General features: G+C 60.8%; 42 protein-coding genes and 4 tRNA genes (2 of these 46 only partly in view). 20 read left to right on the forward strand and 26 right to left on the reverse strand.

Annotated elements, in window-relative coordinates; translation table 11 throughout:
* Positions 1-904: the end of a thiamine pyrophosphate-dependent enzyme gene (locus tag ISP19_RS19645; RefSeq protein WP_204684105.1), read on the forward strand. 1,367 nt of this gene lie to the left of the window's left edge; only the last 904 of its 2,271 coding nucleotides appear in the window; its start codon lies beyond the left edge, outside the window; its stop codon occupies positions 902-904.
* Between the two features lie 81 nt (positions 905-985).
* Here ISP19_RS19645 and ISP19_RS19650 read toward each other — a convergent pair whose 3' ends face one another.
* Positions 986-2,740: a GGDEF domain-containing protein gene (locus ISP19_RS19650; RefSeq protein ID WP_284384991.1), complete on the reverse strand. Its 1,755-nt coding sequence runs from the start codon at positions 2,738-2,740 to the stop codon at positions 986-988.
* Between the two features lie 309 nt (positions 2,741-3,049).
* Between ISP19_RS19650 and ISP19_RS19655 the strand changes: the two genes are divergently transcribed.
* Positions 3,050-3,601, forward strand: a complete 552-nt coding sequence (locus ISP19_RS19655; protein WP_204684106.1) for an NADPH-dependent FMN reductase — start codon at positions 3,050-3,052, stop codon at positions 3,599-3,601.
* 130 nt (positions 3,602-3,731) lie between these two features.
* Here ISP19_RS19655 and ppk1 read toward each other — a convergent pair whose 3' ends face one another.
* Positions 3,732-5,867, reverse strand: a complete 2,136-nt coding sequence (gene ppk1 / locus ISP19_RS19660; RefSeq protein ID WP_379945899.1) for a polyphosphate kinase 1 — start codon at positions 5,865-5,867, stop codon at positions 3,732-3,734.
* Positions 5,868-6,023: 156 nt separating this feature from the next.
* Positions 6,024-6,809 carry an AraC family transcriptional regulator gene (locus ISP19_RS19665; protein WP_204684108.1) on the reverse strand — a complete coding sequence of 262 codons (786 nt, stop codon included), beginning with the start codon at positions 6,807-6,809 and terminating at the stop codon, positions 6,024-6,026.
* A gap of 186 nt (positions 6,810-6,995) precedes the next feature.
* Here ISP19_RS19665 and ISP19_RS19670 point away from each other — a divergent pair, with 186 nt between their 5' ends.
* The gene (locus ISP19_RS19670; RefSeq protein ID WP_204684109.1) at positions 6,996-8,255 is read left to right on the forward strand and encodes an MFS transporter; all 1,260 of its coding nucleotides are present in this window, start codon (positions 6,996-6,998) and stop codon (positions 8,253-8,255) included.
* 68 nt (positions 8,256-8,323) lie between these two features.
* Here ISP19_RS19670 and ISP19_RS19675 read toward each other — a convergent pair whose 3' ends face one another.
* On the reverse strand, positions 8,324-11,035 hold the full coding sequence (locus tag ISP19_RS19675; protein WP_204684110.1) for a M16 family metallopeptidase: 2,712 nt from the start codon (positions 11,033-11,035) through the stop codon (positions 8,324-8,326).
* A 443-nt stretch (positions 11,036-11,478) separates the two neighbouring features.
* On the opposite strand from ISP19_RS19675, the gene ISP19_RS19680 reads away from it, so the two are divergent.
* From ISP19_RS19680 to murJ, 4 genes are all read left to right on the forward strand, one after another.
* Positions 11,479-11,802: a YbjQ family protein gene (locus tag ISP19_RS19680; protein WP_204684111.1), complete on the forward strand. Its 324-nt coding sequence runs from the start codon at positions 11,479-11,481 to the stop codon at positions 11,800-11,802.
* A gap of 11 nt (positions 11,803-11,813) precedes the next feature.
* Entirely contained in the window at positions 11,814-12,122 is a 309-nt protein-coding gene (locus ISP19_RS19685) for a hypothetical protein (protein ID WP_204684112.1), read from the forward strand.
* A 75-nt stretch (positions 12,123-12,197) separates the two neighbouring features.
* The gene (locus ISP19_RS19690; protein ID WP_204684113.1) at positions 12,198-12,953 is read left to right on the forward strand and encodes a Bax inhibitor-1/YccA family protein; all 756 of its coding nucleotides are present in this window, start codon (positions 12,198-12,200) and stop codon (positions 12,951-12,953) included.
* Positions 12,954-13,075: 122 nt separating this feature from the next.
* On the forward strand, positions 13,076-14,656 hold the full coding sequence (gene murJ / locus ISP19_RS19695) for a murein biosynthesis integral membrane protein MurJ (protein ID WP_204684114.1): 1,581 nt from the start codon (positions 13,076-13,078) through the stop codon (positions 14,654-14,656).
* Between the two features lie 55 nt (positions 14,657-14,711).
* On the opposite strand, the gene murB is transcribed toward murJ, so the two are convergent.
* The 7 genes from murB to ISP19_RS19730 form a co-directional block, all read right to left on the reverse strand.
* Positions 14,712-15,740, reverse strand: coding sequence for a UDP-N-acetylmuramate dehydrogenase (gene murB / locus ISP19_RS19700; RefSeq protein ID WP_204684397.1), 1,029 nt, complete (start codon positions 15,738-15,740; stop codon positions 14,712-14,714).
* A gap of 10 nt (positions 15,741-15,750) precedes the next feature.
* Positions 15,751-16,788, reverse strand: coding sequence for a quinone-dependent dihydroorotate dehydrogenase (locus ISP19_RS19705; protein WP_204684115.1), 1,038 nt, complete (start codon positions 16,786-16,788; stop codon positions 15,751-15,753).
* Positions 16,788-17,555, reverse strand: a complete 768-nt coding sequence (locus ISP19_RS19710; protein ID WP_204684116.1) for a class I SAM-dependent methyltransferase — start codon at positions 17,553-17,555, stop codon at positions 16,788-16,790. The genes ISP19_RS19705 and ISP19_RS19710 overlap by 1 nt, the downstream gene beginning before the upstream one ends.
* Positions 17,556-17,561: 6 nt before the next feature.
* The gene (locus ISP19_RS19715; protein ID WP_204684117.1) at positions 17,562-18,338 is read right to left on the reverse strand and encodes an SDR family NAD(P)-dependent oxidoreductase; all 777 of its coding nucleotides are present in this window, start codon (positions 18,336-18,338) and stop codon (positions 17,562-17,564) included.
* Between the two features lie 187 nt (positions 18,339-18,525).
* Entirely contained in the window at positions 18,526-20,061 is a 1,536-nt protein-coding gene (gene amaB, locus ISP19_RS19720) for an L-piperidine-6-carboxylate dehydrogenase (RefSeq protein WP_204684118.1), read from the reverse strand.
* A 129-nt stretch (positions 20,062-20,190) separates the two neighbouring features.
* Positions 20,191-20,760 (reverse strand): site-specific integrase, encoded by a 570-nt coding sequence (locus ISP19_RS19725; RefSeq protein ID WP_239556957.1) that lies wholly within the window; start codon positions 20,758-20,760, stop codon positions 20,191-20,193.
* Positions 20,761-20,804: 44 nt separating this feature from the next.
* Positions 20,805-21,932 carry an acyltransferase family protein gene (locus tag ISP19_RS19730; RefSeq protein ID WP_204684119.1) on the reverse strand — a complete coding sequence of 376 codons (1,128 nt, stop codon included), beginning with the start codon at positions 21,930-21,932 and terminating at the stop codon, positions 20,805-20,807.
* A 100-nt stretch (positions 21,933-22,032) separates the two neighbouring features.
* Here ISP19_RS19730 and ISP19_RS19735 point away from each other — a divergent pair.
* Together ISP19_RS19735 and ISP19_RS19740 are read left to right on the forward strand one after the other, a co-directional pair.
* A tRNA-Arg gene (locus ISP19_RS19735) sits at positions 22,033-22,109 on the forward strand.
* A 505-nt stretch (positions 22,110-22,614) separates the two neighbouring features.
* Entirely contained in the window at positions 22,615-22,959 is a 345-nt protein-coding gene (locus ISP19_RS19740; protein ID WP_204684120.1) for a hypothetical protein, read from the forward strand.
* Positions 22,960-23,126: 167 nt separating this feature from the next.
* Here the strand turns inward: ISP19_RS19740 and ISP19_RS19745 are convergent, their stop codons facing one another.
* Entirely contained in the window at positions 23,127-24,290 is a 1,164-nt protein-coding gene (locus tag ISP19_RS19745; protein WP_204684121.1) for a GGDEF domain-containing protein, read from the reverse strand.
* Between the two features lie 354 nt (positions 24,291-24,644).
* Positions 24,645-24,720 (reverse strand) — tRNA-Thr (locus tag ISP19_RS19750).
* Between the two features lie 207 nt (positions 24,721-24,927).
* On the opposite strand from ISP19_RS19750, the gene pilV reads away from it, so the two are divergent.
* From pilV to ISP19_RS19775, 5 genes are all read left to right on the forward strand, one after another.
* Positions 24,928-25,455, forward strand: coding sequence for a type IV pilus modification protein PilV (gene pilV, locus ISP19_RS19755; RefSeq protein ID WP_204684122.1), 528 nt, complete (start codon positions 24,928-24,930; stop codon positions 25,453-25,455).
* The gene (locus ISP19_RS19760; protein ID WP_204684123.1) at positions 25,452-26,798 is read left to right on the forward strand and encodes a PilW family protein; all 1,347 of its coding nucleotides are present in this window, start codon (positions 25,452-25,454) and stop codon (positions 26,796-26,798) included. The genes pilV and ISP19_RS19760 overlap by 4 nt, the downstream gene beginning before the upstream one ends.
* 95 nt (positions 26,799-26,893) lie before the next feature.
* On the forward strand, positions 26,894-27,493 hold the full coding sequence (locus ISP19_RS19765) for a pilus assembly PilX family protein (RefSeq protein WP_204684124.1): 600 nt from the start codon (positions 26,894-26,896) through the stop codon (positions 27,491-27,493).
* A gap of 85 nt (positions 27,494-27,578) precedes the next feature.
* On the forward strand, positions 27,579-29,714 hold the full coding sequence (locus tag ISP19_RS19770) for a pilus assembly protein (protein ID WP_204684125.1): 2,136 nt from the start codon (positions 27,579-27,581) through the stop codon (positions 29,712-29,714).
* 12 nt (positions 29,715-29,726) lie between these two features.
* On the forward strand, positions 29,727-30,146 hold the full coding sequence (locus ISP19_RS19775) for a type IV pilin protein (RefSeq protein ID WP_204684126.1): 420 nt from the start codon (positions 29,727-29,729) through the stop codon (positions 30,144-30,146).
* A 165-nt stretch (positions 30,147-30,311) separates the two neighbouring features.
* Here the strand turns inward: ISP19_RS19775 and recD are convergent, their stop codons facing one another.
* Genes recD through recC form a run of 3 tightly spaced genes read right to left on the reverse strand, consistent with a single transcriptional unit; the run spans position 30,312 to position 39,572 of the window.
* A complete protein-coding gene (gene recD / locus ISP19_RS19780) occupies positions 30,312-32,282 on the reverse strand; it encodes an exodeoxyribonuclease V subunit alpha (RefSeq protein ID WP_204684127.1) in 1,971 nt (656 codons plus the stop codon).
* Positions 32,272-35,928: an exodeoxyribonuclease V subunit beta gene (recB, locus tag ISP19_RS19785; protein ID WP_204684128.1), complete on the reverse strand. Its 3,657-nt coding sequence runs from the start codon at positions 35,926-35,928 to the stop codon at positions 32,272-32,274. The genes recD and recB overlap by 11 nt, the downstream gene beginning before the upstream one ends.
* Positions 35,925-39,572: an exodeoxyribonuclease V subunit gamma gene (recC, locus tag ISP19_RS19790; RefSeq protein ID WP_204684129.1), complete on the reverse strand. Its 3,648-nt coding sequence runs from the start codon at positions 39,570-39,572 to the stop codon at positions 35,925-35,927. The genes recB and recC overlap by 4 nt, the downstream gene beginning before the upstream one ends.
* Before the next feature lie 432 nt (positions 39,573-40,004).
* On the opposite strand from recC, the gene ISP19_RS19795 reads away from it, so the two are divergent.
* Complete coding sequence (locus tag ISP19_RS19795; protein WP_204684130.1) at positions 40,005-41,675, forward strand: MASE1 domain-containing protein; 1,671 nt, start codon at positions 40,005-40,007, stop codon at positions 41,673-41,675.
* Here ISP19_RS19795 and ISP19_RS19800 read toward each other — a convergent pair.
* The 3 genes from ISP19_RS19800 to rnd all read right to left on the reverse strand — a co-directional run bounded on the left by ISP19_RS19800 (position 41,662) and on the right by rnd (position 44,273).
* On the reverse strand, positions 41,662-42,129 hold the full coding sequence (locus ISP19_RS19800) for a hypothetical protein (protein WP_239556958.1): 468 nt from the start codon (positions 42,127-42,129) through the stop codon (positions 41,662-41,664). The two genes, ISP19_RS19795 and ISP19_RS19800, sit on opposite strands and share 14 nt — an antisense overlap.
* A 901-nt stretch (positions 42,130-43,030) precedes the next feature.
* Positions 43,031-43,106, reverse strand: a tRNA-Ala gene (locus tag ISP19_RS19805).
* Between the two features lie 51 nt (positions 43,107-43,157).
* Positions 43,158-44,273 carry a ribonuclease D gene (rnd, locus tag ISP19_RS19810; protein WP_204684131.1) on the reverse strand — a complete coding sequence of 372 codons (1,116 nt, stop codon included), beginning with the start codon at positions 44,271-44,273 and terminating at the stop codon, positions 43,158-43,160.
* A 106-nt stretch (positions 44,274-44,379) separates the two neighbouring features.
* On the opposite strand from rnd, the gene ISP19_RS19815 reads away from it, so the two are divergent.
* A complete protein-coding gene (locus tag ISP19_RS19815; protein WP_204684132.1) occupies positions 44,380-46,329 on the forward strand; it encodes an SUMF1/EgtB/PvdO family nonheme iron enzyme in 1,950 nt (649 codons plus the stop codon).
* Positions 46,330-46,653: 324 nt separating this feature from the next.
* Here the strand turns inward: ISP19_RS19815 and ISP19_RS19820 are convergent.
* A tRNA-Leu gene (locus ISP19_RS19820) sits at positions 46,654-46,738 on the reverse strand.
* Between the two features lie 160 nt (positions 46,739-46,898).
* On the opposite strand from ISP19_RS19820, the gene rnr reads away from it, so the two are divergent.
* Genes rnr through ISP19_RS19835 form a run of 3 tightly spaced genes read left to right on the forward strand, consistent with a single transcriptional unit; the run spans position 46,899 to position 50,499 of the window.
* A complete protein-coding gene (gene rnr / locus ISP19_RS19825) occupies positions 46,899-49,478 on the forward strand; it encodes a ribonuclease R (RefSeq protein ID WP_204684133.1) in 2,580 nt (859 codons plus the stop codon).
* Positions 49,475-50,218: a 23S rRNA (guanosine(2251)-2'-O)-methyltransferase RlmB gene (gene rlmB / locus ISP19_RS19830; RefSeq protein WP_204684134.1), complete on the forward strand. Its 744-nt coding sequence runs from the start codon at positions 49,475-49,477 to the stop codon at positions 50,216-50,218. Before rnr ends, rlmB begins: the two co-directional genes overlap by 4 nt.
* Positions 50,215-50,499, forward strand: a complete 285-nt coding sequence (locus ISP19_RS19835) for a CBU_0592 family membrane protein (protein ID WP_204684135.1) — start codon at positions 50,215-50,217, stop codon at positions 50,497-50,499. Before rlmB ends, ISP19_RS19835 begins: the two co-directional genes overlap by 4 nt.
* Positions 50,500-50,746: 247 nt before the next feature.
* Here ISP19_RS19835 and phoU read toward each other — a convergent pair whose 3' ends face one another.
* The 6 genes from phoU to rnt form a co-directional block, all read right to left on the reverse strand.
* Complete coding sequence (phoU, locus tag ISP19_RS19840) at positions 50,747-51,481, reverse strand: phosphate signaling complex protein PhoU (protein WP_204684136.1); 735 nt, start codon at positions 51,479-51,481, stop codon at positions 50,747-50,749.
* Positions 51,482-51,615: 134 nt separating this feature from the next.
* Complete coding sequence (gene pstB / locus ISP19_RS19845; RefSeq protein ID WP_204684137.1) at positions 51,616-52,419, reverse strand: phosphate ABC transporter ATP-binding protein PstB; 804 nt, start codon at positions 52,417-52,419, stop codon at positions 51,616-51,618.
* Complete coding sequence (gene pstA / locus ISP19_RS19850; protein WP_204684138.1) at positions 52,412-53,278, reverse strand: phosphate ABC transporter permease PstA; 867 nt, start codon at positions 53,276-53,278, stop codon at positions 52,412-52,414. The genes pstB and pstA overlap by 8 nt, the downstream gene beginning before the upstream one ends.
* On the reverse strand, positions 53,278-54,249 hold the full coding sequence (gene pstC, locus ISP19_RS19855; protein WP_204684139.1) for a phosphate ABC transporter permease subunit PstC: 972 nt from the start codon (positions 54,247-54,249) through the stop codon (positions 53,278-53,280). The genes pstA and pstC overlap by 1 nt, the downstream gene beginning before the upstream one ends.
* Positions 54,250-54,358: 109 nt before the next feature.
* Positions 54,359-55,390 carry a phosphate ABC transporter substrate-binding protein PstS gene (gene pstS, locus ISP19_RS19860; protein WP_275577162.1) on the reverse strand — a complete coding sequence of 344 codons (1,032 nt, stop codon included), beginning with the start codon at positions 55,388-55,390 and terminating at the stop codon, positions 54,359-54,361.
* A gap of 184 nt (positions 55,391-55,574) precedes the next feature.
* Complete coding sequence (rnt, locus tag ISP19_RS19865) at positions 55,575-56,204, reverse strand: ribonuclease T (RefSeq protein ID WP_379945808.1); 630 nt, start codon at positions 56,202-56,204, stop codon at positions 55,575-55,577.
* 386 nt (positions 56,205-56,590) lie between these two features.
* On the opposite strand from rnt, the gene ISP19_RS19870 reads away from it, so the two are divergent.
* Positions 56,591-57,671, forward strand: the 5' portion of a protein-coding gene (locus ISP19_RS19870) for a hypothetical protein (RefSeq protein WP_204684142.1). The gene runs 620 nt beyond the window's last position; the window shows 1,081 of its 1,701 coding nt (coding positions 1-1,081); it begins with the start codon at positions 56,591-56,593; its stop codon lies beyond the right edge, outside the window.

The following is a 57,671-nucleotide window of genomic DNA, read 5'->3' on the forward strand; positions in this document are numbered from 1 at the left end:
GGGACTGTTCAAGGCGTTCAAGGGCGGTCGCGTGTTCAACACCTTGCTCGATGAAACCGTGATCCTCGGCCTGGCCCAGGGCTACGCCAACATGGGCATGCTGCCGCTACCGGAAATCCAGTACCTGGCGTATTTCCACAACGCCTGCGACCAGATCCGTGGCGAAGCGGCTTCGTTGCAGTTCTTCTCCAACAACCAATACCGCAATCCGATGGTGATGCGTGTGGCGTCGCTGGGTTATCAGCGCGGCTTTGGCGGCCACTTCCACAATGACAACTCGATTGCCGCCTTGCGTGATATTCCGGGTCTGGTGGTCGGTTGCGCCAGCCGTGGCGACGATGCCGCGACCATGCTGCGCACGATGATGGCGCTGGCCAAAGTCGACGGGCGTGTCTGTGCATTCCTGGAGCCGATTGCGCTGTACATGACCAAGGATCTTTACGAAGCCGGCGACGGCCAGTGGCAATTCAGCTATCCCGCCCCCGGCGAAGCGATGCCGCTGGGCGAAGGTCGCGTTTATAACGATGACGCGAATGATCTGGTGATCTTCACCTTCGGCAACGGTGTGCCGATGGCGCTGCGTTCGGCCAAGATCATTGGGCAGGACCTCGGCTGGAAGGTGCGTGTGGTCGATTTGCGTTGGCTGGCACCGCTCAACGATGCGTTTATCGCGCAGCAGGCCAAGAGTGCCAAGCGGATACTTGTGCTCGATGAAGGGCGCAAGAGCGCAGGCGTAGGCGAGGGCATCATCACCGCCGTGGTGGAAGCCGGATTTGGTAACACCCCACTGGTGCGGGTGGTGGGCGCCGATACCTACACGCCACTCGCCGGCGCCGCCTTCCTGGTCCTGCCTGGTGACGCAGAAGTGATTGCTGCGGCGAAGAAGCTGGCCGGCAAGAAGTAACCCAAGCTGCGTTTTTTCCAAACGCCCCCTGCTTTCAGGGGGCGTTTTCATGAGCGTGCAGGTGGCCGCGGAGCGATCGCCTTAGCGATTTTGACCATGCGTCGAGTGCGGCCGGTGCGGCATCGCGCTCATCTCCGCGCGCCGTTCAAACGCATGCACGTGGTTGCGGCCATTGAGCTTGACGTAATACATCGCTTGGTCCGCGCGTTCGACCAGGCTTTCCAGCGTGTCGCCCAGGCTGCGCATGGCCAGGCCGATGCTGGCGCTGAGCAGCAGGTCTTTTTGATCGACCGCGATATCCAGGCGGTGTATGCGCCGGCATAGGCGGGTGGCGACCTGCATCGCCTGATCCTGATTTACGCCATGCAGCATGGCCACGAACTCTTCGCCGCCGTAGCGTCCCACCAGATCCGTGGGGCGCAGTTCGCTGCTCAGGATTTCCGCGACGGCCATCAGGGCACGGTCGCCCGAGGCATGGCCGTGGCGATCGTTGAGTATCTTGAAGTGATCCAGGTCCATGAACAGCAGCGCGATCGGCTGTGCTTCCCCGATCGCTTCGGCCAGCATGCTGTTGGCCGCTTCCGTCCAGGCACGGCGGTTGAGCAGACTGGTGAGCGCATCGCGATCGGCCAGCACGCGTACGTTGTCGCGATCGTGGCGCATGGTCAGGGCGCGATCGGCCAGTCCCAGTGACAGCACGATCGCTTCAAACGCACCCATGCCGATGCTGGCGTCATTGAGCCAATCCAGGCTGGGCAGGGCGCCGGTTACCTGCGCGCTGGTCATGGCGGTCAGCACCAGCAGCGGTGTCCAGCCGAGCAGGAAAAACCACGCCTGACGCGACCCGCGTACGCCGGCAATCAACGCGGACAAGAGCAGCAGGAGCGCGCCGAGGATCAGCACCGGATTGACCAGGGCCCTGGCCATATCCATTAATTCGGGAATCTGGCTGCAGCGCAGCAGCACAATCAGCGGCATGCTGAAGCCAAGCGCTATCACCGGCACGCGTAACATGGGTGCGTAGCGGGGCAGATCACAGAATCGGCCCACAAACAACGCGGCAAACGATACCGATAGCGCCGTAGCCGATGTGCCGATCAGCAGTTCCGATCCCGCCAGCCAGCTCAGGCCAAGCGGATGGAACAGGAAGCCGGTTTCGATGCTTTGCACGATGACGTAGCAAAGCATGTAGCCGGTGTACCAGGCGAAGGTCATATCGCGCAGCATGATGGCGAAGCACAAGGCCATCAGCGCCATGGTCACCATCACAGCAAAGCAAGCCGTGGCAAAGCTGAGCCAGTCGGAATCGTCTTGCAGGTAATCGTCCATGTCCTGCAATGCAAAGCGTTCGGGCGCGCTGATGGTGTTGCTGGGTTCGAACTTGAGCAGGATGGGGGCGGTTTGTCCGCGGTCGACGGTCAGGCGAAAAGCCAGCCGGCCATGCCCGTGCAATGGCGCGGTGAAGTCATCCAATGCCAGCGTGCGGGAGGCGCCCTTCTCATCGAACAGGGTGATCGAGCCCATCGGCGCCGGGTAGATGGACAGGACACGTGCTTCATTGGTGTTGGACGGTTCGGGCTGCAGTACGACCCAGCTGCCCAGGGCATCGCGCGGGAACATCTGCAACATCGACGGATTGAAGGGCTTCAGTGCGCCATGCTTGAAGGCGTCGAGTATTTGCGCGGTTGTGTCACCGCGCGTCACTTCGCGCCAGGCTCCGCGCAGACGAGCGCCGGTGCTGGCGTGCAGGAGCGAGAACCACAGCAGCCAGACCAACGGCAAAATCGCGATGACCCATCTGCGTTCACGCCACTTGTATAAAACGTCCCTAGTCACCTCAGCCCCTTTTCCTGAAGTGGCCTCCGCCCGGGTAAACAGACGGCCTGGCCTTGCCCCCGGTCACACCGCATCCGTCTGCAGATCGCCGGTTCCCCGATGGCCGACGGCACCGCCATTGTGAACTTCTGATGGCACGGCGGAGCATTCGGCGCGAATTTGACCCCAGGCTATGCAGGGTGCGTGCCAGCGTGTCACGTCCCTGTAAAACGGTCATCCACAAGAACTTGCGTGCAGTTGACACGGCATTTTGGCCAAGCTATGACCGGGTGTGACAGGCTGGGTCAGGTTCTTCACCACGGAGCTTTTATGGCGACCATCAAGGTGGCGGTACTCGTAGGCAGCTTGCGTAGCGATTCACTCAATCAACGGCTGGCGCGAGCCATCGAGCGCCTGGCGCCGCCGGAGCTGTCATTCGAGCACCTCCGGCTCGATAACCTGCCGTTCTACAACCAGGACTTCGATCACGAGTATCCCTCGGTGTGCCAGGCCTTGAAGCAGCGGATCAAGGCGGCCGATGCCCTGCTGTTCGTAACCCCGGAATACAACCGGTCGATACCGGGCGTGCTGAAAAATGCCCTGGACATTGCGTCGCGCCCCTATGGAACCAACGCGTTTGCCGGTAAGCCAGGCGCCGTGCTCGGCGTGTCAGTAGGGGCGACCGGTACCGCATTGGCGCAGCAGCACCTGCGTAACGTGCTGGCCTACCTGGATGTTCCGCTGCTCGCACAACCCGAAGTGTTTATCAAGTTTCACGATGGGTTGATCACGGCGGACGGCAACATCGGCGTCGAAGGCACGCAGAAATTCCTGCACGGCTTCGTTGACCGCTACGTCGCATGGGTCCGCAAGTTCGTGTAGGTTGGAGTAAGCGCCAGCGCACTCCAACATCGCCATCTCTTACGCAGCGACCAATCATTGCCGGCCCAGGAATGCTTTACGCGCAAAACATGGCATGGCGCCGCTAGGGTGCGCAAGCGCTTACCCCAGCCTACGCAGGCCGGGTTACGCCACCGACCCCGCAATATTTCTCCAGCAATTGCTGCTGTACATCGTGCGGCGTTTGCCCGTCGACGGGCTGCAGCCGCGAATAGCTACCGTCGGTGTTGAGCTGCCACGCCGTGGTGTTGTCCGTCAGATACAGATCGAGTTCTTTGCGGATGCGCTGGCGCAGCTTGCGGTCTTCAATCGGGAAGGAGGTTTCGACGCGGCGGTCGAGATTGCGTTCCATGAAGTCGGCGCTGGCCAGGTACAGGCGTTCGTCGCCATCGTTGGCAAACCAGTAGACCCGGCTGTGTTCCAGAAAGCGTCCGACAATGGAGCGTACCTGGATGTTCTGCGATACGCCGGGAATGCCGGGGCGCAGGCAGCAGGTGCCGCGTATCACCAGATCGATCTTCACACCGGCGCAACTGGCCTTGTACAGCGCGCGGATCATCTTCGCGTCGGTCAGCGCATTGACTTTGATGATCATGTGCGCCGGCTTGCCCGCTTCGGCATGCGCCTGTTCGCGGCCGATCATCTCAAGCAATGATTTCTTCAGCGTAAACGGCGCATGCAGCAGCTTTTTCATCTTCAGCAGCTTGCCCATGCCGGTGAGCTGGCTGAAGAGCTTGTGCACATCCTCGCACAGTGCCGGATCGGAAGTGAGCAGGCTGTAGTCGGTATACAGCCGTGCATTGCCGCTGTGATAGTTGCCGGTGCCCAGATGGGCGTAGCGTTGCAGCTTGTCGCCTTCGCGACGCTGGATCAGCATCAGCTTGGCGTGAGTCTTCACATCGACCACGCCATAGATCACCACCGCGCCTGCCTGCTGCAAGCGTGTCGCCAGGCCGAGATTGGATTCTTCGTCGAAGCGCGCACGCAGTTCGACCACGGTGATCACTTCCTTGCCGGCGCGTGCCGCTTCGACCAGCGCGTCGACGATCTCGGAATTGGCGCCGGTGCGATACAGCGTTTGCTCGATGGTGAGCACCGCTGGATCTTTCGCGGCCTGGCGCACCAGATCGACGACCGGCGCGAACGATTCGTAAGGATGCATCAGCAGCACGTCCTGCTTGCTGATCACCTGGAACAGGTCTTCCGCTTTCTTCAGTGCCTTCGGAATGGCCGGCACGAACGGCGGATATTGCAGTTGCGGACTCTCGCTGCGGGTGACAATGCCGAACAGACGCGTGAGATTGACCGGACCATTGACCTCGTACAGTTCGGCTTCGGTAAGGCCGAATTGCTTGAGCAGGTAATCGGTCAGCAGCTTGGGGCAGTTGTCGGCAACTTCCAGGCGAACGGCGTCGCCGAAACGGCGCGAGGACAGTTCGCCGCGCAACGCGCGTGCCAGATCGTCCATTTCTTCCGGGTCGATGGTGAGGTCGGCGTTGCGGGTCAGCCGGAACTGGTAGCAGCCGCGCACTTCCATGCCCGGGAACAGTTCTTCCGCATGCGCGTGCATGATCGAGGACAGCAGCACATAGTTCTCGCCGCCTTCGCAGACATCGTCAGGCAGGCGGATGATGCGCGGCAGGACGCGTGGCGCCGGCAGGATGGCGAGGCCCGAATCACGGCCGAAGGCGTCCACGCCTTCCAGCTCCACGATGAAGTTGAGGCTCTTGTTGACCAGCAACGGGAACGGGTGAGTGGGGTCGAGGCCGATCGGCGTCATCATCGGCGCCACTTCCTGGCGGAAGTAACGCTGCACCCAGCGCTTTTGCGCAGCGCTCCAGCTTTCCCGGCGGACGATGCGGATGCCGTGCTGATCGAGTTCGGGCAGCAGACGCTCGTTGAGTATGGCGTACTGCCGTGCAATTTGCCGGTGTGCAATCTCGCTGATCTCGGCCAGGGCCTGTTTCGGCGCGATGCCATCCGGCCCCACGATTTCATGCCCGTAAGCCAGCTGTCCCTTGAGACCGGCCGCGCGAATCTCGAAGAACTCATCCATGTTGCTGGAGAAGATCAGCAGGAACTTCAGCCGCTCCAGCAGCGGAGTGCGTTCATCCAGCGCCTGTTCCAGCACGCGGTTGTTGAACTGCAATTGCGACAGCTCGCGGTGGATGTAATAGGTTTTTTCGTTGAAATCGACGGCAGGCGCCGCGTGGGGGGCTTCTGGAATGGTTGCGCTGGCGGCAAGCATGGCGTCTTGGTCGTTGAGTTTGCTCATCGGTGCACCATCCGGGTCACTGGCTATGGGTGGCGACGCCGCACCCGTATGGTCGGGTCACTGCGTAGGCATGTTGCTGCACGGCGTTGACATGGAGATGACATCAACGCGGGCTTTGACTTCGTCCCATCATGCAGCATCCTGCGGAAGAAGGTAATGGCTCGGTGCAGCCCCCAGTGTGCGCCGAAATGCAGCGGTAAATGCACTGGTGCTGCTGTAACCGAGTTCAATCGCCACCTGTGTCACTGATTGGCCGCGTCCCAGTCTTGCCAGTGCGGCAAGCAGGCAGGCCTGTTGCCGCCAGCTGCTGAAGCTCATGCCGGTTTGTTCACGAAACAGCCGGGTAAAGCTGCGGCGACTCATGCCGGCTTTGTTCGCCATGCTGTCGATGTCTATTTCCAGTGAAGGCGACTGGATCAGCGAGCGGCATATCCGCGCCAGGCGCGGATCCTGTGGCAGCGGTGTATTCAGGGGCAGGGTGGGCATGCGGGTGATTTCATCCACCAGCAGGCGCATCAGCAGGTCGTCGCGGCTACCCAGGACGTATTCGATCGGCAGATCCGCCGCTTCGTATAACAGCGCATGCAGTAGCGGTGACACGCTGATCACCGTGCAATGTTCAGGCAGCCCTGCTTTCGCGGCGATCGTGGGAAGCAGATAGGCGCTGCGGGTGCTGGTGGGGCCGCCCATGTGCACGGCGTGCTCCATGCCCGGCGGAATCCACAGCGCCCGCCGGGTCGGCACCGTCCAGGTGCCTTCGGTGGCGGTGACCGTCAGCACGCCGGTGATGGCGTACAGGCATTGGCCGCGCTTGTGGGTGTGATTGGGCAACAGCGTGCCGGATGGGTAGTCGTTGCCGGAGGCGATGACATCGCGCGGGGTGTCTTCGTAGGCGGCGATGCGGGTGTTGCGCATGGCTAAAGCCTGGAATCCTTGATGAAGGAGGGATGGGCTCGTGGGAGCCGCTGGCTTTTGACTTTCCTTGGTTCTGGCCCAAATTCAACAATAGTTGACCCGCTAACGGATGCAGGCCGAATACGGCTACTTTAAGGTGCGACCTGTAGCGAGGCAATCTCGCCCTCCCCCAACTCCTGAGTACCTATGCAGAACTCTGCCGAATCGGTTTCCTTGCCGGTGGGCGCGCAGGCCGACGCCGGCTCCAGCGCCACGGCGCATGCGCATCGCACGGATTTCGCGATCCTGGGCGCGATCAGCTTTTCGCACCTGCTCAACGACATGATTCAGTCGCTGATCGTGGCGATCTATCCGATCCTCAAAGGCGGTTTCCATTTGAGCTTCGGGCAGATCGGCCTGATTACGCTGACCTATCAGGTCACGGCCTCGCTGTTGCAGCCGATAATCGGCATGGTTACCGACCGCAAGCCGATGCCTTATTCGCTGCCGGTGGGCATGGGATTCACGCTGTGCGGTCTGCTGTTGCTCGCGGTAGCGCCGAATTACCCGGTACTGTTGCTGGCCGCTGCGCTGGTCGGGACCGGCTCGTCCGTATTCCATCCGGAATCCTCGCGTGTGGCGCGCCTGGCTTCGGGCGGACAGCATGGCCTGGCGCAATCGCTGTTCCAGGTGGGCGGTAATACCGGATCGTCACTTGGACCCTTGTTGGCAGCGTGGATCATCGTGCCGCATGGCCAGGGCAGCGTTGCCTGGTTCTCGCTGGCCGCGTTGCTGGCGATCGTGGTGCTGATGCAGGTGGGACGCTGGTATCGCCAGCACCACGTCGCACGCAGCAAGGTGGCGCGTCATGTGGCTGGTGAGGCGCTCAGCCGCAACAAGGTCGTCATGTGCCTGTTCATTTTGGGACTGCTGATTTTCTCCAAATATTTTTATCTGGCGAGTATCAGCAGCTATTTCACGTTCTACCTGATGCACACTTTCAACGTGTCGGTGCAAAGCGCGCAGGTGCACTTGTTTGTGTTCCTGTTTGCTGTGGCCGCAGGCTCGCTGATCGGTGGGCCGATCGGTGACCGGATCGGGCGCAAGTGGGTGATCTGGGTGTCGATCCTTGGCGTGGCGCCGTTCACGCTGGCCTTGCCGCACGCCAACCTGTTCTGGACCGGCGTGCTGACGGTGATCATTGGCCTGATTCTGTCGTCGGCGTTCTCGGCGATCCTGGTCTATGCACAGGAATTGATTCCCGGGCGCGTCGGCATGATCTCGGGTTTGTTCTTTGGTTTTGCCTTCGGCATGGGTGGCATCGGTGCCGCCGTGCTGGGACGCGTGGCGGATGTGCATGGCATCGATTATGTGTATTCGCTATGCGCGTACTTGCCGCTGATGGGCGTCCTGGCGATTTTCCTGCCGGATCTGGATCGGCCGATGGCGAAATTGGCGAAAGCTTGATCGCATGCTGCGCCAGCTCTTGCTGGAGAAAAAACGGCCCGCATTAGCGGGCCGTTTTTCATGTCGACTCAGTGCTTGGCCGGTGGCGGACCTTGCACCACCTGCATCAGGCTTTGCGGCTTGAGATATTTCTTGAAGGCCGCCTGCACCTGTTCCGGCGTGAGTTCCAGATAGTGTTTGGCGGCCACCATCGGTTGATCCAGTGGCTCATCGTGCCAGGCCCAGGTCAGCAATGAACGGGCGATGCTGCTGATGCTGGCGACGCCGACCGGGATCGAGCGGATTTCATACTGACGCGCGTTGGTCAGCTCGTCTTCCTTCACCGGCGTGGTCTGCATGTCGATCAGGTTCTGGCGCACCAGGCCATCCACCGCCGCCACCTTGTCGGGGTCGCTGCCGTACTGCACGAAGAAGATCGAGCGCGAACGATCGAAGTGCAGGCCGGAACCGGCGCCATAAGCGTAACCATGCTTTACGCGGATATCGGCCATCAGGCGTGAGGCGAAACCGTTGCCGCCGAGCACGTCATTGCCCAGTTGCAGGGCATAGCGGTCAGGATCGTGCATGTTGAGCTCGATCATCTGCCCCATCAGCACCTGATCCTGCGAAGCATAGGGATTCTCGATCACGGTGTAGCCGGCCGGATTGGTCGGCACCGGCTTCGAGATCACATTCGGCCTGGGACCTTCGGCCTTCCATTGACCAAAGTAACGCTCCACCGTGGCCTTGGCTTGATCAGGCGTGACATTGCCGACGACGACGATGGTGGTCAGATCCGGGCGATAGGTCTTGGCGTAGTAGTCCTTGATGTCCTGCAAGGTGAGTTTGTTGACCGTATCCGGCGTGGCGAGCCGCAGGTCGGGATCACCCTTCGGCAGCAGGCCCTCCCGCAATGCCTTCATCATCTTGTATTGCGGCGACTGCATTTCGCCGGCCAGGGTGCGCGACAGCGTTTCCTGTTGCACGCTGAAACCCTGCTGCGGCAAGGCAGGGTGCAGTTCGTTATCGGCCAGCAACTGCACGCCGCGATCGAACTGATCGCTGAGCACGTCGACGCCGAAGTCGGTGCCGCCACTTTCCGTGGCGGAAATGTCGTCGAGCGCCTTGTGGAAGGCATCGCGATCCAGCGTGGTGGAGCCGTAGTCGAACAGCGTGGACAGCAGGCGTGCTGCACCTTCCTGTCCAGCCGGCTCGTGCAGTTTCGGATTGTTGTCGATATGGCCGACCACGCTGACGGTCTTGCTGATGGTTTCCGGCTGCACGATGAGGCGGATGCCGTTCGACAAGGTCATCTGCACGGGAGCCAGCGTCCAGCGCGGAATCTCAAGCTTGCTCAGTTTTTCGGCAGCCCAGGCTGGCAGCGGCTGATCGAGCTTGTCATTGCCAGCAAAAGATTCCGAACCGCCGAAGCCGGCGCTATCCGGTGGGCGTTGGCCGTTGTTGTCGGAGGTGAGCACGACGGTCACGCGTTGATCCGGCTTCAGGTATTCGCGTGCGACGCGGTTTACATCGTCCACGGTGACATTGCGAAATTGCTGTTCGGCTTCATCCGGTGAATTCAATCCCATCCACGCGATGGCTTGCGACCAGGCGCTGGCCAGCGTCACGGCGCTGTTCTTGTTGAATTCGGCTTGCGCGATTTCCGAACGCTTGGAGGCTTCAACCAGGTCGGCCGGCACGCCGTTCTTGAGCAGATCGTTAATCACACCGTCGAGATCGGTCTGGGCTTGCTTGGCGTCGCCACCCTTGGGGAAGCCGACCTCGATCAAACCCACGCCGCCGTAGCTGAAAGGCTGCAACTGCGCGTCGGAGCTAAGCACCTTGCCCTGCACAGCCAGTGCGCTCAACGAGCTGCGTGCGTTGTTGAGCACATCCAGCAGGATCTGCGCAGCGGCATTGTCATTGTCCTTCATGCCGGGCATGCGATACAGGAACTGCACCGATCCCGTGCCTTGCGGCGTGTTGGCGGCAATCGTTTCCGGCTTCACCGGTTGCAGTTTCAGCGGCGCGCGCTCGGGGGTCTTGCGCTCGGGAATCTTGCCGAACAAGTCGCGCACCTTGGCGAGCGTGCTGTGCGGATCGACATCGCCCACGATCACCAGCAGCGCGTTGTTCGGCGCGTACCAGTTCTTGTAGAACGCTTGCAGATCCTGGGCGGTGGTTTTGTCGAATGAAGGACGCGTACCCAGTGCATCTTCCGCATAGCCGGTACCTGCATACAGGATGCGCTCGGCTTTCTGGAAGGCGAGATAGCCCGGGTCGGAAATATCGCGCGACACCTCCTGCTCGATGGCGCCGCGCTCGCTATCCCAGTTTTTCTGCGTCAGCAGCGCGCCTTCCATGCGCGTCGATTCGATGTGCAGCAGAATGTCCAGATAATTGGACGGCGCGACAAAGTAAAACTGCGTGGCATCGTTGGTGGTGAAGGCATTGTTCTCGGCGCCCATCTTGCCGGTCATTTCATCGAGTTGCGCGCCGCTCATGCCCTGGCTGTCGCGGAACATCATGTGTTCCAGCGCATGCGCGGTGCCGGGAAAACCGTCCGGCGTGTGATAGCCGCCGGCCAGATAGGTGATCTGGGTGGTGACCATCGGTGAAAGCGTCTCGCGCACGATCACCACGCGCAGGCCGTTGTCCAGGGTGGCGTGCAACACCTTGCCGTCACCAGCGACGGCCTGCGACGCCGCGGGTGCATCGGCGCGAGCGGGGATGCTGGCGGCGACCAGTCCCAGGCTCAGCATTACGCTCCATGCCAATGTCTTGAGGGGTCTCGACATCATTTCGGATTCCTTAATATGAACAACGGTAGACCGCGGGATAGTGCCATAGTGCCCCGGTAAGGGATGCTCTGATCAATTCTGCGCGGGCGGCATGATGTCCAGAAGGCTCGCAGGCTGTGGCGCGTGGCGCAGGGAAGACTGGCTGTCTTGCCAAGCCGTGCGGCACAGCCTGCGGGCCTTCTGGACATCACCCCGTCATTTTAAATTCAATACGTTGGGGCCAATCCTGTCTGTTCGCACGCCTCTGGTCCGTCGTCTCGACAGACAGCCAGTCTGCCTTCGCCGACGGACCGGAGGCGTGCGAACAGACAGGACTGGTGACGCCCGCGCAGAATTGATCAGAGCATCCCTAGGCCCACGTGCCGGATTGCCCACTATCGATAACCGGCCGTGGGGGATATCTTGGCTGGACGCCGCAAATTTCTCAGGGGAGGTGCGCGACCATGTTGGTGGTAACGACCGAAAACGTACCCGGCCATCAGGTGGTCCAGGTCAAGGGGCAGGTGTTTGGCCTGGTAGTGCGCAGCCGCGGCATCGGCGGCAACATGATGGCCGGCATCCGTTCGCTGGTGGGTGGCGAGATCCACGAATACACCCAGATGCTGGAAGAAGCACGCCGCCATGCGCTCGACCGGCTGGTTTCCAACGCCAAGATGATGGGTGCCAATGCGGTGCTGATGATGCGTTTCGACTCCGCCGAAATCGGTCAGACCATGAGCGAAATCGTGGCCTACGGCACCGCCGTGGTGCTTGATCCCCCGACCTGAGCGGCGCCGACATGTTGCCTGTCGTGTTGTATGTGCTGGGTGGCTTGTTGCTGCTCGGGGCCGGTATTGCCGCCTTGACGGGCATGTTCGTGATGCTGCTGCCGCAATTGTTGTTTGGCGGTTTGTTGTTGGTGGTGGGGCTGGCGATTGAGCGCTGGCGTTACAAGCCTTTGTTGCGTACGGGGCCGGATCCGCGCTGGAAAGATACCGGTGAACGCTTTGTCGATCCCGGCAGCGGGCAACTTACCGCGGTGTATTTCGATCCGCAGCACGGCGAGCGTCATTACGTCGTCATCGATGAACAGGTTCGCCCGCGTTAACACGTCGCTATCGGCCGCTTCGATAGGATCGGTAGTCAATTCATTCGCATTTGAATCCTCAGGAAAGGAGTAAGCATGCCTTCAGGTAATCCGGTATTACGCGGCAAGGCGTTCCAGGGCCTGCCCGTCACGGGCGAACGCATGACCATGAACGGTACGATCACGCGCACCGCGCTGTTGCTGGCGCTGGCGGTGATCACTGGCGGCTGGACATGGCAGCGTTTCGTTGATGCGGCTGCAGGCGGTGACATGGCGGCGGCGCTGGCGGCCATAAGCCCGTTCATGTGGGGCGGCCTGATCGTGGGTTTGGTGATGGCGCTGGTCACCACGTTTGCGCAGCGCTGGGCCGGTATCACGGCACCGCTTTATGCCATTGCCGAAGGTTTTGCGCTGGGCGGCATTTCTGCCGTCATGAATCTGCGCTTCCCGGGCATCGTGCTGCAGGCAGTCATGCTGACAGTCGGCGTGTTGGCGGTGATGTTGCTGGCTTATCGCTCGGGTTGGATCAAGGTGACCGACAGGTTCCGCCTGGGTGTGGTGGCGGCGACGGGTGGCATTGCGCTGCTGTATGTCGTGGACATCGCGCTGCGCGCCTTTACCCACATCCAGATTCCCTTTATCCATGAAACCGGTGCGATCGGCATTGGCTTCAGCCTGCTGGTGGTGGGTCTGGCCGCGCTTAACCTGGTGCTGGATTTCGACCTGATCGACCGCGCCGCCGCGCAGGGTGCACCGAAGTACATGGAGTGGTACGGCGCTTTCGCGCTGATGGTGACCCTGGTGTGGCTGTATATGGAACTGCTGCGCCTCTTGTCCAAGGCGCGCCGCTAAGCGCACTTCGAATCACTCTTTACGCAAGATAGCCCCTCGTTCCAGCCTTCTCCCCCACCGGGGGAGAAGGAGACGAGCAAGGCAAAATGCTACCCTTGCCGTTTTTCCGACAGCAGGTGGGTATGACGAAAGAGGCCGGCCGTGGACACGCCTTGCTGGTCGGAGCAGGCATCCTGTGCAGCCGCCTGTTCGGCCTGGCGCGGCAACGGGTGTTTTCCCACTACTTTGGCCTGTCCGATGCGGCGGATATCTTCAGCGCCGCCTTGCGCGTCCCGAACTTCCTGCAGAACCTGTTCGGGGAGGGCGTGCTCTCGGCCTCCTTCATTCCGGTCTATGCGCGCCTGTTGGCGCAGCACAAGCAGGAAGACGCTGATCGCCTTGCTGGCGCCATCGCCGCAGCACTGGCCCTGATCATCGCGGTCATTGTGGCCTTGGGCGTACTGGCCACGCCTTATCTGTTATGGGCGATTGCGCCGGGTTATACCGGCGAGAAGCGCGAGCTGACGATTCTGATCGTTCGGATTCTGTTCCCGGGTACCGGCATCCTGGTGTGGTCGGCATGGTGCCTGGGCATTCTCAACAGTCACCACAAATTTTTCCTGTCTTACGCGGCGCCGGTGGTCTGGAATCTTTCCATGATCCTGACCATGCTGCTGTTCCGCCACCTGGATGCCGATCGCCTGATCGTCTATCTGGCGTGGGGCACGGTGCTGGGCTGCCTGTTGCAGTTCCTGGTGCAGTTGGGGCCGGTGTTGAAGCTGGTGCCGGGCATGCGCCTGCGGCTTGATTTGCGCAACATGCACGTGCGGCAAGTAGGTGGCAGCTTCCTGGGTGTCGCGGTCGGGCGTGGTGTGGTGCAGATCAGCGCATTCGTGGACCAGGCCATTTCCACCTTGCTGGGCAGTGGTGCGATTGCCGGCATGACCACGGCATCGTCCATCAACCTGTTGCCGGTCAGCCTGTTCGGCATGGCGATTTCCGCCTCGGAATTGCCCACGCTCTCCCGCATGGTGGGTGATCAGTTCGATGCGGATGTCGCGGCCAAGCTTTCGACACGCCTGAACAACGGCCTGGAGCGTATCGCTTTCTTTATCGTGCCTTCGGCCATGGCGTTTTTTGCCCTGGGTAATGTGGTGGTGGCGGCGCTTTATCAGTCCGGTGCATTTACCCGCAAGGATTCGTATTACGTGTGGGCGATTCTTGCCGGCTCCGGCGTGGGCTTGCTGGCGTCGACATTCGGGCGCCTGTATGCATCCACCTATTACGCGATGCGTGATACACGAACGCCCCTGCGCTTCGCAATCGTCCGACTGGTGTTTACCGCAGTACTTGGCCTGGCCAGTGCACTGTTGCTGCCGCCCATGTTTGGCCTCCCCTTGCAGTGGGGTGCCGTAGGTCTCACCGCATCAGCAGGTGTGGCCGGCTGGATCGAGTTCCATCTGTTGCGCCGCACGTTGAACAAGCAGCTTGGACCGACCGGCGTCTCCGCGGTGTTGATGGTGAAACTGTGGGTGGCAGCAGGATTGGCGGCGCTCGCTGCATGTCTCGTCGAACACTTCATGCCCGGCTACGGTCCGATCATCACGGCTATGTTCGTGCTATCGATCTACGGTGTTGCCTACTTTGCCATCACGTATCTGCTACGCATCCCCGTGTGCGTGGAGGTGCTTGGAAAAGTCCTGCGGCGTGTGGGCATACGCTGAAACGCGATGCTTCACAGATTGGTGGCCAGGTAGCCACCAATCTGCGCAAGCGGTTTCAGCGTGGACCGATCACCATCGGCTCCGGCTCCAGCTTCACGCCAAAGCGGGCCTGCACACCCTCGATCACGCGTTGCGCCAAAGCCCATAGTTCCTGGCCACTGGCTTTGCCATGGTTGACCAGCACCAGCGCATGGCGATTGGAAATGCCTGCATCGCCTTCGCGCATGCCCTTGAACCCGGCCGCTTCAATCAACCATGCGGCAGAAAGTTTCCAGCGCGCATCATCTCCCGGCCAGGCGACCAGTGCGGCGTGCTCGCGCTTGAGTGCTTCACCCTGGGCGGCATCGACGACGGGATTCTTGAAGAAGCTGCCGGCGTTACCGATCACCGCCGGATCGGGCAGCTTGCGGGTACGCAGATGCACCACGGCTTCGGCGACGTGAAACGGTGCGGGTTTGTCCACCCCCATGCGCTCCAGTTCCTCATGGATGCCGGCATAGTCCAGCCGCAATGCATGCGAACGGGGCAGGGCAAAGCGAACTGCGGTGACGATGAAGCGGTCCGGCTCGTGCTTGAACAGCGAATCGCGATAGGCAAAAGCGCAAGCCTGGCGATCCAGTGTCACCACGCGCCGCTCGCTTAAGTCCCAGGCTTCCACGCTTTCGATGAACTCGGCCACTTCCGTGCCGTAAGCGCCGATGTTCTGGATCGGTGCGGCACCCACCGTGCCGGGAATCAGGATCAGGTTTTCGAGTCCCGCAAAACCCTGGCCAAGCGTCCAGCGCACGAAGTCATCCCAGCGCTCGCCCGCGGCGACGGCGATACGAGAGACATCGCCATCCTGTTCGACGTGGACGCCACGGGTTTCCATCGCCAGCACGGTGCCGTCGACATCGCCTGTCAACAGAATATTGCTGCCTTCGCCCAGGACCAGCAAACGGCCCGCACGAATGGCGGGGAAGTCGAGCAGTTCCGGAAGCTTGGTTGCATCGCGTATTTCAGCGAGCAATTTTGCGCGCGCGGCGACGCGCAGTGTGTTGCGCGCGGCCAAGGGCGCGTTTTCGATCAGGGTGTATCCGCCCATGTCGGTGCGTTCAACGGCCATCGCGCTGCTCCTGCTGCCGGCGGACTTCGTTGACGCATTCGGCAATCAACGCCGGGCCGCGATAGATCAGGCCCGAATAGATCTGCACGAGTCGCGCGCCGGCGTCGATCTTTTCCACTGCATCCTGTCCTTCAAGAATGCCACCCACGCCGACGACACCGATACGACCGCCAAGACGGCGGCGCATGCCGCGCACCACCTCGGTGGAGCGCGACAGCAGCGGGCGTCCAGACAGGCCGCCGGTCTCATTACCCAGCGGATCGTTAGCGACAGCGGAATGATCAATCGTGGTGTTGGTGCAGATCACGCCATCGATCTGGGTGGCCAGCAATACGTCGGCGATGCTGTCCAACTCCGCCTCGCTGAGATCCGGAGCGATCTTCAGCAACATCGGTTTGCGCTTGCCTTGCTGCGAACCCAGCCGCTCTTGTGCTTCACGCAGGGTTTCGATAAAGCGACGCAGCGTCGCTTCTTCTTGCAGATCGCGCAGACCCTTGGTATTGGGCGAGGAAATATTGACGGTGATGTAGCTGGCGTGTGCGTAGACGCGTTCCAGGCAGAACAGGTAATCGTCCACCGCCTTGTCGTTCGGGGTGTCCTTGTTCTTGCCGATATTGATGCCGAGCACACCGCGATAGCTGGACTTCTGCACGTTGCGCACCAGCGCATCGACGCCTTCGTTGTTGAAGCCCATGCGGTTGATGATGGCTTCGTGTTGTGGCAGGCGGAACAGGCGCGGGCGGTCGTTGCCGATCTGCGGGCGCGGCGTCACCGTGCCGACTTCGATGAAGCCAAAGCCCAGCGCACCCAGCGCATCAAGATGGGCGGCGTTCTTGTCCAGGCCGGCGGCGAGGCCGACAGGATTGGGGAAACGCAGGCCAAAGGCTTCGGTAGGCAGGTCCTGTGGCGGGGTGGCTACGAAGCGGCCCAGCTCGCTGCGGTGGGCCACGTCCAGCCCGTAGAGCGTCAGACCGTGGGCGGTCTCCGCATCCAGCTTGAACAGCAGGGGACGAATCCAGTCATACATCAAGTAAGCTCTCCGACGTAAACGCGGGTGTCGTAGTCGAAGCTTATCTTGCCGTCGGTCTGGCAGTCATCGAACAGCTTGCACAGTGCATCGATCATGGGGGCGTGATTCGGGTGGCCTTCCTTGGGTGCATACGACGAAGACATCAGCCTTCCACGCAATGCGTCGAAGTCCAGCAGCTGGCGGTGATCGAACTCCGCGGTGCCACGCCAGCCGGTACCGAACCACTCGCGCATAACCGGTTCATCGGCATAACGTTCGGCCACGCTGGTGTAATCCGTGCCATAGGTTTGCAGCAGTGCTTCGTAACCGACCAGGAATGGCGTGCTGGTCAGCCGGCGCGAGTTCCAGTAGATGGCCGCCAGGCCACCTCGGCGCAGGATGCGATGGAATTCCTGGCGCGTGCTGCTCGGATCGAACCAATGAAAAGCTTGTGCCACCGAGACCAGATCGACGCTGCCGTCTTTCAGCGTGGTGGCGTCGGCACGTCCATCCACCGCATGAAAACGGGGATTGCCACCCAGCCATGTCACGGCTGCCTCACGCATCGCGGCATTGGGTTCAACGGCCGTCACCGGATGTCCGGCATCGAGAAACATCTTGCTGGAAATGCCGGTGCCCGCACCGACATCCGCGACAAGCCAAGCGGGTGTGACACCTTGCACATCCCGCAGCCAGTCGAGCAGGGCCGTGGGGTAGGTGGGGCGATAGCGGACATAATCGGCAACGCGATTGCTGAAGCGTTCGGTGGATTTCAGATCAGGCATGCTGGTTTATCCCGAAAGAAGTTGGCCGCCATCGACGCAGAGCGTCTGCCCGGTAATCCAGCTCGCCCAGGGCGATGCAAGGAATAGCGCGGCATGGGCAATTTCCTCTGGCTTGCCGAAACGTCCGAACGGAATCTTGGCAAGCGTGTTGTGATACAGCGCGGGTGTCTCGCGCTTGCGGCGATCCCAGATGCCGTCAGGAAATTCGATCGAGCCGGGCGCGATGGCATTGACCCGAATGCGATCCTTGGCCAGGTCGAGTGCTTGCGAGGTCGTGTATTGGCTCAGCGCCGCCTTGATCGCCGCATACGGCGCACTGCGCGTACTGGGATGAAACGCGGCAATGGAACTGGTGTGCAGGATGCTCGCCTGTGGCGAGGCTTCAAGATAAGGCAGCGCTGCACGTGAAGCGCGTACCGCAGCCAGCAGGTCGATATTGAAGCCCGCCGCCCAGCCTTCTTCGGTGTCGTCGAAGCCGTAGCCGCTGGCGTTGTTGATCAGCACGTCGATGCCGCCGAGTGATACGGCTGCATTGGCGATGTACGCATCGATGGCTGCGGCGTCGCCCAGATCACAGGATTGCCGGTGCACCGGAACGCCATGTGCCGCGATGGCCGCGGCGGTTTCATCGAGTGCGGCCTGACCGCGTGCACAGATCGATACGGCCGCGCCTGATGCGGCGAAAGCCAGCGCCATGCTGCGGCCAATGCCCTTGCTGCCACCGGCAATCACGACGCGGTAGCCGTGGAAGTCAAACGGGGAGATGCTTGAAGGTGACGTCATGCCACAGTCCTTCTGGGAGGGATCCCCTCTACCCTCCGGAGAGAAGGTTAGGCTGAAGGGCGATCTTGCGATAAGGCGGCTTCAAACGAATGCTCTGAGGTTTTATCGCGAGCGCACCCTTCACCTCAGTCTTCTCTTCCACAGGGACGACCTGGCGGCCGTCCCTGTGGAGAGGGAGCTGGCAGTCTTACAAATCGAACTTAATGCCCTGCGCCAGCGGTAGCGCGTTCGAGTAGTTGATGGTGTTGGTCTGACGGCGCATATACACCTTCCACGCATCCGAACCGGACTCGCGGCCGCCGCCCGTTTCCTTCTCACCACCGAAGGCACCGCCGATCTCTGCACCGGAGGTGCCGATATTGACGTTGGCAATGCCGCAGTCCGAGCCGGCCGCCGACAGGTACTGCTCGGCCGACTTCAGGTTTTGCGTGAAGATCGACGACGACAGACCCTGCGGCACGCTGTTCTGCAACTCGATGGCTTCGTCCAGCGTCTTGAACGGCATGATGTAGAGGATCGGAGCGAAGGTCTCCGTCTGCACCACTTCATCGCTGTTCTTAAGACCGGTGACAATGGCGGGCAACACGAAATTGCCCTTGCGGTCGGTGAGGGCCGCACCGCCGGTGCGCACCGTGCCGCCGCTGGCCTTGGCCTTTTCGATCGCGGCCAGATAGGCATGCACCGCATCCTTGCTGTTGAGCGGTCCCATCAGCGTGGTGGCGAGGGTGGGATCGCCGATCTTGCCTTCGACTTGCTTGTAGGCGGCGATCAGCTTGTCCGTCACTTCACCGATGATGGACTCATGCACAAACAGGCGGCGCGTGCTGGTGCAGCGCTGGCCGGCGGTGCCGACGGCGCCGAACACGATGGCTGGAATGGCCAGCTTCAGGTCCGCGCTTTCGTCCACGATGATGGCATTGTTGCCGCCCAGTTCCAGCAGCGAACGGCCCATGCGCTTGACGACGCGCTCGCCCACGTGACGGCCCACCTTGGTCGAGCCGGTGAAGCTGATCAGCGGAATGCGATGGTCGTCGACAAATGCCTGCGACAGCTCGGTGCCGGCGTCATTGAACAGGAAGAACAGATCCGGGAAGCCGCCGGCCTTCAGCGCTTCGTTGCAGATCTTCATGGTGGCGATGGCCGAGAGCGGCGTCTTCGGCGACGGCTTCCAGATGCAGATATCGCCGCAGATGGTGGCCAGCATCGCGTTCCATGCCCACACGGCTACCGGGAAGTTGAAGGCGCTGATGATGCCGACCAGTCCCAGCGGATGGTATTGCTCATACATGCGATGGCCGGGACGCTCCGAGTGCATGGTGTAGCCGTAGAGCATGCGGCTCTGGCCCACCGCGAAATCGGCGATGTCGATCATTTCCTGTACTTCGCCATCACCTTCCGGCTTGATCTTGCCCATCTCCAGTGCGACCAGAGAACCCAGCGCATCCTTGTGCTTGCGCAATGCTTCGCCGCACAGGCGCACAGCTTCGCCACGCTGCGGGGCAGGGGTGGTACGCCAAACCTTGAAGGCTTCCTGGGCACGCTTGACGATGATGTCGTAATCGGCGGCGCTGGAGGCATGCACGGTGCCGATCACCTCGCCCGTTGCCGGGTTCAACGGCTGCAGTGTGCCGGCGTTGGTGGTCTTGGACCACTCGCCCTGGCCGAGATAGGTGCCCGACTGCTCGCCAGTAAGACCGAGCGCCTTGAGGATTTCGTGGGACATGCGTGCTCCTGAGCCTGACGCCAGATGGCGCCTCGAATGTGGGGAAATCCCTATTCTATCAGGCGCGCCGCCCGGGCCGGTTTCCGATGGATCGCGCTCCCCGCCGATCCATGCCAAAACCGCAGCCCATCAGGCTTTTCCAGCCATGCCCTGTAGCTCAGTTGGATAGAGCATCCCCCTCTTAAGGTCGCGGTGTGTTTGCAAGCTATTGATTGCAAACAAACATGCCGACGTATGGTAAGCAGGAAAATGCAGCGAAATGCGTACTTTGTGTAGTGTGTAGACCTCTACAGGCTGATCTTTTGGACCTCGTTCATCTCGCCTATCGGACATAGATGGGCATACATTTTGGTGGTCTTGTAGTTGGCATGGCCGGCGAATTTCTGGATACGCCTGAGTGGCACGCCAGCCGTCGCCAGGTGCGCAGCAAGGTGTGCCGGAGCCGATGAGGGTGCCACCTATCGTGGCCCTCGTGGCGTCCACCGTGAACCAGTCCGAGATGGTGTCGGCGTGGCGACTGACGAATTTGTGCGGCAGGCTGGCCAACGCCTCGACGGCGGCGGCATTCGGCGGCACCTCTCTCCTCTTGCCCGACTTTGTGCGCAGCTTCGCGCTAATCGGCTCGATCCCAATCCTCTCCTCACCGCCATAACTGACCACCTCATTCTTGGTTGCTTTGGCGATCTCGCCATGACGCATAACGTCAAATGCCTTATATGTAATTTTATGGCCTTTTTATAAAATCACGCCGATGCTTTGGTAGTGGCTTCGATTGCGATAGGGGCGGCCTTCCTTGGGGTAAGAAGACGCTTCCCGGGTAGCTCTATATAGCGATAGGTGATGGTGGCTACGCCGATAACGACCAGGAATACCGACATCAGAACAAGTGGGCTGGCTGGGTCGATGGATAGCTTGAAGCGATCCAGCAGCACCATTCCAGAGAGAAGTATCGGAAAGTGAACGAGGTAGATCGAATAGGAGCGTTCGCCAAGAAAGATCATGGGCCTGATGGACAGATACTTAGCGGCCCATGAACTTCTAAGCGCCAGTACGATCAGGCAAGGGAATCCGATAAACATCACTAGAATGTCACTGTTATGCCCGTTCATCGTCCGCGTATAAAGCCGCCACGATAGGACCAAGCATAGTGCTACAAACAAACCATTGGCTATAGCGGGATATTTGTCGATACGACTCTCTAGATGCTTGGCATAAGCCCTATATGTCAAGGTGCCGATGAAGAACCCGATGCATGTGCGGGCGACTGGCCCCGGCACAAAACCGAAAACTACGCCTAGGCTAAAAATCCCCTGGTGATTCAACGGAACGATGAAGAGTATCGCCAGCATCAATGCTGCGAAGATGGCAATCCTTCGCCGCAATGTGATCACCAGCATGAAGGCGATGTTTACAAGAAATTCCGTGGAAACTGACCATGACGGATGGTTGAATGACGCGCCTCCTTGACGAAAGCCTGCTGTTTGCATAAGCACCAAATTCAATATGAAGTTGTATGCATTGTTGTTCTGAAGGATTTTATTCAGAATGATGTTGTCAGCTGGTGCTAGCCATTGGATTGCCACGACGGCTAATAGCATTACGAAGTGAAGCGGGTAGAGCCTGGCGATACGTTGCCGCAGATTGCTTATGACGTCATATCGGCGATCATCATTCCAGTAAGCGCGAGCTAGCACGAATCCCGATAGTACGAAAAAGAAGTCGACCATCACGCCGCCATTGCGATAGAACGGCTCGAGCACGATCTTCATCGGCTCGGCAAAGAAGTAACCCCGAAAGTGCCAGCAGATCACGCCCAGCGCTGCGATGGCGCGCATGCTATCCAATGTCGGTAATCTTGCTTTCCGATCCATGCCTGTCCCCTGTTTTGCGCATGGTAAATCATCCCCGCCTAGCTATACTTAGGCGTCCACAAAGTCCAAAATGCGTAGACTTTGTGTAGAGTGGCCTCGCGCCCCCGTAGCTCAGTTGGATAGAGCGTCCCCCTCCTAAGGGGAAGGTCGTACGTTCGAATCGTATCGGGGGCACCATTTTCCGCTTTAGCGGTTTTTTTATTGGATGATGTCCGCCTAGCCGTTTGCAGGCTTCCTTTGCGGCTTTCTCTCGTCCGACTTGGCCTTTGGTCATCGCTTGCGTACAGCCATAAAGGTGACTTCGTAACTTCTGCAAGGCAGGGAATGCTTTTGCGCGCTGAGATGCAGTGCACAAATTGTCGTCACGCACCTTATTGGACCTAAAAACGTCAGCCATGCGTAAGATGCGCGCGGTTTTTAGCGTGCTAACGCGACGAAGTTATGCGCCAGCTGAACCGTCCCGGTTTTTGTTAGGGTGGTTGTCAACGCGGGCCATGGCTGCTCGTTCATGGCCACTGTGCGGGGGGTGAGGGGCACACGATGGGACGCTAGATGAGACACCATCGGTACCGCTATACAAAAATTGATGACCCCACCCGGCGCATGCATGCCGCTTTCTTCAGCAATGGCGAGGCGGCAGATTCCAAAAGTAACGTCCGCTAACACATTCAAGGAATTTGCTATGAATGCAAAGTCGAAGCTTTCCATCATCAGCTTGGTAATCGGTGCAGCGATTGCCGCCGGTCCGGTTATGGCCCAGTCGCAGACCGACGTCCCGGGTCATCCGCGCATCAATGAAGTCAACAACCGCCTGAACAATCAGCAGAACCGCATCAACAACGGCTTGAAGAACGGCACCATGACGACCAAGCAAGCCGATCGTGATGAAACGCGCGATGCCAATATTGCTCGCCGTGAAAGCGTGGACGAGGCCAAGAACGGTGGTCACCTGACCAAGCAGGAACAAAACAACCTCAATCGTTCCGAGAACCACAACAGCCGCGCCATTTACAAGCAGAAGCACTGACCCCGGCCGAAATGGTCATGTGAGCCTCGAGCCTCCCGTGTTCGCACGGGAGGCTTTTTGTGCGATGTCGTGCCGGCTTTCGGTAAGTCGGGACGATGTCACGCTTGCTTGAACAAGCCAACTGCGAGCAGCCGGACGATGGCGCCCATCGTTATCCGCCCCGAAAATCAGCCGGGGTTTGCATCATCGACACACAACATGTTTCGTCCGGCGACCTTCGCCTGATAAAGCGCCCGGTCAGCGCGCATCGTCAGCTGACTCATGGTCTCGCCCGGCAGCCTGATCGCGAGGCCCCCGCTGAGGCTGTAAGTGCAAGTGCCGTTATCGGTCACGACAGCATGCCGCATTGCCGCGTTTCGTAGCCGCTCAGCCAGGGATCGCGCGTGGTCAAGCGCGATGTCGGGCATCAAAATCACAAACTCCTCGCCCCCCATGCGCCCCAGCGCATCGCCCGCACGCAGCGTTGAACGCACCAATTCAACGAACTCGCGTAACACCTTGTCGCCGCCGCCATGTCCAAAGGTGTCGTTGATGGATTTGAAATGATCCAGATCGACGATCAAGCATGCCAGGGACGAACGGCTTCGATCGGCTGCCGTCAAAAGCGCCCGTGCTACCGATGCGAAACCTTCACGTGAGAGAGCTCCGGTAAGAAAATCCCGGTTCACCGCGTCGCGTGCGTTGAACAGCAGCGCATCGTGTACCATCATCATTCCGCACATCAGCAATACCGGCATGATGGCGGCACCCACGCACAACAGCACAACATTCACCGTCGCGTCGAAGGTCAGCGCATCCGACACGTGGGATAGCGTCGTGAAGTAGATGCCTCTGGCCGCTTGGCAGGTGGCAAACATCACCGTCACGCCTATCGTCGCGACATAGGGATAACGTGCGCGTCCCATGTTCCGATTGCGTGCTACGAGGATGGCGATGGCAATACATATCGCCGCGGTAAATCCTGTTGATACCACCACACGCATGGGAATGCTGTCCACGACATATCGCCAGTACGCCAAGGCCGGCACCGTCATCGCCGCGCAAAACAACAATAAAGGCCAGCGTGCCGGGCGGTGAAGAAAACGCGCAAAACCGGCGTACAGCGTCACGCCCGCCAGCGCTACCAGCGCATTGGCAATCACGATCGATATGAAGTCGGAAATGTGGCCGCGCAACAGCAACAGCGGCAATGCAACGATGAGCACCACATTGGCGATTAGCCATTCCCATACACCCGGCATGCCCGAGCGCAACAATGAGCCGAGCAAAGGCAGCATCAGCAGGCCCAAAAGCCAGGTCGTGGCGAGTGCTACTGATACGGCGGACGTCATAGGGAACGGGCGTTAAGGTGCAGGGCAATCTATGCCGCAATATTTAATGGCAGTCCTTGTCCAAAACTTGAAACCCGGGGCGATTCCACCCCGCAGGCTCGCATTGCTACTCCAACGCTTCACGTTCGACCCCTGCTCATGCGGCTATAACGAGTCACGCTCCTGGAACCAGGCGACGTGCGAGGGTAACGGCAACAAGCGCGGCAGACCAACCCAATGGAGGCCACCGCCGTCGAAGTACTTGTGCCTTGAAGGTGAATGGGATTGAACGCCGTCGGGCGGTGGGTACAAAAAACCCGCCAGATGGCGGGTTTTAGATTGTCGAACGCCGTTGGACTGGGTTGGACGGATATCTGGTGCCGGAAATAGGAATCGAACCTACGACCTACGCATTACGAATGCGCCGCTCTACCAACTGAGCTATTCCGGCTGAGCCGTCTAGTTTACGGGGCCGTCCCATTGGCTGCAAGCCGTCGGGGCAGGGAAGAGGTGTCATCGGAATAGGCTGATAGGTTGCGGGCCTATTCCTGAGTGCATTTCGGCTCATTGCCCGTACTTCACTAGGCGGCAATGGCTGACTGGCGTGACCCCTGCCGCAGGGTGACAGTGTCCGCAGGGATAACAAGGGATGTCGTCCATGCTGAATCTATCGTCCCAGAGGGGCGTGACCTTGGTCGAAGTGCTGGTTGCGGTGCTGATCTTCAGTATCGGGCTGACCGGTGCGGCAGGCTTGCTGGTGATGTCGGCGCGTTCCAGCCACGGTGCTTACCTGCGTACCCAAGTGACCTTTCTTGCACAGAGCATGGCCGATCGCATGCAGGCCAATCCCATCGGTGTATGGATGGGGGATTACAACGGGAGCTATCCGAATCCCGTCAGCCAGGATTGTGCAGCAGGGTGCACACCTCGACAGCTGGCTGTGCATGACAAGGGGATCTGGAGCCGCCAGCTCACCACGTTCCTGCCCGCAGGCGTGCAAGCGAATATTTTGTGCGACAACACCGGACTGTCCTATGTCCCGGGGCCAGATGAACGAGTGCTACGCCCGCCCTACGGGGGCACGTGCAAGATGCAAGTCAGCTGGACCGGACAGGGCATCGGCGCGGTCGGTTCGGATAAAAATGATCACGCGCAGGAAACATTGGCCTGGGAGTTCCAGCCATGACGGGCCGCCTGCATAGCCAGCGCGGGATGTCGCTGGTCGAACTGATGATCGCGATGGTGCTCGGCATGCTGGTCAGTGCGAGCGTGATCGCGGTGTTTACGTCATCGTCAACAAGCCAGCTTGCGCAGGAACAGTTGATGCGCCTGCAGGAAGAGGGGCGTTTCGCCGTCACCCAGATCAAGAACGATCTGGCCATGAGTGGTGCTCAATACTGCAATGGTTCGGGTGGCAGTGCGTATGCCAGCGCAGCAGGGCCTTACCTGGATCAATTGCGTGCCCCCACCGTGTATGCCAGCGCCCCGGGCGCCTTGAGAGCCGCATTGAGCGATGTCACAACGCCATGGGGCAGCCCCTATCCGCCGCAGCCGGTCGAGCCGTATTCCCTGCCTTCATTCTTGTCGATGCGTGGTTACGATTGCTCAGCCGGCGATTGCAAACCCGTCGATCCAAGCGACAAGCGAAATCCGAATGGATTCGGCATTCCCGCCATGGGCACAACGGTCGACGCCCGGGTGGTGGGTGCTTCGGTGCTTACCGTGCGCTATCTGGATGCTTCCGGCGGCTGGACACTGGCGCCCGACGGGCGTGGGTTGAACGTCACTGCGGATGGTTCGGTGTCCATCGATCTCGGCACGGCCACCAGCAAATGGACCCCGGCTGACTTCAAGCCCAGTCATCCGCTGGCGATGCTGGCCGATTGTTCCAGCGCACAGATTTTCTCCGTCTCAGGCCAGGGCACGTCCCAGCTTGTATCCACCGGCAGTAACTTCGTGCAGCCCGCCATCTTTCAGAACATGGCTGCACCGAAATTGTTTGACCTCAGCCTGGACATGCTGTCGGTGACTTATTTCCTGAAAGTGGTCGACAACGGCGATGGCATGGGACACACCACCGGCGCCTTGATTCGCCGCATCAACGGCGGCAACGGCGAGCGCAAAGGTTCCTCCGAGGAAATTGCCAGAGGCGTCGAGCGGCTCGACTTCAAATACGGTGTGCAACATGCCGATGGCACCGTGCGCTATTACACCGCCGCGCAGGTCGACAACAGTACGCGGGCCGATTGTCCGTCCTTGCCATTGCCGATCCTGGGCGATAACGGCCATGGCTGCCTGTGGCGCTCGGTGAGCCTGGTTGAAGTCGATCTGGTGATGGACGGACAGCAACCGCTGCATTCGCTGGCGCCGGACGAACTGGCTTACACCTATGCCACCGATGGCATCGTTGAGCCGGCCCCGCCGACGGCCGATCAGCGCAAAGTCACACCGCTGCAGCAGGGCTTTCCCTTACCGATGCTTCGACGCGAATTCACCGCAGTCGTCGCATTGCGCAACTTCAATCCCTAGTCATGCCCACTCGTTGCAAGGACGCAGACATGCTTATACATCGCAGAAGACGAAATGCATTACTTCGATCATCACGCCGGCAATCAGGCTTTGCCTTGGCGATGGCGCTGATCTTCCTGTTGCTTATCACCATGCTGGCGGTTGGTGCTTCTCACCACGCCTTGTTGCAGCAGCGCATGGCCGGCAGCCTGCGCAATGCGCAACAGGCCAGGATGAGCGCCGAGACCGCATTGCGGGGCGTGGAATACAAGATCTGGTCGCTGGCACGCCAGCCGGGTGTTCATCTGCATTGCCAGGAAGATAGTTTTTCTTCCGACGATGCATGCATCATCTTCCGCCCATTGAGCTCGGCTTATGCCGCCCAGGGAAAAGTAACGAAGTTCCAGACAAGTGCAGGCTGGATATCGAACATCGGCGAGAGCTACACCGGCCCCACGCGTAAGGGTTACACCAGCAATGCCGGGCAGCCGACCGCGATCATCGCCAGGAATCCGATGTACATCGTCGAAGATCTCGGCAGTGAGCGGCCACCCGGTGCCGGTGCCTTGCACGAATCCGGCAACACGGGGCCGAACAACGGCAATACGGGGCAACCTGATATTCATGTCTATCGCATCACGGCACGCGGCACCGGCGGCAACCCGAATGTCGTGAGCGTGGTGCAGAGCACTTTCGATGCACCGGCCAGCCGCTGAGATGAAGCATTCATTCGTGTCGACATGGATAGGCAGGTGCGGTGCATCTGTCTGTTTAATCGCTTTTTCTCAGCACGCGCACGCTATGGAAGGCCATCAACCTGGAACCGTGGAGCTCGGGCCCTTGCCGCTGGATCGATTGCAGGCCGTACCTTCATTGGCCGTACTCGGCTTGAACGGCAGTGTGATGGGACCGGGATTGCTTGCGTTCGAAGGCGGCTATAACCGGGCGGACTGGTCGGGCGTGTTTCAGGCTATCAGCCTGAAAGCCGATGGCACGGCCGCCGGAAGAGTCTGGGACGCCGGTTCGATCCTCACCGATGGGGCTGCAGCGCCTCCGCAAAGCCGAACCATCCTCACCGCTGCCGCGGATAGTGCCGGCAGCGTAACCGGCATGGCCTTTGAGCCGGGATCGCCGTTTGATGCCAGCCAACTAAGAGGCCTCATGTCGCCGGCACTCAACGATCTTGCCGGCGACACGCTGGCCGCGCGGGTGGAGTATCTGCGTGGCGTGCGCACGCATGAGTTCGATGGCGTCATGCGCATGCGCAGCAGTCTGCTTGGCGCGATCATCAACTCGCAAGCTGTTTATGTCAGTGATCCCAGTGGGAACTACTTGGATAGCTGGCCAACGAAAATCAACGGACTTTCCGTGCCCGCGCCTGAGTTGGCGGCTGGCGCGCAATCCTATGCCCGTTTTGTGGCCGACAACGTCCAACGTCCACCGGTGGTTTATCTCGGCGCCAACGATGGCATGTTGCATGCGTTTCATGCGCCTATGCCCCAGTGTGATAGTTCGAGCCTGGGTAGCCACTGCACCGTAGCCACTGGTGCAGGCAAGGAGCTTTGGGCCTATGTGCCGCGTGCGGCCTACGTCAATCTCGGCAACCTCACGTCCGCCACGGATTTCCAATTCCAACCCACGGTAGACGCCACGCCGGTGACGCGTGATGTCTTTTTCAGCGAGCAGGGCAGGCATGAATGGCATACCTTGCTGGTAGGCGGATTACGACTTGGTGGTCGTGGTGCGTATGCGCTGGATATCACCCATCCGTCAACAGCCAGCGAGGTTTCTCCAAAACGCACCGTGCTTTGGGAGTTTGACGCGGATGCACCAGCGGGAATTTCCGGTGCAGGCCGTACCTACAATCCGGCCGATCTTGGATATACCTACGGGCAACCCGCGATAGCCAGACTCGCCAATGGCCGCTGGGCGGTGCTTGTCCCCGGCGGTTATTTTCCGGATTGTCTAGCACCCGATAAACCAAGCCATTGCGAACGGGAAGCCGCGCAAGCGCCCTCGGACTACAGCGCTTTGTTTGTGCTGGATGCGCAAACCGGCGAAGTGATCAGCGAGTTGACGACGCCAACGACCATCGAAGGCGTGACCAGTTTCGGCTTGTCGACGCCAGTGCTCGGCGATTATGCCAACGATCAAATCGATGACGTGGCCTTTGCGGGAGATCTTGCCGGTAATCTCTGGCGCTTCGACTTATCTTCTCCCAAACCGTCCGATTGGAAGGTGACGCTGGCTTATCGGCCCGACGTACCTGGCGCGCAGCCGATCACCGTGATGCCGCGACTGTTTCCCGATCCGGCGACCAATCGCTTTATCGTCGTATTTGGCACAGGCAAGTATCTGGGCTCCGGCGATATCACGGCGGATGTGCCTACTCAATCCGTGTATGGCATTCGCGACAAGCTGGATGTTCGCGGCAATCCGCTGACGGTGACGCGCAACACCCTGCAGGAGCAGGTCCTGAGTCAAACCACCGTTGATGATGCTGCACTGCGCAGCCTGACCTCCAATCCTGTACCGCTAAAGGCCGGAGGCTGGTATATCGACCTAAACGTTGTGGCAGGCGAGCGAGTTATTACCACGCCAACCGCCTTGTTCAATACCAATAGCGTGCTTATCAGCACCCTGATACCCGGTGACAATGCGCACCCCATTCCCCAGGGCGCCGTACTCGCGGTGGACGCGGCTACCGGCGGCCCTGGTAATGCCCTCTCGTTTGGCGGGGCTTCGTATGCAGGCGGCATGGTGAGTCAGCCACGCACGAGCGGTGGCATACCGATGGCAACGTCCATCGGTGGCGGCAAACTCATTTTGCCGGGTATGCGCTTGAAGACCGGGAAGGGCGATATCGATTTGCCGATGTCCCTGGACAGTCCCATGTGGCGCCGCCGTTCGTGGTCCCTATTGATGCAAGACTATTGAGGGGAGAAAGGCATGGATCGCTTACGTGGTTTTTCGCTGCTTGAACTCATCATTGTGGTTGCCATCGCCGCGATTCTGGCCGCTATCGCGGTGACTACATACGGGCGCTATGTCCTGCGTGCGCATCGGGCGGATGCACATCACGCACTGATGACCATTGCCAATGGCCAGGAGCGTTGGTACGCCACGTATAACCGTTACGCCGATGACCTGAGCGAATTCGGCTATGCCATGGTGGCACTCTCACAGCATGGCTACTACGAACTGGCGTTGGCTGTGGATGGCGATGCTGCGCAATCGTTCACGGCCACGGCTACGCCTCTCAACGCTCAGGCCGGTGATGCGTGCGGCATCTTGGCCATTGATGGCAGCGGCAACAAGACGCCAGGACCTGAGGATGAGCAAGCCAACGCCAATGGCCGTTGCTGGTGACGTGTGTGATGCATTGAGCTTTTAGCTGGAACGTGGAAATTTTTGAGCTTCCTGCGCCACCGATTCGTCGCCCCGGCGAAAGCCGGGGCCCAGCGTCTTACAGACAGCGCAAAGTCCTAGGCCCCGGCGTTTAGTTGAGCCCAGGGGACGCGAATGGCAAAAAGCTCAAAGGCAAAGTCGTTCTGCCAGTCCTGAGTAACGCCGGGTGCGTTGCGCCAGCGCCTGTTCGAGGCTGGCGGGTGTGCCGACCAGGCTCAACCAGCGCCGGGCGCGCGTGATGCCGGTATAGAGCAACTCGCGGGTAAGAATAGGGGAGACGTCCTCCGGCAGGACCAACGCGGTGTGTTCGAATTCGGAACCTTGCGATTTGTGTACCGTCATCGCATAGACCGTTTCCACCTCGCCAAGCCGGGACGGCAGGACACTGCGTACCAGGACATCACTTTTTGCCGCGCCAGCCAACTGCGATCCGCGTGTCATCGGAAACGCGACATAGAGGCGAAATACACCATCCGATCCGGGCATGCGCAGGGTGATGCCGACGTCACCATTCATCAGGCCAAGGCTGTAGTCGTTGCGGGTCATCATCACCGGGCGGCCTTCGTACCAGCCGCGATCGGATTCGATCAGTCCAGTACTCCAAAGCCTGGTGGCGATATCGCGATTCAGTCGCTCGGTACCTGCGGGGCCTTGGCGCACCGCGCATAAAAGCTGGAAGTGGTTGAACGCGTCGAGCACCTCATGTGCCCAGCGCTGATAAGCCGCTGGGCTGGCGTTCGCCGCTGGACGCTGTCGTTGCATGCGATCGAGGTAGAAGCGGAAGCCCTGTGGAGCATCGCCCGAGGCGGCGGTCTCGAAGCGGTCTGCGTCCCCATCCATCGCCAAGCTGGCAAGCGGCGTATCGGCCGCGCCTGCAGGTAACCACGCGATGTCTGCGGAAGGCATGGCGAGTAATGCACGCGCCTGGTCCGCGTCACCGGCATTCACTGCGGCAGCCAATCGCCCGATGCCGCTGCTGGCGTCGAAACGGTGGCTGTGGCGCAGCATGGCGATATGCTGGTCGAGCGGTTGTGCGTCGTCGCGCACGTACGCGTAGACATCATCGCCGCCGGTGTCACTCAGCCATGTTGCGATGGCGGAGCTGTAGTGTCCTTGCTCCGCGCGCTGGCCGAGGTCACCGAGTACCGCGCCCGCTTCCACCGACGAAAGCTGGTCCTTGTCGCCGAGCAGGATCAGCCGTGCACGAGAGGGCAGGGCTTCCAGCACCGCCGCCATCATTTCAAGGTCGATCATCGAGGCTTCATCGATCACCAGCACATCCAGGTGCAGCGGGTGCCGGCGGTCGTGCGTATAACGGCGGCTGTCCGGGCGAGCGCCCAACAGACGATGCAGTGTTTCCACTTCCAGCGGAATGGCCGCGCGCACGGATGGCGCCACGTCGAGCTGGGCGATTTGCCTGGCAATGGAACTGTTCAGTCGCGCAGCCGCCTTGCCCGTGGGAGCGGCCAGACGTATGCGCAACGGTGCTGCGTGCTCGCGCAGGTGCAAGGTTTGCAGCAGCCCAAGCAGGCGCACTACCGTGGTGGTTTTTCCGGTGCCGGGACCGCCGGTGATCACGCTGAATGCGCCGCGCGCGGCCAGTGCGCAGGCGACGCGTGGCCAGTCGATGTGCTGGTTGCCCTGTTCGGGAAACAGGCGTTGCAATTCGTGGCCCAGCCCATTGACGGGCGCATCGTTACTTCGTAGTCGCGCAAGAATGCCTTCCGCCACGCTGCATTCGTAATGCCAGTAACGCCGCAGATAAAGCCGGTGCCGATCGAGCACGAGCGGCGCGTTGGCGGGCAACCCGCTGGTATCGGCAAGTAGCGGCGAAATGGGCGGTGATGCGTCGGCCAGCAGATTGAGCCATGCGGTTGGCCATTCGTATTCCGCGGCCAGCCTATCCAGCGCTTGCAAATCCAGGCAGGGATGGCCGTCGCCAAGCAGCCGGCTTGCCATCGCTGCCATCAATAACAGGCGCGGTTCGGCTTGCGGATCGCGTTCGGCGATAAATCGCGCAAAAGCCAGGTCCAGCGATTGCAATTGACGCCGTGCGGTCGCATCGGCGAGCTGCGTAAGCATGGCGTCATGCGACATCGGCACGCGCTCCTTGGGCAAACAGGCGATCCATGGCATCGATCAAGGCGAAGGGCAGCCGCTCAGCGTGCACGCCGTGCCCGGCATGATCAACGCCGCGCAAATATAGATAAAGCACGCCGCCCACATGCCGCTCATAGTCGTAATCGGCCAGGCGTGCCCGCAGCTGGCGATGCAGGGCCAGCGTATAAATGGCGTATTGCAGGTCGTAGCGGGCATGCAGCGTGGCCTCACGCATGGCTGCCGGTGTGTAGGCAGCGGCTGTTTCGCCCAGCCAGTTGGATTTGTAGTCGATCACGTAATAACGGCCCTGCTGTTCGACGATAAGGTCGATAAAGCCCTTGAGCATGCCGTTGATGCGGTTATGCGGTAGCGATGGCCGTGCCGCACCTTGCAGCGTATAACGGCTGACCAGCTGATCGAGGCGTTGTGTATCGACCTGGTTGGCTTCGAACCAGAATTCCAGCTCGGCCTGATAGCGTCTGCGCTGGTCGATCTGCGCGAGCACCAGCGTGCCCCCATCGGGCAGGTTCAGCGGCGTGTGCAGCAGCGCAGGCAGCCATTGGGTCAGCAGTGAGGACCAGGTGGACCAGCCACGCCGCTGACAACGGCGCGCGATCTGCTGCTCCAGCACCACCTGATCGTTGGTTGCTGAAGCAAACCCAACCTCGGCCACCCACTCCAGCAAGTCATGCAGGAAGGTGCCCGGTTCGGCGCCGCGCGGAAAGGCATGAATACCCTGTTCGCCATCCGTAGCGCTCCATTCCACGGTCTCGCGCGAGGCTTCGGTCAGCACATCCTGCGCCGCAGTTTCCGGGGCGGCGGGCCGCAGCGTCTCGCCGGTGCCATGCGTGAGCGAGCTATAGCTCGCGATCCACCAGGGTTCCGGCGGCGGCAGATGGTAGCCGCGGGCGCCGTGCGCTGCTTGCGCGTGCTCCCGTGCGCGGTATTGGCGGGTACTGGCGGGGGCATCCCCGAGGTGGATATCTATGTCGTGTGCATCGCCGCGCAACGCCTGCAATTGTTGCAGCAGTGTCTGCGGTTCGATGGCTTCACCGCCCGAAAGCACATAGCCGAACGCCGAGCGCGGCAGCATAGGGGCCTTGCTACGGCCGTCGACGGTGCAGGCGACGCCCAGCCAACACGCATACTCGGCGCGCGTCAGCGCGACATATAACAGGCGCAGGTCCTCTTGCAGGCGCTCGCGCTCGATGCGTTGCCTGGCATCGGCGTCGGGCTCCAGATCGATCCAGGTCTGACCCTGTTCGTCATGCCAGGCCTGAATGCTGCCCTTGGGTGAATCCTGGAAGCGGCACGCAAACGGCAGCATCACCACCGGATACTGCAAACCTTTCGATTTGTGGATCGTGATGACTTTGACCAGATCGGCTTCGCTTTCCAGGCGAACCACCTGTTCTTCGGCGGTTTCGACGCCAGGGTCACCCGCCCGGGCGACCTGCACGGACAGATGACGGATCAGCGCATGCTCGCCATCCAGTTGCATGGCGGCGTGCTGCAGTAGCTCGGCCAGATGTTGCAGGTTGGTCAGCGCGCGTTCGCCGTTCGGTTTGGCCAGCAATCGCGCGGGCAGGTCGAAGGCATGCAACAGGTTGTGCAGCATCGCCAGCACACCGTGCCGCTGCCAGGTCGCTTGCAGCTTGCGAAATTGTTCGCCACATTGTTCCCAGTACGCTTCATCGTGATTGAGGCGGTCCAGTTCGGTCAGGCTGCGATCCATGCTCACGCTGGCCAAGGCGGCGCGCATGGCGCGGTCTGATGCAGGCATGGCGCAGGCTTGCAGCCATAGCAGGACATCAGCCGCTTCCGCCGCCGCGTAGACGGAGTCGCGTTCGGACAGGTAGACGCTGGTAACGCCGCGCTGCCACAACGCTTTGCGCATCACGCTTGCTTCGCCGCGACCACGTACCAACACGGCGATATCGCGCGGACGCAATGGCGTGGACGTGCGCTCCGGCTCGAAAAACGCGCAACGTCCCGATTGCGCGGCATCCAGCATATCCGCGATCCGCGCAGCCGCATGCGCTGCAGCAGTTTCGATGTACATGCCGCCAGCCATCGCCTTGTCGTGCGGCAGCACTTCCAGTTGCATGGCTGGCACGGGTTGGCCGTTGTATCGCAACGATCGCCTTGGGCCAGCATCGTGAACAGGCGTAAACGGCAAACCCTGCGCATGTGCACCGAAGGCAAACGCGCCCCACGGCTGCTGTTCGGCGTGTTGGAAAACACGATTGACGGCTGCGACCAGCGCGCCCGTGGAGCGGTAATTGGTCGTCAGCGTCCAGGTGGGTGATTGGGCCTGAGTGCGCGCGGCAAGGTAGGTATGAATGTCTGCGCCGCGAAAGGCATAGATCGCTTGCTTCGGGTCGCCGATCAGCAAGAGTCCGGTATTCGGGCGATCAGCATAGATGCGCTGGAAGATGCGCCACTGCAGCGGATCGGTATCCTGGAATTCATCGATCAGCGCCACCGGATACTGATCGGCGATGGTTTCGGCAAGCTGTGCACCATGCGGGCCATTTAGTGCTGCATCGAGCTGGCGCAGCATGTCGTCGAAGCTCGGGATCGCCTGGCGTTCGCGGATTTGTTCAATACGCGCGCTGATCCAGGGAATGGCGTGCGACAGCAATAGCGCAGCAAGTGGCGTTTCCGCATCGAGCCTATCCACCAGTGCCTGCACCGCCTGGAAGGCGGGATGCGCCGGTGGCGTGTTGCCCTTGCTGGTCGCGCTATCCAGTTTGGCTTGCGTATAGCGGGCGAGCAGGGTCTTGTCGGCTTTGGCGCCGTCCAGCCATTCGCGCAGACCGGACATGTCGCGGTCGATGCTTTCGGGCTTGAAGATGTTGTTCTTCAGTGTCTTGCCAAGCACGGCTTCGCGCAGCATCTGCTCGATGGCATTGGCATCCGCAGTCCATGCGCTGCGCGCCGCCTGCTCGGCTTCCCGGCGGGGTGCTTCACGCTTATGCAGTGCCTGTGCCAGATTATCGATGTCCGGCAAAGGCTGGGCGTTGATGCGCAGGTGGTCAGGGGATACTCCCAGCAGGGGTTTAATGGCCCGTTGCAGGGTTTGGGGATTACGCCATTGCTTGGCGATGCTGGCGGCATCGGCCTGATCCAGCCCCGCATAGAAGCAGCGCCAGTAATCGCGCACCGCCTCGGTCAGACGTGCGTTGTCATCCGCCATCTCGTCGGTGGTTTCGCCGCCTTCGAACGCATGTTGGGTGAGCATGCGCTGGCACCAGCCGTGGATGGTGTAGACCGCCGCCTCGTCCATCCATTGTGCGGCCAGATCGAGTTGGCGCGCGGCGGCGGCCCGATCGTCCGCGGTGGGGTATTCGTCAATCAAACGCCGCAGGAAATCGTCGGCTTCCTGCTGACCGCGAAACGCCGCTGCTGCGCTGGCGAGACGTTCACGAATGCGTTCGCGCAATTCGGCCGTGGCGGCACGCGTAAACGTCACCACCAGGATATGCGCGGGCAGTTGCGGCGCCTGTCCGCCGTGTCCCAATACCAATCGCAGATACAAGGCGGCGAGTGTCCAGGTCTTGCCGGTACCTGCGCTGGCTTCGATCAGGCGTATGTCTTGCAGCGGCAGGTGCAGGGGATCGAGTGGCGCCATGGCATTCATGCGTCACTCTCCAGCGTGGCGATGCTCAGTAGCGGGCGATACAGCGAAAGCCAGTGCTCGAAACCGTCCGCATACAGCGTCGAAAAGCTCGGCCATGTACGGGCAAGACAGGGTTCAAGCTCCATTTCGCCGGGCGGGGTCATCGGGGCATCGCTGCCTTCGTAGCTTGTCTGCGCAGCTTCGTACGGTTCCTTTTCGGCACGTTCCGCGATGAGCCATGCATAGGCTGTGCGGCGAGCGATAGGCAAGGGGGTTTGCATGCCGTGGCGCCATGCCTCCAGAAGTGGCTTCACATAGGCGACGGCTTCGGCAGGTGTGCAGGCTTTCAACACAACGGTGGCGTCGGCAGCAAGCAGGTGTGTGCTGAGTGCGATGCCGCTGGCGTTCGCCAGTAATTGCAACGTCCAGGCGTGCAGCAGTTTGTCGTAGCGGATGTTTTTGCCGCGGCACAGGTCGCCGGCCATGGGCAGCAGGCGGACCAGAGTCTGGTCATCATCGGTACGCAGGTCGTCGAGCCATCCTTCCAGCCGGACTACATCAGGTTGAACATCCTGGCCCGTCGTCCCGGCGAAGGCCGGGACCCAGTGACTGTGGGCATCTAAAGACGCTGGGTCCCGGCCTTCGCCGGGACGACGGTGAGGTAGTGTTGGGTGTTGCGGCAGGTTGGATGCTGTTGCGCCGGAGGACGCGTAGACATAACTCAGCTCACGCGCTTCGAGCCGTTGCGGCCAACGAGCTATCGCTGCATGCCAGCGCTTGAGGACGCGCCGTACATCGTTGCCGATCTGCTCCACGGTCAAGACGCCAAACCCGCCTGCCGGCAACACGCCCTGCTGACGCAACTGTTGCGTTGCATCGCCAAGCACCGTCCATGCATCGGCTTGATCGGCAGCGAGTGCGGATCGCAACAGCACATCCGTGGCAGCGTGATTTTCCAACCGGTCCAGCGCGAACGGCTCATCGTCATCCATGCCGGTATCGGTTTCGCCGAAACGCACTTTCAGGCGTTCGGCATAGAAACTTGCGGCGGGTCTATGCAGAAAGCGTTGCAGCTGTCCGATCTCCAGCACAGCTGTTGACTGCCATGGCTGCAGTGGCGCGTCATCGATGGCGGTGGTGCCACGGCGTGCACGCGCCCACTCCGAGGCGTAGGTAAACCAAGGCGATGCCGGATCACTGCTAAAGTAGCGCGGGCTGAAGGGTTGCAGCGGGTGTGTGGTGGTGATGGATGCCAGTAAGCGTTTGCGTGCGTCCTCACCATCAGGTGCACTGCTCGGCACATGCCAGCCTGCTGCGAGGTAATCGCGTAATTGGCCCACGAGTACCGATGGCGGCAGCTCGCTGTTGTCGCGCACACTGTGACCGATCCAGCTGATATGCAGGACATCGCGCGCCGATAGCAGCGCCTCCAGGAACATGTATCGATCATCCTCGCGCCGGGAGCGATCGCCAGGGCGATGCTGCCCGGCGCGCGCCATCAAGTCGAAATCGGGCGGCGATAGGCGACGCGGATAATCGCCATCGTTCATGCCGAGCAGGCACACCAAGCGAAACGGTATGGCACGCATCGGCAGCAGGGTGCCGAAGTTCACCGCACCGCCCATGAAGCGTTGCGACAGGTGATTCTGGTCGATCGCCTGGAGCCAGTCTTCACTGACGATGGCAATCGGAATGGCCTGGTTGAAATCCGCTTCGTTGCAGGCGTCCAGCCAGGTATCCAATGCATCCTCCAGCCGGTCGATGCGCAGTGTGTCCGCGTCGTCGCCCTGCGTATCGAAGCAATCACGCAGCAGGCGGCGCAGGCGCTCGCTCCATTGGGTTGGCGTGGCCGTGCCGGCGAACAGCTGCCAGTAATGCTCCAGCGTTTCCAGCAACTGACTCAACGGGCCGAGCAGCGCTGCATCCAGTCCGCCGATATCGGCATAGGGTGCGATATCGTCCAGCGATGGTGCGGCACCGCTGGCATAGCCGAGCAACATGCGGCGCATGCCGAAGCGCCAGCTGTTTTGTTCGTCGGGCGGTAGATCCAGCGCTTGCTTCTGTTGGCCGTCCAGCCCCCAGCGGATACCCGACTCGGTAATCCAGCGGCGGATGACCGGCAGATCGTCTTCGCCGATGCCAAAGCGGCGGCGCAATGAAGGCACATCGAGTAAGTCGAGCACTTGGCTGGCCGTGAAGCGCGATTCGGCCAGGTTCAACAACGATTCCAGCGCGGCCAGCAGCGGCGACGTGCCACGGCCCGGCTGATCGGCCACGCTGTAGGGCAGGTAGCGTGGATCATCCAGCGCAATGCGCCCGAATACCGCCTGCACGTGCGGAGCATACGTGCGGATATCCGGCACCATGACCATCACGTCGCGCGGCGCCAGCGGCCGGCCTTCGCGTGACGCTTGCTCGAACAGATCGAGCAAGCGGTCGTGCAGGATTTCCACTTCGCGCTGCGGACTATGTGCGATATGAAAGTGTAGCGACTGGCGTTCATCGGGCAAGCGTTTGCGCCGGGCGGCATCGGCAGGCACCGGCTCAAGATCCAGCACCGCCTGTTGCACCTGATGCAGCAGGGAATCGGTACCCAGGTCCCGGAACAGATCGATGCCGCGCTTGATGGATGCGAAACGGTCGCGATAGCGCTCAGGCTGATCGAAGGCATCGAGCTGGCGAATAAAATCGCGCCCCTGCTTGCCCCAGGCCGCCAGCAGCGGATTGGCGTGCAGGTGCAGATCTTCGTAGCGTGGCTCGGGTGGAAGACCGGGCTTGCCGGCATGGCGGCGTTGTGCGGCCATCAGCAGTTCGCGATCTTCGATGATGTCAGCCCAGTAATGCCGGCAAGGATTGGTCACCAGCAACAACACCTGGCTGAAGCGCGACAGGGCGGTCAGTGCCTCCAGCACTTGTTGCGGCAGCGAGGTGATACCAAACACGACGATACGCCGAGGCAAGTCATGCGGCTGGAAGTCAGGTGCCTGCATGTGCTGCATGAAGCGGCGATGCACGGCGGCGCGGTGGCTGTCGCGCTGGGCGGCGGGAACATCCTCGAGCAACAGCCGCCACAGCTTCGGTTGCCAGCTTTGCGTGGGGGGCAATTCGGTCACGTGCCGGCGCAAGCTGTCGCGCAGCACGTCGTTGCGATGTTCCCAGTCCTCGAGCCAGTCGGCGCGGAACACCTGGTACTGGTCGAACAAATCGGCAACTTGCGTCGCGAGCCGATGCCACCGCCGCCAGTCGCGCGTATCGCCCAACAGACTGCGTAATGGTGCGAAGGAGGCATGATCAAGATGTTGCGGCAGCAAGCGCAACAGGCGCCAGATCAGCCGGCTCTTGTCGAAGGGTGAAGTGGCCGGCACGGCGGCCTCGCCCAGCGCTGAGCGATAGCCTTGCCACAGAAAGCGGCCCGGCAACTGCACGTCCACCGCCGCGCTGATGCCCAGGCCGCCCGCGTCGACGGGACGGGCCAGTGCCAGCTTCAGCCACTGCGCAATGCCGTTGCTCTGCACCAGCATGACTTCGTTTTCCAGCGGCTGGAGCGGAGCCCGTTGCAGCCAGGCCACCAGCAGGTCGCGCAGATCCTCCTGGCGATTGCCGTGAATCACCATCAGGCCAGGTTCGATCGGGTTGGTACGTGCGGAGTGCTCGAATACGCTCACGGGTGGCTGCGCTTGGTGTCGTTCATGGCGTGATTGTCCCGGACTTGCGGCCCGGCGGCTTCATTCCGATCGCGCGGCTTGTTGTGAGCATGAATAAGGTGTCATAGGGAGTTCGGCGGATTTTAGCCTTAATCAGGGTTATCAACGCCTTGTAGTGCCTCCTTGGGTTGGCGCGCCAGGTTTTGCCATCTATGTCGACGCAGCGTATCCGGCCTCATCCCATACGGTTGCTGCGGGCCTCGGTGTGATATCCATCGCACATTGCACTCGGTGATCGGTGCAGTGTGCCGCGTGTAGAGATCAGTCACGCAAGGCTTCGGCCCGCTTCACCCTGGTTTCACGCCAGGGATCGAATCATCGCGGCGTTTGGACGTCTGCACGTACTCAGATAGATGTCACGGACCGCCGGTCAAAAACTACACGGGGTGATCGATGGTGAAGGGACTTTGGGCGCATCCATGGGTGCGTCATATCGCAGTGGCTGTGGGCTATGGGCTCGCGGCGTTTTTATGTCGAAGCTTGTCGGTTAGAGAGTGGGAAATTCTTGCCGGCCTTCGTCTGAGCGCCTTGTTGCTGCTTTCTTATCGCTATTGGCCGGCGCTGATCCTGGGCGAATGCGGCTATTACATCCATCTAGCTTTGGGTTGTGCCGGCACCTGGGGTGTGACTTGGAGTTTATGCGCGGCACCGCCACCGATTATCTACGTTATTCCAGTCATATATTGGGTCAGGGAAAAATGGAATCCGATTGAAAAGCATTCGATCATCATGGGACGCCTGCTTGGCTGCGCCCTGATCGTGTCAGTAGTGCCGACGCTGCGAAGCCTGGGCCTGTTTACGGTCATGAAGAACTTGCCGGCCGGTTATGTCGTCGATTACCCGATATTCGCTTCTGATTATTTTCTCGGTAATTACCTGGGGATTCTCACGGTTACTCCGCTAACGCTGTTTGTCTATCAAATGGCCGCAGGTACGACCTGGCGCCAGTTGAGTCAGAAAATGGCCAATAGCCGCCTGCTATTCGAAAGCGTCAGCCTGGTTGCTCCCGTGCTGGCATTCCTGTTTTGGATTGGCGTGACACCGTCATTCCATCCACAAGTGCGCCCGGTCGTGCAGATCGCCATGTTCTTGCCGGTCGTGTGGCTTGCTTTGCGCCACGGTTGGCAAGGGGCGGCCGTGGGCGGTGCTGCGGCAAGTTGCGCGGTCATCTTGCTTATGCCGGTACGGCACGACTATGAGACGTCGCAGGCTGAAGGCATTATCGCTTTCGCGATTTCCACCATGCTGCTGATGGGTGGCCGCATTGCCGCGCTCGATTTTAGCGCCAGCCGGGAACGGACGGATTTGCAACTCGCGCTCGCGCTGGCACAGCGCAACGTCTATGTCGGTGAAATGCAGTTGCGCATGACTTCGCAAGCGTTGGATCAGATTCGTGAAACAGTCCAGACTGGTTTCGCACTCATGATGAGGCGCCTTCGCCATCTACAGCCCGCAGTGGACGAGCGCGGCTATCAGCATCAGGCAAGGGTCGCGCAAGATCAGCTATTTCGTCTGGCCGATGGTCTGTATCCGGCCGCTTTGCGGGAAAGAGGGTTGCCTAATGCACTGCGCGATGGTGCCTTGGCCCGAATATTTGACGAAGCAGGCTTGACGTATTCCTGCGAGGTGCGCGGTTCCGTGAGCAAGCTTTCCCAGGCGCTGCGCATGACGACTTATCGGATCATTTGGGAGGCTGTCACTGACGGCTGCACAAAGAAAGACGTGAGTCATATCCGGGTTCGGGTTCGAGGGGTGGATAAGGGAAAGCGGCGCGGCGTTGTGGTGAGTATTTATTTTCAGGTCGATCCTGTGGGTGCCGCGAACGTTCGCTGGGACGACGTGCTTTCCAGTCTGGTTCGAGCCAGCAGCGGTCTGGGACCGCAGATGATTCGGGACCGTGCAGCCATTTTCGAAGGATATGCCAAGACCCGTGCGTTCCCAGCGGGTCGCCTTACAGGCGTTTATATGCTTGATCCGCAGGGGGAGCCGGCGGTGATAGACACCGCCGGGAAAGGGAAGTGCCGTGATCAGAAAGTCCCCGGTGTTTTGTTCAAAGGGCTGTAGCTACGTGATTGCACTCTGACGGATCGTCTTGGCACGAGACGTCGGTCTTGACGGTAAGTGCGGCCGTTCCATCACTCTGCGGCGTCACTGTAATCACGGTCGAGCTGTCCCGGTAAACAGTGGTCGCTGCAGCGGTGGGCTGCGCATTGGATCGCTCTGCTGCTTGCTGTGGTGTCGACACGTATTGCGAGAATTGCCCTATTGGCAACGTGATGAATTGTCCACCGGCTGTTCCAATAGCACCTAGCACATTGCCATTGAGATCGTTGACCTGTACATATTTGACACCGTTCAATACGAACACATAAACGTGCCAGTTCGGACTCGCGCTAACATCCGTCGCATTCGGCCACGCCTGTCCTAAACCCGTGGTTGGCGGGTTACTGGCAGTGGCAATACCCGACACACCCATGGCCAGAAATATGGCGAGTGCGGCACGAGATAGCTTCTGCATAAATCTTTCCCCTCTTCATTCGATAGTAGTGAGTGATGCCGTTATTGCGGGCGGCAATCCAGCTCCGATCCGGTGTCCGGAAGGTCGTCCCGGCGACAGGAAACAAGCGCCATCCAGCAGGCCATAGGGGGGCGTGATGGCTCTGTGAAAAATGCACATTATTGGATCGATTTACAGCGAAAAATGCGCCGTCTGTTATTCCGGCATTCGGTTTTGTGTGTTTTATGGAATGGCGAATCATTCGATATGCGCATTGATATCGATGTCGTCCGAATTTGTGTGCGCAACAAAATAGGGGTATGACGAGCAATGCGGATGGATGCCGTTTGCACTAATCGATATAAGTTTGATCGATTAGTCTTGAGGGTTACGCAAGGCGAGTTTTCAAGGTTAATCGCGAGAGTTTAATTCCCGGTTGGTATTGACTTCGCATGCCGACGTATCCGCAACACCCGGCGTCATCAGCGCTTCACTTCGGTCAGATGGCCGGCATGACATCAATCTTGTTCGTAGACATGATCGGGTGTGATGCATCCAGCACGGGAGTCCGGTGGAGTTGGGATGGTGCCGACGATGTATGAGGCAAGGCCGCTCGCATCGATGGCGGAGCAAACGGGAGGCGTGTGATGTCTTAAGGCGCTCGGTGGCGGATGGGAGACGTCCTTCCGGGGGGGCATCTTCTGCTCAGCGCGGTAGCGCAGCGGGGTCCGGCGATCGTGCTCTCATTGACGGCGGCGTACTGCGACCTTCGATGACAGCATCAGATAAGGATTAGCGTCGGTGAGCTTTGGCGCTTCCAGTTTTCTCGTGTTCGCCACAACAGCACGGCGAAATCGCGCCTTTCAAAGCAAAACAGCGCTTCACACCGCGAGGCGTAAAGCGCTGTCATGTCTGGAATGATTGGTGGAGCGGAGGAGGATCGAACTCCCGACCTTCGCATTGCGAACGCGACGCTCTCCCAGCTGAGCTACCGCCCCACGCGAGCTGCACATGTTAGCAGCGGAGCTCCGATCGAGCAAAGCCTCGGCTCAGGCGGGCAGCAGGCTGCTCAGGCGGTCATGCAGGATGTCGCGGCGCCAGCCTTCCAGGGTTTCCGGCCAGACCTCCGTCACCACGTATTCCTCCAGCACTTTGCGCGAGCAGAGCAGGCCGGCGGGCAGGTCGAGTTCGGTGGCCATGGCGTCGACGGCTACTTTCATCTCGGCCAGGGCCTGCTTGGCCTTGCCCTGCGGGAAGGGTGGGATGGGGCTGGTGTCGGCGATTTCCTGGTCGGAAAGGGGCTCGGCCATCAGTTCGAACAGTTCGGCGCGTTGTTGGGAGCGCAAGGCGCGCTGGCCGCTGCTTCGCTGGTCCAGTTCGTCGAGGTGTTTGGGCGGTTGCGCGGCGAGGCTCATGATGAGCGCGTCTTCCAACAGCCAGGGGCGTGGCCGGTCGAGCCGGCGTGCGGCGGCATCGCGCCACAGCAGAATGCGCCGGAGCAATGCCTGCTGCTCGCGCGGCCATTCGGCGGCGCCGCGCAGGGCAAGTTGCGGTTGCGGGTCGCCGTAGCGCTGGCAACTTTTGCGCTTGAGCCGTTCGCAATCTTCCGCATGCCATGCAGTGCGCTTACGTTCTTCAAGGCGCTCGGCCAGCTGTTGGTGGATGGTGTGCAGATACACCACATCCAGTGTGGCGTACGCACTCTGCGACGCGGTGAGTGGGCGCTGCATCCAGTCGGAGCGTGTTTCACCCTTGTCCAGCTCCACGCCGACCAGTTCGGCCACCAGGGCGCGATAACTGACACCCAGACCCGTGCCGACAAAAGCCGCGGCGATTTGCGTGTCGAACAGCACACGCGGCCCTTCCGGCAACCAGGGAGCCAGTGTTTCCAGATCTTCGCTGGCGCTGTGCATCAGCGTGACGACGTTCGCGTTTTCGAGCGGCTGCAATGCGCGTGCAATATCGAAGGCAAGCGGATCCACCAGCGCATAGCGCTCCTTCCATCCCAACTGCAGCAAGGCAAGCTGGGGATAGAAGGTGTTGCGACGCATGAACTCGGTGTCGAGCGCCAGCACGCCACCCGCTGAAAGCCCAGCCAGCCACTGTTCAAGTTCGCTGCGTTGTTTGATCCAGTCTGCCTGGGGCGGCTGTACGGGCGGGGGCATGCGTGTTCCTTGGAACGACAGGGCAGGCGACTCGCGATTGCCCCATCTTCATTGGTGCCATATGGTAAGCGGCGAACCATAGCAGGCCAGCCACGGAACGCCCACCATGCCGAGCAAGGAAACCGTACAACGCCAACGCGCATTCGGTGGGGCGCTCGGCGTGCTCGTGCTGGCATTTGGCCTCACGTACCACTTTTTTCCGGAAATCTTCCACGTCAGCCCGGAAGAGGTGGCTAACCCGCCTTCGCCCGCCGTGGCGGGGCTGGCGCGTGCCCGGCCGGCACGGGCAGGCAGCGTGCTGCCGTCGCCACAGGAGGAACTCAACGCCGGGCCGCCGCTGACGCTAGCTCCGACCGCCGTGATTGCCGCACGCCTGAATCGGGTGCACACGGTGCTACCCGAGCAGTTGACGGCAGATTCACCCGAGGTGCGCGCCTTGATCGAGCGCGCCAACAAAGCGTTCCTGGCCGGACAGATGGTTGGCGACAAGAACAGCGCTGCGGCGCTGTACGAGCAGGCCGTCAAGCTCAAGCCGGATAGCCGCGCCGCCGTGCAGGGCCTGGATCAGGTACGTACGCATTTGATTGCCGAGATCACCCAGGACATCGCCATCGGCGACTCCGGCTCAGCAGGCACGCTGCTGGATGACCTCAAGGCCATGCCGAACACCACCGCCGATGTCGCTCCGCTGGAAGCCAGCATGAAGACGCTGATCACCGTGCGCCCGATGTTGGCCAAGGCGGCCGCTCTGCTGCAGCAGGGCAATGGCGACAAGCCCAGTGGCAACGATGCACTGGATCTCTACAGGCAGGTGCAAAAGCTCGATCCGCAGAATGCCGTCGCAGCACAAGGCATCCTGCAGGTGCAGCGTGTGGTGCTTGATCGCGCACTGGCTGCCGTCGCCCAGAACGATTTTGCCGGCGCCGAAACAGCGCTTACCGAAGCGCAATCGATCCAGCCCGAGTCTCCGCAGTTGCAGGAAGTGCAGTCGCAGGTCGACAACATTCGCCAGCAGCGCGCGACCGGTGTGCTGGCGCAAGCACGTTCTGCGCTGGATGCCGGCAACCTCGCACTGGCCAAGCAACTGGCCGGACAGGCGCAAGCGATCAGTCCGCAATTGGCCGGTATCGCGGAGTTCGCGGAGCGGCTCACCAACGCGCGCTTGTACGCCAGTTACAAACCGGGACAGGTGTTTACCGATCGCTTTGTGGATATGACCGGGCAATCTCCCACCATGCTGGTGGTGCCCACCGGTAGCTTCATGATGGGCGCGCCGGAAGACGAACGGGGACGCACCGATGCGCAGGGGCCGCAGCATGAAGTGGCTATCAGCACGGGCTTCGCCATGTCGCAGACCGATATCACCGTAGGACAGTTTCGCGAGTTCGTGCGGGCCAGCGGCTACAAGCCGGAATCGGTGACCGCGGGTGGCGCCAGCGTCTACGACGAACGCACTGGTGTCATGCGCGACGATTCCAGCGCGAACTGGGAGGACGACTACGCCGGCCATCCCGCGGCGAATGATCTGCCGGTGGTCAACATTTCCTGGAGCGACGCCAACGCCTACGCGCAATGGCTGAGCCAGCGCACCGGCAAGAAATACCGGCTGCCGAGCGAAGCCGAATTCGAATACGCCTTGCGCGCAGGCAGCACCACACGCTACTGGTGGGGCAAGGGCACCCCGACCACCAAGGTGGAAAACCTCACCGGCTCGCTCGACCGCTCGCCCAGCGGGCGGCGCTGGAGTCATGCGTTCCTGGGTTATGGCGATGGCTATTGGGGGCCGGCGCCGGTGATGAGTTTTGCGCCCAATGCCTTCGGTCTGTACGACATGGACGGCAACGTTTCCGAATGGATGGTCGACTGCTGGCACGACAACTACGTTCGTGCACCGGTAGATGGTAGCGCCTGGGTGAATCCCGGTTGCTCCCTGCGTGTGGTTCGCGGTGGTTCGTGGGGCAGTTCGCCGGAGCAGGCGAATTCGGCGTATCGGCAGGGCGCTGATGCGGACATTCGCAGCGGACGCGTCGGCTTCCGCATCGTGCGCGAGCTTTAAACTGCTTGATTCCTTCTCACTTCCGGGGAGGGGAAAAGCATCGCGTTTTTGCCGACTACCAGTTCTATCCGCTAAATCCGGTGCAAGAAAGACAACTTACCAACACGTCACGACTCACAGGCACCTTGCGCTCTAACGCAGTCGATTACGCAATCTCAACGTCATAGACGTCTAAACCAAGCGCGCTGTTCGCGACAAACAAGCGGTAGCAGGCATGCCCACCGAAGCCCATGTCGACAACCTCGATAGCGAACCACATAGCGATATCAAAGTGTGATCACTTTGCGCCAGGCAACAAAAAAGCCGCGTTGCGCGGCTTTTAAGTGGTGCCCAGGAGAGGACTCGAACCTCCACGGTTTTACCCGCTAGTACCTGAAACTAGTGCGTCTACCAATTCCGCCACCTGGGCAGGTGTCGCTTCGACTTTCGGTCTCTGCGAGCCGCGTAGAGTAGGCATCCTCGGACGAGTTGTCAACTATTTCTTCATGGCCTTTGTTGGGACGATGCATTTTCAGTGTGCGAGGCATCGAAACCGTTCATCAAATCGTTCATCGAGGCGATACTAGGGCATGACCAAAGCAAAGCATCCAGGTAAGGATAAGTCGCCGCTCAAAGCGGCCAAGGCCCCGAAGGCGCGTAAGGTTATGCCCAAGGGCGGACGCAGAGGGCGTCACCCGGAACCTGCTGAAGCGCCCGCTCCGAAACGGCCGCACGATCCCTTCGCACAGCGTGAGTCGGAGCGCTATGAGCGCCCGATTCCTAGCCGCGAGGCGATCCTTGCGTTGCTGGAGGAACGCGGCGAGCTGCTGACCGAGGCACGTATTGCCGAAGCGCTGGAGCTGCACGACGAATACGGCATCACGGCGTTGGCCAAGCGCCTCAACGCCATGATGCGTGACGGCCAGTTGTTGCTCGGCCGCCGTGGCGGTTATGCCCCCGCGCGTAAGCTGGACCTGATCCCCGGCCTGGTCTTGGCCAATGCGGAAGGTTACGGCTTCCTACGTCCGGACGAGGGGGGGGATGACCTTTATCTGTCGCCTTACCAGATGCGCAGCGTGATGCATGGTGATCGCGTGCTGGCCAGCGTGGTGGGCCTGGATCGCCGGGGGCGCCGCCAAGGAGCGATTGTCGAGGTGCTGCAACGCCGCTCGCCGCGCCTGGTGGGCCGCGTGGTGATCGACAACGGCGTCACCGTGGTGGTGCCGGACGATCGCCGCCTGCATCAGGACGTGATGATTCCACCGGGCAAGGAGCAGGGTGCGCGTTCCGGGCAGATCGTGGTGGCGGAGATCACCGACCCGCCGACGGCGTATCGCGGCCCATTGGGCGAGATCCGCGCCGTGCTGGGTGAACGCCTGCAACCCTCGCTGCTGGTGGAAATGGCGATTGCCAGCCACGATCTGCCGCACGAATGGCCGCCGGAAGTGCTGCGCGAAGCGGCGCAGATCGAACCGGAAGTGACGCCGGCCGAGCGCGAGGGCCGCGCCGACCTGCGTAAACTGCCGCTGGTCACCATCGATGGTGCCGATGCCAGGGATTTTGACGATGCCGTCTACGCCGAGCCCAGACGCGGCGGTGGCTGGCGCCTGATCGTGGCGATTGCAGATGTGTCGCACTACGTGCGCGTCGGCAGCGCGCTGGACAAGGAAGCCTACGAACGCAGCACGTCCACCTATTTCCCTGGTTTCGTGGTGCCGATGTTGCCGGAGACACTGTCGAACGGCATCTGCTCGCTCAATCCGAAGGTGGAGCGTCTGTGCATGGTCTGCGATATGCAGGTCGATGCGAACGGTGACGTTGTCAAATCGAAGTTCTATGACGCGGTGATGCTGTCGCACGCGCGCCTGACTTACGACAAGGTGTGGCAGGCGATCGGTCTGCGTGATGCCGACGCCCGGCACGAAGTGGCCGATGTGCTGCCGCAGTTGGAAAACCTGCATGCGCTGTACAAGGCGATGGCCGAGCAGCGCCGACGTCGTGGCGCGATCGATTTCGAAACGCCGGAAGTGAAGTTCCGCCTTGATCAGACTGGCGAGGTGGAAACCGTAGGCGCGGTAGAACGCAACGATGCGCACAAGCTGATCGAGGAATGCATGATTGCCGCCAACGTGCAGGCGGCAATGTTCCTGGAAAAGCGCAAGATCCCCGCGCTCTACCGCGCGCACGAACCACCGCCGGTAGAGAAATACGAAGACCTGCAGCAATTCCTGCGTGAGTTCAAGTTGCGCATGCCGCCGGTGGAAGAAGTCACGCCGGGCGACTTTGCCGATGTCTTGCGCATGGTGCAGGATCGCCCGGAGCGCGAGCTGATCCAGTCGGTACTGCTGCGCGCCCAGAGCATGGCGGCGTATCAACCCGATAACCGCGGCCACTTTGGCCTCGCGCTGGCGGCTTACGCACACTTCACCTCGCCGATCCGCCGCTATCCCGATCTGCTGGTCCATCGGGCTATCCGCTATGCGCTGAAAGGCGGCAAACGCACCAGCTACGATTACTCCGATGCGGCGATGGCCGCGATGGCGCTGCATTGCTCGCAGCGCGAGCGTCGCGCCGAGGAGGCCGAGCGCGATGTGGACGAACGTTTCCGTTGCGCCTGGATGGCCAAGCATGTCGGCGAAACCTTCGAAGGTACTGTGACCGGCGTGACTTCCTTCGGCTTGTTTGTCGAGCTGGATGAATCGAAGGTCTCTGGCCTGGTGCATATCAGCCAGCTTTCCAACGATTACTACCATTTTGATCCGGTACGCCATCTGCTCAAGGGCGAGCGCACCGGTTTGCAGTTCCGGCTGGGCGATCATGTTTTCGTGCAGGTGCTGCGCGCGAGCCTGGAAGATCGCAAGATCGATTTCCGGTTGATCCAGCCGGGTAACAAAAAGACGGTAGCGGTCCCGGCGCCCACGACCAAGCGGTATGACTACGCGTCCTCCGGCGAACGTTATTCCCTGCCGCCAATCCACAAGCCATCGCTACCGCCGTTGCCGGCGCGCGATAATGCAAAACCGAAACATGGCGCTGCCAAACCGTCCAAAAAGGCTTCGGCAGGGAAGGGCGGTGCCGCGGCCGGCAAGGGCATGGCCAAGGCCGCTAGCAAATCCAGAACGCGTACGGCCAAGGGCGCTGCGCCGAAAAAACCGAAAGGCAAACGATGAGTGAGAGTTGGATCGTCGGGATCAACCCGGTCGAAGGCGCACTGAGCAACGACGCCGAGCGCGTGCGCGAAGTGCTGGTGGAAAACGGCCAGCGCAATGCGCGCGTGCATGAGCTGGCCGAGCGCGCCAAGGCGCTGAAGATTCCCGTGCATCATCGTCCGCGCGAACAGCTCGACCGCGTGGCGGGCGAGGCGCGGCATCAGGGCATCGTTGCCCTGTATGAAGCGCCGGCGCTCGCCGGCGAAAACGATTTGCCGGCGCTGCTGGAAAAAGCCGGCCACGATGCGCTGGTGCTGGTGCTCGATGGCGTCACCGATCCGCATAATCTCGGTGCATGCCTGCGTAGCGCTGCAGCGGCCAATGTGACTGCGGTGATTGTGCCGAAGGATCGCGCGGTAGGGCTGACGCCGGTGGTGCGGCGTGCCTCGGCAGGCGGTGCGGATCGTGTGCCGCTGGTGGCGGCGACCAACCTGGCGCGTGCCTTGCGTGGCTTGAAGGATGCCGGCGTGTGGATCACCGGCCTGGCCGGCGATACCGAGCAATCCATCTACGATATCGACCTGAAAGGTCCGGTGGCGCTGGTGCTGGGCAGCGAAGGCGAGGGCATTCGCCGACTGACGCGCGAAACCTGCGACTTCGTGGCGAAGATCCCGATGCCAGGCAGCATGGAGAGTCTGAATGTGTCGGTAGCCACCGGTGTCGTCTTGTTCGAAGCCCTGCGTCAAAGGAGTGTGCGATGACATTCCACTGGCATGACTGGGCGGGCTATATCGGCGTGGTGCTGGTGTTGCTTGCCTTCCTGTTGTTGCAGGCCCACAAGTTGCACGGCAACGGCCTGGTCTACCAGTTGATGAATGTGCTGGGTGCGATCGGCGTGATGCTGTCACTGCTGTTTGGCGCATTCAACGCGGCGGCGTTTTTTATGCAACTGGCGTGGTTGCTGATCGGTCTCTATGGCATCGCGCGCGGTATGCGCCTGAGGCGTGAAGCGCGCGATGCTGGGCAACATGTAGGGCCTTGATGCATACGTAGGTTGGAGTAAGCGCCAGCGCACTCCAACATCGCCGTCTCCAACACCGCCATTTCTCACATGGCGATGAATCATTGCTGGCCCAAGGATGTTTTTGTCGCAAGACATGACATGGCGACGTTGGGGTGCGCTTCGCTTACCGCCAACCTACGCGGCTGCATAAAGGCCCGGGTGGTTCGCCCGGGCCTTTGCAAGAAATATCAACGGTGGTTTCGTTCGAAAGAAAACGCGTGCGCCGTCAATCCGGACGATCGCCGAGTTTCACCTGCTCCGGATTGGAGGTGAAATCGCGCTTGTCGCGTTGCCCGGTCAGCGGCTCGCCCTTGACCTGGAACCACACGTTCTCGGCGATGTTGGTCGCGTGGTCGCCGATGCGTTCGATGTTCTTGGCCATGAACAGCAGATGGGTGCACGGCGTGATCACGCGTGGATCTTCCATCATGTAGGTAAGCAGTTCGCGGAAGTAGGCGGTATAGGCTTCGTCGAGTTCCACGTCGTCCTTCCACACCTTATAGGCGAGCTCAGCATCGCGATCGCGGTACGCGCGCAGCACTTCGCGTACTTCCTCGGCGGCCAGTTCGGCGAGGTGGGCCAGGCCGCTGGTGGGGGTGAGCGGTGCGGCCATCGACAGCGGGATGGAGCGCTTGGCGACATTGGCGGCGTAGTCGCCGATGCGTTCGATGTCGGCCGCAATGCGCAGCGCAGCGAAGACGTTGCGCAGGTCGCCGGCGATGGGTGCGCGCAGAGCCAGCAGGCGCACCACGTCGTGGCTGATTTCCTGTTCGAGGTGGTCGATGGCTTCGTCATTGTTGACGACGTGCTGCGCGGCGCGTTCGTCGCGACGATCCACTACGTCGATGGCAGCTTCGAGCTGGCTTACTGCCAATTCGCCCATGCGAACCAGTTCGCCGGTAAGGCGCAGCAGTTCGTCGTCGTAGCTCTTGATGATGTGTTCCTTGCTGCTGCCGCTCATGGGTGTTGCCTCGTTTTAGTTGGAGTAGGGAGGGGGCTCTCGCGACATTTCACTTGCTGTATTTCGCGAGGGTGGCCCCTCACCCTGCCCTCTCCCGGGAGGGGAGAGGGAAATAAGGTGGCGCGTAGCGCCGGTTAACCAAAGCGACCCGTAATGTAGTCTTCGGTCTGCTTCTTGCCGGGCTTGGTGAAGATCTTTTCGGTGTTGTCGAACTCGATCAGCTCGCCCAGGTACATGAAGGCGGTGCGGTCGGAACAGCGCGCGGCCTGCTGCATGTTGTGGGTGACGATCACGATGGTGTACTCGTGCTTGAGTTCTTCCACCAGCTGCTCGATGCGGCCGGTGGCGATCGGATCCAGCGCGGAGGTGGGTTCGTCGAGCAGCAGCACTTCCGGGCGCAGTGCAATGCCGCGGGCAATGCACAGACGCTGCTGCTGACCGCCCGAAAGACCGAGCGCGCTCTGCTTGAGTTTGTCTTTCACCTCGTCCCACAACGCCGCGCTGCGCAGTGCCTGCTCGACGCGGATCTCCATGTCGGCGCGCGACAGCTTTTCGTGGTGACGGATGCCGTAGGCGACGTTTTCGAAGATCGTCATCGGGAACGGCACCGGCTTCTGGAACACCATGCCGACCTTGGTGCGCAGGCGGTTCATGGAGTAGCTGGGATCGAGAATGTTTTCGCCGTCGAGTTCGATCGAGCCCTTGGCTTCCAGCTTGGGATAGATCGCGTAGATGCGGTTGAAGATGCGCAGCAAGGTGGACTTGCCACAGCCGGACGGCCCGATGATCGCAGTGACCTGCTTCTCCGGGATATCCATGTTGATGCCTTTGAGCGCATGGTAACCGTTGTAGTAGAAGTGCACATCGCGCACCTTGATCTTGGCAGGCGCCGTGGCGCCGGTCAGCGGGGCCGCGGTGGCGGCGGCGAGGTCATTCATAACTCACCTTCTTGCGCGAAAACAGGATGCGGGTCAGCAGGCTAAGCGCCAGCACGAATAGAGTGATCAACAGCGCGCCAGCCCAGGCGATCGCATGCAGCGCCGGGTTCGGGTCGTTGGTGTACTGATAGATCGTCACCGGCATGCTGGCCATCTTGTCCAACGGATGCACGGTCATGAAGTTGTTGCCGAACGCGGTGAACAGCAGCGGTGCGGTTTCGCCGGCCAGGCGCGCCAGCGCCAGCAGCACGCCGGTGAGAATGCCGGAGAAGGCCGCACGCATCAGTACCTGCAAGGTGAGCTTCCACTGCGGAATGCCCAATGACAGCGCTGCCTCGCGCAGCGTACCCGGCACCAGCTGCAGCATTTCATCGGTGGTGCGCACGATCACCGGCAGGCCGATCAAGGCCAGCGCCACGCTGCCGGCGAAGCCGGAGAACGAGATGCTGCCGTTGGTCAGGTTCGACATCGGCAGCACGATGATCACGTACACGAACAGACCGAGCACGATCGACGGTGCCGACAGCAGAATGTCGTTGAGGAAGCGGATCGACGCACCGAGGCGACTCGAGCTGGCGTATTCGGCCAGGTACGTACCGGCCAGCACGCCAATCGGGGCGCAGATGAGCAGCGCCATCAGATCCATGATCAGGCTGCCGACGATGGCGTTGGAAAGGCCGCCCTGGTCGGCATACGCGGTGATCTTGGTGAACAGCGTCGGCGTCAGCGCGGTGATGCCGTTCTGCAAGGTGATCCACAGAATCCAGACCAGAAAGGCCAGACCGATCAGGGTCGCGACGCCGCTCATCACCAGGGCGAAGATGTTCGTGAGATGGCGGCGGGTATAGATGGCGGACATCAGCGACCCTCCTTACGAGCCAGCTGGCGCAACATCAGGCGTGCGATCAGCAGCACGATGAAGGTCACCACGAACAGAAGGAAGCCCAGTGCGATCAGGGCGGAGCGATGCAGGCCTACCGCTTCGTTGAATTCGTTGGCGATGCTGGACGAGATTGAGGTGCCGGGCATCAGCAGCGACGCGGTGATGTTGTAGGAGTTGCCCAGCACGAAAGTCACCGCCATCGTTTCACCCAGCGCGCGGCCCAAGCCGAGGAAGATACCGCCGATCACCGCCGAGCGGGTATACGGCAGCACGATGTCCCACACCACTTCCCAGGTGGTGGAGCCGAGTGCGTATGAGGATTCCTTGAGACGCGCCGGAACGGTCTGGAACACTTCGCGCATCACCGAAGAAATAAACGGCAGGATCATCACCGCCAGCACGATGCCCGCGGTCAGCAGGCCCAGGCCCAGCGGCGGGCCCTGGAACACTGCGCCGATTACCGGAATGTTGCCGAGTGTGTCGTTGAGCCACGGTTCGATACCGGCCATGAACGGCACGAACACGAACAAGCCCCACATGCCGTAGATGATCGACGGAATGCCGGCCAGCAGTTCAATGGCAGTAGCGACCGGACCGCGCATCCAGCCCGGTGCGATCTCGGTTAGAAACAGGGCGATGCCGAAACTGACCGGAACCGCCAGGACCAGGGCAATCAGAGAGGTCACCAGCGTGCCGACGATCGGCGCCAGCGCACCGTACTGGTCTTCGACTGGATTCCAGTCGGCACTGAACAGGAAATGGAGTCCATCCTTGAACAGCACTTCGCGACCGCCCCACAGCGTGGAGAGCGCGGCCCCGAGCAGGGTGGCCAGCACCAGCAGGGCGCAGCAGCGCAGCAGGATCCGGAAGATGAAGTCGTGACGGGCATCGGCGCGCGAACGGTGTTCGGTATCACGGGCGAGCGGTTCGGCGCTTGTCGCTTGCATGCTGAGGCGTTTCCGCGGTGGTTTTTGTCAATCAGAACGACGCGCGCAACAATCCGTTGCGCGCGTCGCAAGTGGTCAAGCTACGGCTGTCCTTGCGGCAGCGCGCAGCTTACATCTTGTATTCGCTGGACCAGTAGGTCTCGATCTGCTGCACCAGCGAATCGGGGAGCGGTACGTAGTCGAGCGAACGGGCCGAATCCTGGCCGTGTTCGTAAGCCCACTTGAAGAAGTCAAAGGCAACCTTGGTGTTGGCGGCATTCTTCGGCGTCTTGTACATGATCACCCACGAAGTTGCCGTGATCGGCCACGCCGTGGCGCCCGGGGCATTGGTCATCAGCAGGTTGAAGTCCTTCGCGTTCTTCCAATCAGCCGTATTGGCGGCAGCCTGGAAGCTGGCGGTGTTGGGCTCAACCACCTTGCCGGCCGCGTTCTTCATTTTCGCGTAGCCGATTTTGTTCTGCAGGGCGTAGGCATATTCCACATAGCCGATCGAGTTCGGGATCTGCTTGATGTACGCGGACACGCCTTCGTTGCCCTTGCCACCGATACCGGCCGGCCACTGCACCGCAGTGCCTTCACCCACCTTGGTCTTCCACTCCGGGCTGACCTTGGACAGGTAGTCGGTGAAGTTGAAGCTGGTGCCCGAGCCGTCCGAGCGATGCACCACGGTGATGTGCGAGCTGGGCAGGTGCAGGCTGGGGTTGAGCTTGGCGATGGCCGGATCGTTCCAGGTGGTGATCTTGCCCAGGTAGATGTCAGCCAGGGTGGGGCCGTCCAGTACCAGCGTGCCCGCGGCAACGCCGGCAACGTTGAAGGCCGGCACGATGCCGCCGATCACGTCAGGGAACTGGCCGAGGCCGAACTTGGCCAGGTCTTCCGCCTTGAGCGGCATGTCGGAGGCGCCGAAATCAACGGTGCCAGCCTTGATCTGTGCAATACCACCGCCCGAACCGATCGACTGATAGTTGATGTGGTTGCCGGTCTTCTCGGCGTAAGCGGCCGACCACTTGGAGATGACTGGATAGACGAAGCTGGAGCCAGCACCGGTGATATCGGTGGCCTGGGCCGTCATGCCGAACATGGACGCGGCAATCGCGATCGCGAGCGTGCCGAGGCGAGACGGAAGTTTGAATGAGGTCAACACAGAGGCTCCTTTGGGAGAGAAGTGGCGGTAATGCCTACCGGATGCCTTGGTCCATGGTGAGTCGGACGACCCGCCATATGTGAAGACATCCTTCAGTCCCGCGTATTGCAGGGGCTAGGTGTTGCAATGAGATGTGATGAATATTGCAGCCTCATGACAGTCGCAAATTCTTGAGGTTTTGCTACTCGGGAAGCATCGTTCCCACGCGCTCCAGCTCAAGCACTTCCAGGGTGCGCAACCGATTGATGATGCGGCAGAAAAGCAGCGCAGTGCGCTCTGCGTCATAGACCGCCGAATGCGCTTCGCGCGAATCGAATGTATAGCCCGCGGCAAGCACGGCCTTGCTTAGCACGGTCTGCCCGTAAGCCAGGCCGCTCAGCGTGGCGGTGTCGAAGCAGCTGAACGGATGAAACGGATTGCGCTTGTGACCCACCCGGCGCACGGCAGCATTAAGAAAGCCAAGATCGAATGCCGCGTTATGCCCGACCAGGATGGCGCGCTGGCATTCGTTCTGCTTTACGGCCAGACGCACAGCCTGAAAGATATGGTCAAGGGCGGCCCGTTCCTCCAGTGCACCGCGCAGCGGGTTTTCCGGATCGATGCCAGTGATCTCCAGCGCCCGTGGATCGATATTGGCACCTTGGAAGGGTTCTACATGAGTGGACACCACCGGGTGAGGGTAGAGATTCCCCTCCTGGTCCATGCCGATGGTGACCGCGGCGATTTCCAGCAGTGCGTCGCGCTCGGCATCGAATCCACCGGTCTCCACATCCACGATCACCGGCAGGAAGCCGCGGAAACGATCGGCCATTCGGGCCGCAAGGCTGTTATTGAGTTGCTCCATCTTGCAAGCATACAAGAGCGAGGAGTTAGTTAAGAGGAGTGAGAAGAGAGAGAAAAGCCTGCTTTGTCGCGGGTGCTGTCTTTTCCGGGGGCGGGGCTCTTAATTAAGTTGCTCCATCAGGCAGACATATTAAAAACAAGGCGTAACTGGAGAGGGACGTGGGAGCCCCTCTCACTTCTCACTCCTCTCCACTCACTCCTAAAAGCCTAACCGTATGTTTTTGTCTTCGTTCTGTCACATAACATCCATCTAACGGTAAAGCTCCCGCCCGATGATGCGCCCAACCCGCCGGCCGCCTCCAGGGGAATCCAGAGACGCCAGGTGGATTCATCAATAAAAGCGGAGACAATTACATGCGTTCCAAGATGCTCACGGTGGCCATCGCTGCCGGTTTGGGCTTGACCAGCGTTACAGCTGTTCATGCTCAGACGTCCACCAAGAAAGTGACCGTCAGCGCTGCCGAACTGCAGCAGATGAAGGCGGAGATCGCCGCACTGGAGCAGAAGGTTCAGGATCTCGAGTCGCAGTCTGCCGCGCAGAACCAGGCGCAGCAGCAGACGGCTCAGTCCGTGCAGGCTACCCAGGCACAGGTTGCGGCTACGCAGGCGCAGGTTCAGCAGGCTGAGCAGACGGCGCAGACCGCTGCGACCAAGCTTGGCGACACCTTGGGCGGCTCCGGCGGCGTGAAGTGGACCTTCGGCGGCTTCCTGGCGGCTGAATCGGCGTACCGTACACGCGACACCGCTGATGACGTGGACACCAAGTTCACGGCTATCCCGTTTGAGGGTGGTACGAGCACCGCGCCGATCAACACCAGCAGCGGCGCGACCACGACCTATCCGGTCACCAATGCGCGTAATGACCAGTTCCTCTACAGCGCGCGCCAGAGCCGCCTGTCGATCAAGGCCGAAGGCGATATCAACGACGATACGCACGTGACGGGCTACTACGAGATGGACTTCCTGGGTGGCGCCCAGACGGCGAACATGAACGAGAGCAACTCGTTCAACCTGCGTACGCGTCAGTTGTGGTCGAGCATCGATTGGGACAACTACGGCCTGCACTTGCTGGCTGGTCAGGCTTGGTCGCTGCTGACCCTCGACAGCGTGGGCATCACTCCGACGAAGGAAGTGCTGCCGCCCACCATCGACGCCCAATACCAGGTGGGCTTCACCTGGGCTCGCCAGACTCAGATCCGCCTCGTGAAGGACTGGGACAAGATGTGGTGGTTGGGTATCTCGGTGGAAAATCCGCAGACCGCAGGCGTCGGCGCCGTGGCTGGTCCGGGTACCAAGGGATATGCAACGTCGACGGCGACGGTCCAGGCCGGCAGCCTGTATGACACGCTCAACACCGTATCGCTCAACGATGTTCCGGACATTATCGTGAAGTTTGCGGCAGATCCGGGTTGGGGCCATTACGAGGTCTTTGGCC

The organism is Dyella flava, assembly GCF_016904955.1.
Lineage (GTDB): Bacteria > Pseudomonadota > Gammaproteobacteria > Xanthomonadales > Rhodanobacteraceae > Dyella_B > Dyella_B flava.

Bases quoted from the DNA above. Each gene is read 5' to 3' on its own strand.
- ISP19_RS19775 (WP_204684126.1), top strand. From the start codon at position 29,727: ATGGATCGCTTACGTGGTTTTTCGCTGCTTGAACTCATCATTGTGGTT.
- pstA (WP_204684138.1), bottom strand. From the start codon at position 53,278: ATGTCCGCCATCTATACCCGCCGCCATCTCACGAACATCTTCGCCCTG.
- pilV (WP_204684122.1), top strand. From the start codon at position 24,928: ATGCTGAATCTATCGTCCCAGAGGGGCGTGACCTTGGTCGAAGTGCTG.
- ISP19_RS19760 (WP_204684123.1), top strand. From the start codon at position 25,452: ATGACGGGCCGCCTGCATAGCCAGCGCGGGATGTCGCTGGTCGAACTG.
- murB (WP_204684397.1), bottom strand. From the start codon at position 15,740: ATGGGCGGATACACCCTGATCGAAAACGCGCCCTTGGCCGCGCGCAAC.
- ISP19_RS19730 (WP_204684119.1), bottom strand. From the start codon at position 21,932: ATGGATCGGAAAGCAAGATTACCGACATTGGATAGCATGCGCGCCATC.
- rnr (WP_204684133.1), top strand. From the start codon at position 46,899: ATGACCAAAGCAAAGCATCCAGGTAAGGATAAGTCGCCGCTCAAAGCG.
- ISP19_RS19770 (WP_204684125.1), top strand. From the start codon at position 27,579: ATGGAAGGCCATCAACCTGGAACCGTGGAGCTCGGGCCCTTGCCGCTG.
- ISP19_RS19690 (WP_204684113.1), top strand. From the start codon at position 12,198: ATGCCTTCAGGTAATCCGGTATTACGCGGCAAGGCGTTCCAGGGCCTG.
- pstB (WP_204684137.1), bottom strand. From the start codon at position 52,419: ATGAATGACCTCGCCGCCGCCACCGCGGCCCCGCTGACCGGCGCCACG.
- recD (WP_204684127.1), bottom strand. From the start codon at position 32,282: ATGTCGCATGACGCCATGCTTACGCAGCTCGCCGATGCGACCGCACGG.
- ISP19_RS19670 (WP_204684109.1), top strand. From the start codon at position 6,996: ATGCAGAACTCTGCCGAATCGGTTTCCTTGCCGGTGGGCGCGCAGGCC.
- ISP19_RS19725 (WP_239556957.1), bottom strand. From the start codon at position 20,760: ATGCGTCATGGCGAGATCGCCAAAGCAACCAAGAATGAGGTGGTCAGT.
- murJ (WP_204684114.1), top strand. From the start codon at position 13,076: ATGACGAAAGAGGCCGGCCGTGGACACGCCTTGCTGGTCGGAGCAGGC.
- ISP19_RS19815 (WP_204684132.1), top strand. From the start codon at position 44,380: ATGCCGAGCAAGGAAACCGTACAACGCCAACGCGCATTCGGTGGGGCG.
- recB (WP_204684128.1), bottom strand. From the start codon at position 35,928: ATGAATGCCATGGCGCCACTCGATCCCCTGCACCTGCCGCTGCAAGAC.
- phoU (WP_204684136.1), bottom strand. From the start codon at position 51,481: ATGAGCGGCAGCAGCAAGGAACACATCATCAAGAGCTACGACGACGAA.
- ISP19_RS19680 (WP_204684111.1), top strand. From the start codon at position 11,479: ATGTTGGTGGTAACGACCGAAAACGTACCCGGCCATCAGGTGGTCCAG.
- rlmB (WP_204684134.1), top strand. From the start codon at position 49,475: ATGAGTGAGAGTTGGATCGTCGGGATCAACCCGGTCGAAGGCGCACTG.
- ISP19_RS19705 (WP_204684115.1), bottom strand. From the start codon at position 16,788: ATGTATGACTGGATTCGTCCCCTGCTGTTCAAGCTGGATGCGGAGACC.
- pstC (WP_204684139.1), bottom strand. From the start codon at position 54,249: ATGCAAGCGACAAGCGCCGAACCGCTCGCCCGTGATACCGAACACCGT.
- ISP19_RS19715 (WP_204684117.1), bottom strand. From the start codon at position 18,338: ATGACGTCACCTTCAAGCATCTCCCCGTTTGACTTCCACGGCTACCGC.
- ISP19_RS19800 (WP_239556958.1), bottom strand. From the start codon at position 42,129: ATGCAGAAGCTATCTCGTGCCGCACTCGCCATATTTCTGGCCATGGGT.
- ISP19_RS19675 (WP_204684110.1), bottom strand. From the start codon at position 11,035: ATGATGTCGAGACCCCTCAAGACATTGGCATGGAGCGTAATGCTGAGC.
- amaB (WP_204684118.1), bottom strand. From the start codon at position 20,061: ATGTCCCACGAAATCCTCAAGGCGCTCGGTCTTACTGGCGAGCAGTCG.
- rnt (WP_379945808.1), bottom strand. From the start codon at position 56,204: ATGGCCGATCGTTTCCGCGGCTTCCTGCCGGTGATCGTGGATGTGGAG.
- rnd (WP_204684131.1), bottom strand. From the start codon at position 44,273: ATGCCCCCGCCCGTACAGCCGCCCCAGGCAGACTGGATCAAACAACGC.
- ISP19_RS19685 (WP_204684112.1), top strand. From the start codon at position 11,814: ATGTTGCCTGTCGTGTTGTATGTGCTGGGTGGCTTGTTGCTGCTCGGG.
- ISP19_RS19740 (WP_204684120.1), top strand. From the start codon at position 22,615: ATGAATGCAAAGTCGAAGCTTTCCATCATCAGCTTGGTAATCGGTGCA.
- ppk1 (WP_379945899.1), bottom strand. From the start codon at position 5,867: ATGCTTGCCGCCAGCGCAACCATTCCAGAAGCCCCCCACGCGGCGCCT.
- ISP19_RS19655 (WP_204684106.1), top strand. From the start codon at position 3,050: ATGGCGACCATCAAGGTGGCGGTACTCGTAGGCAGCTTGCGTAGCGAT.
- ISP19_RS19795 (WP_204684130.1), top strand. From the start codon at position 40,005: ATGGTGAAGGGACTTTGGGCGCATCCATGGGTGCGTCATATCGCAGTG.
- ISP19_RS19665 (WP_204684108.1), bottom strand. From the start codon at position 6,809: ATGCGCAACACCCGCATCGCCGCCTACGAAGACACCCCGCGCGATGTC.
- ISP19_RS19745 (WP_204684121.1), bottom strand. From the start codon at position 24,290: ATGACGTCCGCCGTATCAGTAGCACTCGCCACGACCTGGCTTTTGGGC.
- ISP19_RS19710 (WP_204684116.1), bottom strand. From the start codon at position 17,555: ATGCCTGATCTGAAATCCACCGAACGCTTCAGCAATCGCGTTGCCGAT.
- ISP19_RS19835 (WP_204684135.1), top strand. From the start codon at position 50,215: ATGACATTCCACTGGCATGACTGGGCGGGCTATATCGGCGTGGTGCTG.